A 55,808-nucleotide genomic window follows, 5' to 3' on the forward strand; every position below is an offset into this window, starting at 1 on the left:
AGCGATCACCAGCCACCCACCAGGCCCGGTGACAACACCCCCCGGATCATGACTGCGACTGGGGGCGGGAATCATGCCGGGCCTGGCTGGCCAAAACCCCAATTATCGGGGTGTGAAGATAGTAACGGGACGGTGCGCGGCGATGACGCCGCGCACAAGCGGGCATTACGGACGGAGGCGGGTCGCGGCGGCCGGCGTCGGCGTGCGAACGTAGACGCGCAGCATTTCCTGCTCGTCGCCCGGACGCGCGCCGGACCAGAACGGCTTCCATTCGCCGCCGAGCGCGGGTGGGTTCGCGCGCGTGCCTTGCACGATGAGCCACGTGCATGCGCTCGCGTTCGGCTGCGCGACGGGCTGGTGCCGGATGCCGGAGAAGTAATAGAGCATCGGCGCTTCCGACTCGCCGAGATCGACGCTCGCCACGCAGTCGCCGTCGTTCCATTCGAGCGCGAGCTGGCGGTTCAGATCTTCGAACACCGAACGATAGCTCTTCGCGACGTCGAGCCACGGCAGCAGCAGCGTGTAGACGAGCCCCCACGCGACGAGCGCGCCCATCGCCCACGACAGCGCCCCGCGCCATTTGCCCGCGAGCCGCAGCGACGGCAGCAGGCCGACCCAGCCGATCGTGATCGCGAGCGCCGACAGCACGAGCGCGGGCTCGATCGGCATCGTCCAGTCGAGCGGCAGCCAGCGGCCGAGCCATTGCAGGCCGGCGCGCGGGCCGTTGTGATCGGACATCAGCGACCAGACGACCCACGCGAGCGCCGCGACCGCGCCGAACAGCAGCCGGCTCGCATAGTCCCACGCGGTGTGCAGCCGTTGCGGCAGGCGCGGAATCGCCTGCGCGGCGACGAGTGCGAGCGGCGCGATGAACGGCAGGACGTAAAGTTGCCGCGACGTCGCGGAAATGTGCAGCACGGCCATCCCGATTCCCGCGAACGCGAGCGGCAGCGCGACGCGCGGCGCGCGCCACTCGCGCCAGAGGCCGCGCGCGAGCGCGACGAGCGCGAGCGGGGCGACCGGGAAGCCGACCGTCAGCAGCGCGCGCCAGATGAAGAGCGGCTTGTCGTTTTCGGCGCCGAGCGTCGGCACCGAGAAGCCGAAGAAGCGGCCGACGTTGTTTTCCCAGAACCAGACGAGGAACAGCGATTCCGAGCGCAGGAACAGCGCGGTCGGCCAGATCAGCGCGAACGGCGCGCACACGAGCGCGGCGACGGCGAGCGAGCGGAAGAACGCGCGGCTGCGGCAGGCCGGATAGAGGACGAGCGTCGCGACGACGGTCGCGCCGAACACGAGCGGCACGAACAGCCCCTTCGACATCAATGCGACGCCGACGCCCAAGCCGAAGAGCGGCGCCGCGAAGCGGTTCGCGGGCGCGCGGTGCATGGCGCTGGCGCCGTTCGCGCTGCCGGCGTGCCGGATCACGAGTTCGAGCAGTCCGCAAAATCCCATCGCCGTGCCCGCCATCAACGCGACGTCGGTCATCAGATCGTGCGAATGCTTGATGACGATGAGCGAGCCCGCGTACAGCGCGACGGTGCCGATCACCGGCAGCTCGAGCCAGCGCGTCGCGCCGGTCGCGATGCGCGCGGCGCGCGCGGCGAAGCCGAACGCGAGCGCGGCGAACAGGGCGCTCGCGAGCCGTGCTGCGTCGTGTAGCGGCAGGTAGCGGGAAAAGAGCCACGCGAGGCCGGTGGCGACCCAGTCGTACAACGGCGGCTTTTCGAGAAACGGCTGCCCCGCGTTGGTCGGCACGACGAAGTCGCCGCTTTCGAGCATGTGCTGGATGATGCCGAACGTGTAGGTTTCGTCCTGTTTCCACGGATCGTGGCCGAGAACGCCCGGCAGCAGGTACGCGCACAGCACGGCTGCGGCGACGAGCCAGGCGCGCAGCCCGGCGAGCGGCGCGCGGGCAACGGACGACGCCCCGCGCGTATCGGCTGCGCGGCCGCCTGCTGCGCCCGCGGTGCTCGGTACGCGGACGGCGAGCGCGATGGCGGACGACGTCGGTGAATTGGGTTCCGATGGGCGGACGTGATGCGCCGAGCCGGGCGCAGGCGCGTGCCGGCCGCCGGGCGTTGCATTTCCCTGCATCTGGGTGATCTCTTCGTATGTGCCGGCCAAGCTGCGTGGGTTCGGCCGATTTCGTGGCCGCGAGGTGGCGGATGACGGGCGTGCGACGGCGTACGTCGCGATGGTCGTTAGTAGACCACGAGACTATTACGAACGTTTACGAAAATTGTTATGAAACGCTAAATATTGCGGAGAATTGTGAAGTTTTGTATGGCCGGCACGGCAGGCTCTCGTGCCGCAGATCGTGTCAGGCCCGCATTGTGCGGCGGCCGATGTGAGAAAACGACAGTCGGCGGCCCGAACGCGCGGGCGAGGGCACGAAATCGTTCGAAGCCCGAATGAATGAAAGTGGCCTCGCCGCTCGACGACCGGCGATCGAAGGTGCGGCGCGCGCGGGCGTCAGCGCCCGCCGCCGACGTCGAGCAGTGCGCCCGTCACGTACGACGCCGCGTCGCTCAGCAGCCAGACGATCGCTTCGGCTACCTCGTCGGCATCGCCCGCGCGGCCGAGCGGCGTTTGTGCGCCTAGCCGCTCGGCGCGGCCGGGCTGGCCGCCGCTCGCGTGGATCTCGGTCGCGACGAGGCCCGGGCGCACCGCGTTCACGCGCACGCCGTGCGGGCCGAGTTCCTTCGCGAGACCGAGCGTCAGCGTGTCGACCGCGCCCTTCGAGCCCGCATAATCGACGTATTCGTTCGGCGAGCCGAGCCGCGCGGCGATCGACGACACATTGACGATCACGCCGCCCGCGCCGCCGCGATCGGTCGACAGCCGCCGCGCAGCCTCGCGCGCGCACAGATACGCGCCGAGCACGTTGGTGTCGAACACGCGTGTCAGGCGCGCGACGTCCATGTCGGCGAGCGGCAGCGACGGCGCGACGATCCCCGCGTTGTTGACGAGCGCATCGAGTCGGCCGAACGCGCCCTGCACCGCGTCGAACATGCCGATCACGTCGGCTTCGTTCGCGACGTCGCCGCGCACGACGTACGCTTGCCCGCCCGCGGCGCGCACCGCGTCGGCGGTCGCTTCGGCGGCGTTCGCGTCGCGCGCGTAATTGACGCCGACCGACCAGCCGCGCGCAGCGACGAGCCGCGCGGTCGCGCGGCCGATGCCGCGGTTCGCGCCGGTGATGAGGACGACTTTGGGCGGCGTGTTCGTCATCGCTTGAACCTCGGCCCGGGCGAAATGCGCGTTCGGGCGGAAAACGGGAACGGCGGGAAAGCGGAGACTGCGCGGCAACTGCGCGACGCGGCCGGTCGATGCGAAAGCCGAGACCGGCGCGCGAAGCGCAGCGCGTGCATCAAGAGAGGCAGTGCGAGACAGCGCGCCGGATCGCGGCGCGCGCCCGCGATCCATCGCGCCGGCTCAAGCTTCCTGTTCGGACGGGAACGTCCATTTGTCGCGCGCGGGCGGACGATACTGGACGAGCTGATCGATGAGCGCGCCGGGGGCCGCGTCGATGCACAGCGCATCGAAGTACGTGCGGTGCATGAAGCCTTCGTCGACCGTGTGCTTGAGGAGCGTGATGAGCGGCTCATAGAACGCGTCGACATTGTAGAGCGCGACGGGCTTGCGATGATAGCCGAGCTGCGCCCACGTGTAGACCTCGAAAAACTCTTCGAGCGTGCCCGCGCCGCCCGGCATCGCGACGAACGCGTCGGCGAGCTCGGCCATCATCTTCTTCCGATGATGCATGTCGGGCACGACGTGCAGTTCGGTCAAGCCGGTGTGGCCGACTTCCTTGTCGACGAGCAGCTCGGTGATGACGCCGATCGCGTGCCCGCCCGCGGCGAGCACTTCGTCGGCGATCACGCCCATCAGGCCGACGCGCCCGCCGCCGTAGACGAGCGTGAGGCCGGATTGCGCGAGCGCGCGGCCGAATGCGCGCGCGGCTTCCGTGTAGACGGGCTTGACGCCGTGCGCCGAACCGCAATAGACGCAGACGGCCTTCATTGCTTCGAATCCTTGCGCGGCGAACCGTCGCGCGGCGGCAGGAAGTCGTGGAACTCGCGCTTCGGCAGCTTGCCGGACACGAGATCGTCGAAGATCTGCCGCGAGCGGCCGCGCAGATACGGCGCGATCACCGAGATCACGTGCATGCTGACCTGGTGCAGCTCTTCGCGGATCGCGTCCTGGTCGTTGTACTTGCGCGGGTGCATCACGTATTGATACGACAGCCAGTAGGTGGCGATCACGGCCATGTTGGTCGCGATCACCTCGATCTCGGCAGGCGTCGCGACGAGCTCGCCGTCGGCCGCGAGCAGCTCGCACATCTCGCGCGCGAAGCGCACCTTGTGGCTGATGATCTGCTTGAAGTGCGTCTCGAGCGTGCGGTTGCGCGCGAGCAGATCGTTCAGGTCGCGATAGAGGAAACGGTAGGTCCACATGAAGTCGGCCATGTACTGCAGGTACGACCACGTTTCGTCGATCGTCGGCCGATGATCTTCGGGAAAACGCAGGCGCCGTTCGATCTGCTGTTCGAACTGCGCGAAGATGCTGTTGATGATGTCGTCTTTGTTGCGGAAATGGTAGTACAGGTTGCCTGGGCTGATTTCCATTTCCTCGGCGATCGTCGTTGTCGTGACGTTCGGCTCGCCGATCTCGTTGAAGAGTTTCAACGACAACTCAAGAATCCGTTCGCGCGTGCGGCGGGGAGGTTTCGCTTCCATGTCGTCCGGCCCTGTGTTTGCCGGACTGGCGGGCGCTGCCAATGTTGCTGCGTGAATCGTAGCCCGGCTCGGGTTGCTGTTTTGAAGGCTGTCGGCCGATTATAAACCGCTACCTTGCGCGTCCGGCGTATTTCGTCATCGGGGCATACCCGGCGGTGCTGCGTCGCACACAAGAAGCGCGTCGCGGCGGGGGGCGGCCGGACGTCGGCTGTCGCGATGCGCCTAGCCGGCGAGCCGGTGCCAGACGAGCGGGCCGAGTATGAGGCCCCAGGTCGTCAGGCACGCGCAGAGCGCGACCGTGACGGCCGCGCTGCCGAGATCCTTCGCGCGCTTCGACAACTCGTGGCGTTCGAGCGAGATCCGGTCGATCGCCGTCTCGACGCTCGAGTTCAGCAGCTCGACGATCAGCACGAGGAGCACGGTGCCGATGAGGAGCGCGCGCGACGCCGGCTCGACGGGCACGAACGCCGCGATCGGCAGCATGATCGCCGCGAGCGTGAGCTCCTGGCGGAACGCGCTTTCTTCGCGGATCGCGACGCGAAAGCCGTTGTACGAGTTCTTGAGCGCATGCCACGCGCGCATCAGGCCGCGATTGCCCTTGTACGGATTGTGCGGCAGCGCGAGCGGATCGTCCGGGCCGAGCGGCTCGTGCGGCTCGGCGGGCGTTTCAGACGAAGGGAGCGGAACGTGGACAGGGTGCGCGGCGGCCGCACGTGCGGCCGGCCTCCGCGGCGAATGGGTCGGGGGCGCTTTCGCGCGCATGGCTGGTTTCAAACGGCTGCGCCTTCGGTGCGTGGGCAGGCGGTTTTCGGCAGCGGCTTCAGGTGCGATGCGAACTGCTCGGACGCCGCGATCCACGAGTAGCGCTCGGCCCAGGCGCGCGCATGCCGCCGGTCGATCTTCAGCGCCTCGAGGCACGCTTCGCGCAGGTCGTCGTTCATCGCACCCGCGCCGCCGTCGGCGAGCACGTCGACGGGCCCCGTGACCGGGTACGCGGCGACGGGCGTGCCGCACGCGAGCGCCTCGAGCAGGACGAGCCCGAAGGTGTCGGTGCGGCTCGGGAACACGAACACGTCGGCGGCGGCGTATACCTTGGCGAGCTCCGCCTGAGTCAGCACGCCGAGGTAATTGGCCTCAGGATAGCGCGATTTGAGCTCGGCGAGCGCGGGCCCTTCGCCCGCGACCCACTTCGAGCCGGGCAGGTCGAGCTTCAGGAACGCCTCGACGTTCTTCTCGATCGCGACGCGGCCGACATACAGGAAGATCGGCCGCACGGTGTTGAGCACCTTCGACTCCATCGGCCGGAAGATGTCGAGATCGACGCCGCGCGTCCACAGCACGACGTTGTCGAAGCCGTATTGCTCGAGGTCGCTCTTGACGACGGGCGTCGGCGCCATCACCGCGAGCGACGCGCCGTGGAACCAGCGCAGGAAACGGTAGGTCGCGGAAAGCGGAACGCCGAAGCGCGCCTGCACGTACTCCGGAAAGCGCGTGTGATACGCGGTCGTGAACGGCAGCCGGCGCGCGCGGGCGTAGCGGCGCGCGGCGAGGCCGAGCGGGCCTTCCGTCGCGATGTGCAGCGCGTCCGGCGCGAACGCGTTCAGGCGTTCGCGCAGCCGCCGGTACGGCAGGATCGACAGGCGGATTTCGGGATAGGTCGGGCACGGGACCGTGCGGAACTCGAGCGGCGTGACGAGCTCGACGCGGTGGCCGAGCGCGATGAGCTCGCGCGCGGTGCTCTTCAGCGTGCGCACGACGCCGTTGACTTGCGGCTCCCACGCATCGGTGACGATCATGATTTTCATCGCAGGCAGTCCTTTCGGGGGTCAGGCGGTGGCGGCTTTCGTCTTGCGCGATTGCGCGGCGGGCGGCGTGTGCAGCACGGTCCAGTAGACGACCCTCAGTTCGCCCTCCATCGTCTCGACGAGCGCGGACAGGCTCTCGACCCAGTCGCCGTCGTTGCAATAGAGCACGCCGTCGATGTCGCGGATCTCGGCCTTGTGGATGTGGCCGCAGACGACGCCGTCGCAGCCGCGGCGACGCGCTTCGTCGGTCATCACCGCTTCGAACGACGAAATGAAGTTCACGGCGTTCTTCACCTGGTGCTTCAGGTATTGCGACAGCGACCAGTACTGGAAGCCGAAGCGGCTGCGGATCCGGTTGAACCAGCGGTTCAGCACGAGGATCAGCGTGTACAGCGTGTCGCCGAGATAGGCGAGCCACTTCGCGTGCTGGATCACGCCGTCGAACAGGTCGCCATGGACGACCCACAAACGTTTGCCCGACAGCGTCGTATGGAACGCCTCGCCGCGCACGTGGATCTCGCCGAACGCGAGATCGCAGAACTGGCGCGCGGCTTCGTCGTGATTGCCGGGGATGTACACGACCTGCGTGCCTTTGCGCGCTTTGCGCAGGATTTTCTGGACGACATCGTTGTGCGCTTGCGGCCAGTACCAGCCCTTTCTGAGCTGCCAGCCGTCGATGATGTCGCCGACGAGGTACAGGTATTCCGATTCGTTGTGCTTGAGGAAGTCGAGCAGGTATCCCGCCTGGCAGCCGCTCGTGCCGAGGTGGATGTCCGACAGCCAGATCGTCCGGTAGCGGTGCGAGGCGGGCTCGTGGTCGTCGTGCCGCGTGGCGCTCGCGGCGGGAGGACGGGCCGGCGCGAGTATTTCGCTCGCTGCGGAGCCGGACAGGAAGGCGCTGGCGGCGTGCAGGCCAGCAGGATCACGAAAGAAGGAGGTCGCGGACTTTTTTTGGCCCATGCATGACTCGCGCCGATTGAGGTTATCGGCATTGCGCCACGCGGGCGTGACTATGCCATGACAGTCACGAGACGTTCTTATTACGGGGAATCAGCCGTGGCGGGGCGCGGCGACGATGCGGGTGCCGGCGAGGCGATCGTGCGGGAACTGGCGCGTCGGGTGCAGTCGCGCGGCGAGCGCCCACAGCGCGAACCAGACGGCCGCGGCCGCGAGCGTGCGCGGCACGGAGAAGCCCGCGAGCGGGTGCAGTGCGAGGGGCGGCAGGAACCACAGCCAGCCGAGCGCGTAGCGGACGATCGCCCGGCTGACCGACAGCGGCGCGCCGCGCGCGGTCTCGATCCGCAGCCGCCAGGTCTTCATCGGCAGCGTCTGGCCGCCGTGCGTCCAGAACCAGACGAAATAAACGCCGACGACGGCCGCGATCCACGCGGCGAGCAGATTGTGATGGTCGAGGCCGTTGCGTTGCTGGAGCGTCACGCTGAACGCGAGGCCGGCGAAGAACACGACGCCGAACAGCAGCAGGCTTTCGTAGACGAGGGCGGCGAGCCGGCGGCGCACGCTCGGCGGCGGCTCGGACGGAATCGCGGGCGCCGTCACGGCCGCTTACGAACCGTTGAAGAGCGACGGCGCCTCGGACGGCGAGACGGGCGTGGGCACGGCCGGCGTGACGGCGCCCGTCGTCGTCGATGCCGGAGCGGGCGCCGCGGCGGGCGCGCTGGCGGCGGGCGGCGCGATGCTCGCGGCGGCCGCGCTCGCCGGATGACGGTCGTGCGCGTTGACGAGCCGGTTGACGTCGCGGTCGGTCTTGCCGGTGGGCGGCGCGCTGACGACGGTCGGCCGGCGCCGGTGCTCGGCCGCCGCGAGCTTCTCCTTTTGCTCGGGCGACAGCTGTTGGTAAGCTTTCCAGGCCTTCTCGCGAGCCTGCGCGGACAGATCCTTCGACACCACGTAGTTCTCGCGCGCGACGCGGCGCTGCTCGGGCGTCATGCGGACCCACTCGGTCATCCGTTCCTGCAGGCGCTTTTGCACTTCAGGCGACATCTTCGGGAAGCGCGCCGCGATCTTCAGCCATTTGCGCTTGCGCTCGTCGCTGAACGAATCCCATTGGTTCGCGAACGGCGCGAGCGCGACGCGCTGCGGCGGCGTGAGGCGCGCCCAGGACAGCGGGCTCGACGGCGGCAGCACCGGGAGGTCGGTCGTGAGGGCGATCGCGGCCGGCGCGATCGCCGGTGCGCTCGCCGCCGCCACCGCGGCCGGTTGTGGGTGAAAGCGCGGGTAGGTGGCGGCGTACGCGACGATGAGCGCGATCACGCAACCGAAAAAGACAGCCAATCCCCGTTTTTGACTCACCCGTGCGTTCCTCTTCTTGATGCGTTGGCGTTAGTGAGTGTGCGACAGATACGCGTTGAACCCGTGGTCGAGATACGCGGTGAGAGGCAGGTTGTCGCTCAGCATTGCCGCGTCGATGTCCGCGAGCTCGGCCGTGCGCTGCAAGTCTTCCCAGTACGCGATGCCGACGAGCCCCGCGAGCAGCAGCGCGAGCGGCCACGCGCGGATCAGCCGGCGCACGAGCGACTTGCGGCGCGGTTCGGCAGACGGGCGCAGCTCGAGCGTGCCGGCGTTGCCGGCGAGCGCCGGCACGAGCACGATCGCGGCGTCGGGCTTCTTGCGGGCGAGCGCGGCGCGACGCGCGGCGGCGAGCCGCTCCGTCGTCGCGGCGGGCAGCGCGGTCGCGCGCTCGTCGAGCGCGCGACGCACCTTGAAGGCGAAATCGGTTTCTTCTTTCGTTGCGGGAGCGGAGCTCATAGCGTGATTCCTTTGGCCTTGAGCGCGGCCGCCAGTGCGTGAGTGGCTCGGGAGCAGTGCGTCTTGACGCTGCCTTCTGAGCACCCCATGGCGGCGGCTGTCTCGGCGACATCCATATCCTCCCAATAACGCATCAGGAAGGCTTCCCGTTGACGCGCAGGAAGCTTCTGGATTTCATCGTCGATGAGGGCGAGCACCTGCTCGCGCTCGAGCCGCGTCTCGCTGCTCTCGACACCGTCGCCGTCCGCCGATTCGAGCGTCTCCAGCGGGTCGAAATCTTCGTCGTCGGTGTTGCTCAGCGACGAGAACAGGCTGACCCAGGTGTTGCGCACCTTTTGTCTGCGGAAATAGTCGTGGATCGCGTTCTGAAGGATCCGCTGAAAAAGCAGCGGCAGCTCGGCGGCCGGGCGGTCGCCGTATTTCTCCGCGAGCCGGATCATCGCATCCTGCACGATGTCGAGCGACGCGTCGTCGTCGCGCACCGCGTAAGCAGCCTGCTTGAACGCGCGCCTTTCGACGCCCGCCAGAAAGTCCGCGAGTTCCTTGTCTGATGCCATTCCGTGAAGGTCTGCGCTGCGTTCTTGCGGCGTGAAAAGATCGGAAAAAATTCGTAAAACCCGCGGATGCTAACAAATTTCGCCGTCGACGGCATCCTGACCGGGCTGTCAGGCCGCCGAAACGGGCGTGCGCGGCGGTTTGCCGCCGGCCTCGGCGGGGCGTTCGCGTTCGCGTCGCCGGGAGGATTGATGCGCCGCGGGATTTTCCGCTTGACCGCCTGTCGGGGACCCGCTATCGTTGCCAGTTCGCAACATAAGTGATGGTCACATTTGAGGCTGGCCCATGAAGCCCGCCTTTCAACTGGACGCGCCGCTTGAACCTGAGCCACAAGCCCAGCAGAGAGCACCCGATCAATTTTTTGCCGAAAATTCGAAAGGTCATCGATGAACATGCCCAGCGCGGAATTCTCCACGTCGGAATCCCTTTCCCCTCAGAAAACCGGCTCCATCGGCGCCACCGTGCTCATGAAGGCACTGGCCGACGAGAACGTCGAATTCATCTGGGGCTACCCTGGCGGCTCGGTCCTCTACATCTACGACGAGCTGTACAAGCAAGACAAAATTCAACACGTGCTCGTGCGTCACGAGCAGGCAGCCGTGCATGCCGCGGACGCGTACTCGCGCTCGACGGGCAAGGTCGGCGTGTGTCTCGTCACGTCGGGCCCGGGCGTCACGAATGCGGTGACGGGCATCGCCACCGCATACATGGATTCGATCCCGCTCGTCGTGATCAGCGGCCAGGTGCCGACCGCGGCGATCGGCCAGGACGCGTTCCAGGAGTGCGACACCGTCGGCATCACGCGTCCGTGCGTGAAGCACAACTTCCTCGTGAAGGACGTGCGCGAGCTCGCGGAAACCGTCAAGAAGGCGTTCTACATCGCGCGCACCGGCCGGCCCGGTCCCGTCCTGATCGACATCCCGAAGGACGTGTCGAAGACGCCGTGCGAGTACGAGCCCGTCAAGGGCGTGTCGCTGCGCTCGTACAACCCGGTCACCAAGGGCCACTCGGGGCAGATCCGCAAGGCGGTCGCGCTGCTCCTGTCCGCGAAGCGGCCGTACATCTACACGGGCGGCGGCATCATCCTCGCCGACGCGTCGCGCGAGCTGAACCAGTTCGCCGACCTGCTCGGCTATCCCGTCACGAACACGCTGATGGGCCTGGGCGGCTACCGCGCGTCAGACAAGAAGTTCCTCGGCATGCTCGGCATGCACGGCACGTACGAAGCCAACATGGCGATGCAGCACTGCGACGTGCTGATCGCGATCGGCGCGCGCTTCGACGACCGCGTGATCGGCGATCCGGCCCACTTCGCGTCGCGTCCCCGCAAGATCATCCATATCGACATCGATCCGTCATCGATCAGCAAGCGCGTGAAGGTCGACATTCCGATCGTCGGCGACGTGAAGGAAGTGCTGAAGGATCTGATCGAGCAACTGCAGACGGCCGAGCATGGCCCGGACACCGAAGCGCTCGCGCAATGGTGGAAGGACATCGAAAGCTGGCGCGCGAAGGACTGCCTGAAATACGACCGCGAAAGCGAGATCATCAAGCCGCAGTACGTGGTCGAGAAGGCGTGGGAACTGACGGACGGCAACGCGTTCGTCTGCTCGGACGTCGGCCAGCACCAGATGTGGGCCGCGCAGTTCTACCGCTTCAACAAGCCGCGCCGCTGGATCAATTCGGGCGGCCTCGGCACGATGGGCTTCGGCCTGCCGGCGGCGATGGGCGTCAAGATGGCGCATCCCGACGACGACGTGCTCTGCATCACGGGCGAAGGCTCGATCCAGATGTGCATCCAGGAGCTGTCGACCTGCAAGCAGTACGACACCCCGGTGAAGATCATTTCGCTGAACAACCGCTACCTCGGCATGGTCCGTCAGTGGCAGCAGATCGAATACAGCAAGCGCTATTCGCATTCGTACATGGATGCGCTGCCGGATTTCGTGAAGCTCGCCGAGGCGTACGGCCACGTCGGCATGCGCATCGAAAAATCCGCGGACGTCGAGCCGGCGCTGAAGGAAGCGCTGCGCCTGAAGGACTGCACCGTGTTTCTCGACTTCCAGACCGACCCGACCGAGAACGTCTGGCCGATGGTCCAGGCCGGCAAGGGCATCACCGAGATGCTGCTCGGATCGGAAGATCTGTAAAGGCGCGATGCGCGCCCGAGCCCGCGGGCGGCCGCCTTCACGAAGGGCGGTGCGACACGCGGCGGTGCGCTGCGGCACGCAATCGACACGGGATAATTCTGGAAGAAGCGAACATGAGACACATCATTTCCGTCCTGCTGGAAAACGAACCGGGCGCGTTGTCGCGCGTCGTCGGTCTGTTCTCGGCACGCGGCTACAACATCGAAACCTTGACGGTGGCGCCGACCGAAGACCAGTCGCTGTCGCGCATGACCATCGTTTCCATCGGCTCCGACGACGTGATCGAACAGATCACGAAGCATCTGAACCGCCTGATCGAGGTGGTGAAAGTGGTGGACCTGACCGACGGTGCACACATCGAGCGGGAGCTGATGCTCATCAAGGTGAGGGCAGTGGGCAAGGAGCGCGAAGAAATGAAGCGGATGGCGGACATTTTCCGCGGCCGTATCATCGACGTGACCGAGAAGACCTACACGATCGAATTGACGGGTGCGAGCGACAAGCTCGACGCATTCATTCAGGCGCTGGACGCGGGCTCGATTCTCGAGACCGTGCGCACCGGCAGCTCGGGCATCGGTCGAGGCGAGCGCATTCTGAAGGTCTGACGCCGCCGCGCCGAACGAGCCGGGTGCGCCGTCAGGGCCCGGTCTCACTAACGAATTTCACTGAATCAGCGAAGGAACAATCATGAAAGTTTTCTACGACAAGGACGCCGACCTCTCCCTCATCAAGGGCAAACAAGTCACGATCATCGGTTACGGCTCGCAAGGCCATGCGCACGCGCTGAACCTGAAGGACAGCGGCGTGAACGTGACGGTCGGCCTGCGCAAGGGGGGCGCGTCGTGGAGCAAGGCCGAGAACGCCGGTCTCGCGGTCAAGGAAGTGGCCGAAGCCGTCAAGGGCGCGGACGTCGTGATGATGCTGTTGCCCGACGAGCAGATCGCCGCCGTCTACGCGCAGGAAGTGCACGCGAACATCAAGCAGGGCGCGACGCTCGCGTTCGCGCACGGCTTCAACGTCCATTACGGCCAGGTGATCCCGCGTGCGGATCTGGACGTCATCATGATCGCGCCGAAGGCGCCGGGCCACACGGTGCGCGGCACGTACGCGCAGGGCGGCGGCGTGCCGCACCTGATCGCGGTCGCGCAGGACAAGTCGGGCGCGGCGCGCGACATCGCGCTGTCGTACGCGGCGGCGAACGGCGGCGGCCGTGCCGGCATCATCGAGACGAACTTCCGTGAAGAGACGGAAACCGACCTGTTCGGCGAGCAGGCCGTGCTGTGCGGCGGCACCGTCGAGCTGATCAAGGCCGGTTTCGAGACGCTGGTCGAAGCGGGCTACGCGCCGGAAATGGCGTATTTCGAGTGCCTGCACGAGCTGAAGCTGATCGTCGACCTGATCTACGAAGGCGGCATCGCGAACATGAACTACTCGATCTCGAACAACGCCGAGTATGGCGAGTACGTGACGGGCCCGCGCGTCGTCACCGAAGAGACGAAGAAGGCGATGAAGCAGTGCCTGAAGGACATCCAGACGGGCGAATACGCGAAGAGCTTCATTCTCGAGAACAAGGCGGGCGCGCCGACGCTGCAATCGCGCCGCCGCCTGACGGCCGAGCACCAGATCGAGCAGGTCGGTGCGAAGCTGCGCGCGATGATGCCGTGGATCGCGAAGAACAAGCTCGTCGACCAGTCGAAGAACTAAGCTGCGCGTCCTATCCGGCCCTCGAATCGAGGGTCGGCATCAAAAAGCCGCCCGAAGGCACCGGAGCCGAGGGCGGCTTTTGCTATCCTACGGGCTTTGCAATTCAACGAAGAACGAACCATGAACTATCCTCATCCGATCATCGCGCGCGAAGGCTGGCCGTTTATCGCGATCGCAGCCGTCGTCGCGCTGTTGATCCATGCCATCGGCGGGTTCGGCCTCGCATGGCCGTTCTGGCTGCTGCTCGTCTTCGTGGTCCAGTTCTTCCGCGATCCGCCGCGCGCGATCCCGACGCAGGCGAACGCGGTGCTGTGCCCGGCCGACGGCCGCATCGTCGCGGTGGAAATGGCGCACGATCCGTATGCGAATCGCGAAGCGCTGAAGATCAGCGTGTTCATGAACGTGTTTAATGTCCACTCGCAGCGCTCGCCCGTCGACGGCGCGGTGCAGAAGGTCGAGTATTTCCCGGGCGCGTTCCTGAACGCCGCGCTCGACAAGGCGTCGGCCGAGAACGAGCGCAACGCGGTCGTGATCCAGACGGCGGCCAGCCAGACCGTGACGGCCGTGCAGATCGCGGGCCTCGTCGCCCGCCGGATCCTCTGCTACGTGCGCGCGGGCGAACCCGTGTCGCGCGGCCAGCGCTACGGTTTCATCCGCTTCGGCTCGCGCGTCGACGTGTATTTGCCGAAGGGCAGCCGCGCCCGCGTGTCGATCGGCGAGAAGGTGTCCGCATCGTCGACGATCCTCGCCGAACTGCCCGAACAACAGTAATCGGGAAAACGTATCGATGGCCGCATTCAAACCGCGCCGGCCGCGCAACGGCAATGCTCCGTGGCCGCGGTCGTTTCGTCACAACAAATCGGTCGCGCAGGACGTCGCGCCCGTCGAGAGCCGGCGCGCCGCGCGCCAGCGGTTCCTGAGGACGCGCGGCATCTACCTGCTGCCGAACGCGTTCACGACGGCCGCGCTCTTCTGCGGCTTCTTCGCGGTCGTGCAGGCGATGAACGTGCGTTTCGAGACCGCCGCGATCGCGATCTTCGCCGCGATGGTGCTCGACGGGATGGATGGACGCGTCGCGCGGATGACGCACACGCAAAGCGCGTTCGGCGAGCAGTTCGACAGCCTGTCGGACATGGTGTCGTTCGGCGTCGCGCCCGCGCTCGTGATGTACGAGTGGGTGCTGAAGGACCTGGGCCGCTGGGGCTGGCTCGCCGCGTTCGTCTATTGCTCGGGCGCCGCGCTGCGTCTCGCGCGCTTCAACACGAACATCGGCGTTGTCGACAAGCGCTTCTTCCAGGGCCTGCCGAGCCCGGCCGCCGCGGCGCTGATCGCGGGCTTCGTATGGCTCGCGACCGACAACCGCGTGCCGGTGAAGCTCGGCTGGCTGCCGTGGGTCGCGTTCGCGTTCACGGTCTATGCGGGCGTGACGATGGTGTCGAACGCGCCGTTCTACAGCGGCAAGGCGCTCGATGTCCGGCATCGGGTGCCGTTCGCGGCGATCCTGCTCGTCGTCGTCGCGTTCGTGCTCGTGTCGTCCGATCCGCCGCTGATGCTGTTTGGCCTCTTCGTGCTGTACGGGCTGTCCGGCTACGTGTTCTGGGCCTATATGGCCGTGCGCGGCCGGGCCAATCCGGCGCGCTCGTCGCAGCGGGAGCACTGACGGGCGCTTCCTGGCCTGGCGCGACGTCGAATCGAGTCCGGCTCGCGCCGGGCGCACCGAAGACGGCGGCCCGTGTGGCCGCCGTTTTTCTTGCCCGAATGCTGCGCGGCGCGGCGCTCGGGCCCCGAGAAAGCTGCCGATTGCGCGCGGCCGGGAATGCCGCTATATTCGTCGGCATGACCGCATTTTCCCGCCTCTCCCTTCTTCTAGCCGGTGCGCCGCTACGCGCGCTAGCGCTAGCGCGCCTGCCGCGCTGATCGTTTTCGCCCTCCGTCGAGCTTCGTCTGTTGTCTAGCGTCGCCTGCGGTGGCGCGAGCTTCATCTCGTGTGTTTCCCCATTCGATACCTGGAGTCCCCATGACAGACAAGCTGATCATTTTCGACACGACGTTGCGCGACGGCGAACAATCGCCCGGTGCGTCGATGACGAAGGAAGAGAAAATCCGCATCGCGAAGCAGCTCGAGCGCATGAAGGTCGACGTGATCGAAGCCGGCTTCGCGGCCAGCTCGAACGGCGACTTCGACGCGATCCACACGATCGCGTCGCAAGTGAAGGACAGCACGATCTGCTCGCTCGCCCGCGCGAACGACAAGGACATCCAGCGCGCGGCCGATGCGCTGAAGCCCGCGAACAGCTTTCGGATCCATACGTTCATCGCAACGTCGCCGCTGCACATGGAAAAGAAGTTGCGGATGACGCCGGATCAGGTGTTCGAGCAGGCGCGCCTCGCGGTGCGCTTCGCGCGCAAATTCACCGACAACATCGAATTCTCGCCGGAAGACGGCAGCCGCTCGGACATGGACTTCCTGTGCCGCGTGCTGGAAGCCGTGATCGCCGAGGGCGCGACGACGATCAACATCGCGGACACGGTCGGCTACGGCGTGCCGGAGCTGTACGGCCACCTCGTGAAGACGTTGCGCGAGCGCATCCCGAACTCGGACAAGGCGGTCTTCTCGGTGCATTGCCACAACGATCTGGGGATGGCGGTCGCGAACTCGCTCGCGGGCGTGAAGATCGGCGGCGCGCGCCAGGTCGAATGCACGATCAACGGCCTCGGCGAGCGCGCGGGCAACACGTCGCTCGAAGAGATCGTGATGGCGGTGAAGACCCGCAAGGACTACTTCGACCTTGATCTCGGCATCGACACGACGCAGATCGTGCCGGCATCGAAGCTCGTGTCGCAGATCACCGGCTTCGTCGTGCAGCCGAACAAGGCGGTCGTCGGCGCGAACGCGTTCGCGCACGCGTCGGGCATCCACCAGGACGGCGTATTGAAGGCGCGCGATACGTACGAGATCATGCGTGCGGAAGACGTGGGCTGGACCGCGAACAAGATCGTGCTCGGCAAGCTGTCGGGCCGCAATGCGTTCAAGCAGCGCCTGCAGGAGCTCGGCGTCGCGCTCGACAGCGAAGCCGAGCTGAACGCCGCGTTCGCGCGCTTCAAGGATCTCGCCGACCGCAAGGCCGAGATCTTCGACGAAGACATCATCGCGATCGTTACGGAAGAGGAATCGGCGCTCGCGCACGAGCACGAGCACTACAAGTTCGTGTCGCTGTCGCAGCGCTCGGAGACGGGCGAGCGGCCGCAGGCGAAGGTCGTGTTCGCGGTCGACGGCGGCGAGGTGGCGGGCGAGGCGAGCGGCAACGGCCCCGTCGACGCCACGTTCAATGCGATCGAGACCGAAGTGGGCAGCGGCGCCGAGTTACTGCTGTATTCGGTCAACGCGATCACGACGGGTACGCAGGCGCAGGGCGAAGTGACGGTGCGTCTGGCGAGGAGCGGACGGATCGTCAACGGCGTCGGCACCGATCCGGACATCGTCGCCGCATCGGCGAAGGCGTACATCGCCGCGCTGAACAAGCTGTACTCGAACGCCGACAAACTGAATCCGCAGCGCGCGTAACACGCGCCATGCGTGCGCGGCGGCATCGCCGCCGCGCACCGAATGAACGACGCCCCGCGGGCCGATGGCCTCGCGGGGCGTCGTTTTTTTCTACCGCACGGTGAGCCGGCACACGCCGGCTCGAGCGCTCACTGCGCGGTCGGGCTGCGGAAGAACTCGCGAATGCCGCGGCCGCGCGCGTGCTGGACCTGGCGCCGGTAGTCGACCATGATCTCGCGCCGCGGCGCCTCCGCGACGAACGCATCGAGCATCTCGCGCACGTCGTGGTCGATGTAGTCGGCACGGGTCGCGTCGATGATGACGACCGCGCGATCCGGGATCTGCGCGAGATGGTGCTTGATCTGCACCTTGCCGAGGAACGACACGTCCTTGCGGAACGACAGCAGATAGTGGTCGTCGTGCTGCGCGAGCGTTGCCGGGCTGCGCAGGTTTGCGCACGCGACGGCCAGCACGCAGCAGGCGAAGGCGAGGCCGAGCGCGATGCCGGCGAGGAGATCGATCGCGAGCACGCCCGCGATCGTCACCGCGAACGGCAGGAACGCGCCGGGGCCTTGCTTCGCGACCGACGCGAAGAGCGCCGGCTTCGCGAGCTTGAAGCCCGTGTGGATCAGGATCGCCGCGAGGCTCGCGAGCGGGATCAGGTTGAGGAGCCCGGTGAGCGCGAACACGCTGACGACGAGCATCACGCCGTGCACGATCGCCGACATCCGGCTCTGCGCGCCTGCGTTCACGTTGACCGAGCTGCGCACGATCACCGATGTGATCGGCAGTCCCCCGAACACGCCTGCGACGAGATTGCCGACGCCTTGCGCCTTCAGCTCGCGGTTCGGCTGGGTCGGACGGCGCTTCGGATCGATTTGCTCGACCGCTTCGAGGCTCAGCAGCGTCTCGAGGCTCGCGACGACGGCGATCGTGATCGCGATGCGCCATACGTCGGGGTTCAGCAGGTGCGCGAAGTTCGGGCCGAGGTCGACGGTCTTCAGCGCATTGCCGAGCGCGGCGAACGACGCGAGTTCGGGCAGCGCGACCCGGTGCTCGGCGGGTGGCGCGAAGTGGGGCGCGATGAAGCCGAGCGCGACCGTGGCGCCGATGCCGAGCAGCACGACGGCGAGCGGTGCGGGCACGAGGCGCACGAACGCGAAGCGACGTATCGCACGAGTTTCCCAGATGGCGAGGAGCGCGAGCGACGCGAACGCGATCACGCTCGATGCGAGCACCGCGTGGCCGGGCGCGTCGCTGCCGAGGCCGAGCGCGAAGGGCATCTGCTTGACGATGAGCAGAATCCCGATCGCGGCGAGCATCCCTTTGATCACGGGCGACGGCACATACGCGGCGAACCGGCCCGCCTTCAGGAGACCGAAGCCGAACTGGATGACGCCCGACAACAGCACCGCGAGCAGGAACGCCTGGAAGCTGCCGAGCTGGGCGATGCCGTCGACGACGATCACGACGAGGCCCGCGGCGGGACCGCTGACGGACAGCGGCGAACCGCTCAGCACGGCGACGATGAGACCGCCGACGATGCCGGACACGAGGCCGGCGAACGGTTCGACGCCGGATGCATTGGCGATTCCGAGGCAGAGCGGCAGCGCGACGAGGAACACGACGGTGCCGGCCACGAAGTCGCGCGGAAACGTGGAGAAGGAAGCGCGTAGATTCTTCATAGTAAACGGAAAAAAACGGGTTGAGGCGGAATGCGGCGCGGCGGCGCCGGCCGGTCAGGCGGCCGTGGCTTCTGCGCGTTCGGCTTGCGGTTGCGGTTCGGCGGCCGCGTAGCCGGACGCGAGTTCCTTGAGCCGTCCGTCGGCGAGCGAGAAGATCCAGCCGTGCACAAGCGGTGCGGGATCGGCGCCGCGGATGATCGACGAGCTGCGCAGCAGGCGGACCTGCTCGAGCACGTTGAGCTCGGCGAGCCGGTCGGCGGCCTGGTCGGGCGGAACGCCTTCGAGCACCGCGCGATGGCGGCCGGCGAGCGCGCAAAGCGGCGCGATCCTGCGGCTCAAGTGCGGCAGCTCGGGCGACGGGGGCAGCAGCGACGCGCGTACGCCGCCGCAGCCGTAGTGCCCGCAAACGATCACGTGATCGACCTTCAGCACCCGCACCGCGTACTCGAGCACGCTCACGCAGTTGTCGTCGTCGGGTTGGAAGATGTTCGCAATGTTTCGGTGAACGAATAGTTCGCCGGGCGCACTCTGCGTGATGGTTTCCGCCGGCACGCGGCTGTCGGCGCAACCGATCCACAGCACGCGCGGGTTCTGTCCGCGCGACAGTGCGTCGAAGAAGTCGGGCGAGCGCTCGGACATCTCGCTGGCCCAGGCAATATTGGCGACGAGCATGCTTTTTGGGCGATTCATTGAGGATTCCTTCTTATGCGTGCGGTATCGGCGACGCAAACATGCATCGGCGCGGAACCAATTGCTTTCTAAATTGAAAGGTTGTTGTATGTGATATTAGGGGAACCTCGTAATCCGAAGTTCAATTTGAAATATTCTGTTGCAATTTATTTTCGGGGTTAGGGCGATTGCACCAACCGTGAATATTGAACGGCCGCAAAGGGTGCATATCGCACCGAAATAGGCGTGAGACGCCCGTCCCGTGGGGCCGAGGGGGATCAGGCGGATGTTTTGTTTTTGATTTCGCCGATGCGGCAGTCGGGATATTGCTGCATCATGAAAGATGACAAAAATTTTAAAAAGCTAATGAGAAAAATGATAAAAAAGTCATTTAAGAACCCGAGCGCACTAAATGACTTCGGAAGAGAGGCGCCGGCCGAGCGGCCGGCGGCGGGAAGTATCAGAACAGCGAGCGGCGATCGGGATCGTGCAGCGGGTCAGGCGTCTTCTGCGTGAGGCGCAGGATGCCGGCATCGTCGAAGTAGAAGCTGTAGAGCATGTACCAGACGTTGTCTTCGAGGTAGCGGTAGGTCCACACTTCGCGCTTCATCAGCGGGAAGTAGGACGTTTCGACCGGGCGGCCGAAGTTCACGAGCACGTCGGTCCTGGTCCACTTGCCGATCTCGGCGCGATAGAACTCGAGCGGCTGCAGCACCTGCCGCACGTTGACAATCCTGCCGTGGGCGTCGACGTCGGCGGCCGTCGTGACCTCGCCCATCGGCTGGGTTGGCCACATCAGGCGCTTGCCGCCGTTCGGCAGGTCGTAGATTTCGCGCGGAGGGCCCATCCGGGCGACGATCGCCGACGAGTCCTCTCCGGCGCGAAACTGCTGCCACGGCTGGGCGCAGCCGGAGAGGAGCGCCGCCGCGCAAGCGAACAGAACCGGGAGACGAGCGAACATACGTTTCTCCATGAGGCGGGGATGGCGACGTTTTATCACGGCGGATGAACGCGTGCGCGTACCGGCGCGGAAAAGTTTGCGCTGCGCGGCATCCGCGACACGGCGGGGGCCGGCGCGGCATCGGGAGGGCGGGCGGATGGGGCGGGTGTCGACGGGGCATTCGATCGACCGTCCGTTCGGACGGCCCATCCGGCCGATCCGGCGATCATCGCTCGACACTCGCCACGCGTCCGTGCGGCTGACCCGCTTGCCCGTTCGCCGCACGCTCGCCTATGATCCTGCGCTCGACGAACGGACTGCGCAGGAAACCACGCGATGTCTTCCCATTGGATGCGTTTTGCCGCCGCTGCCTCGGTGGCGCTCTCATTGACGATGCTGTTGCCCGCGCAGGCCGGCGCGGCGAGTGAGTCGATCCGGATCGCGCTCGTCGAGGGGATGTCGGGACCGTTCGCGAATGCGGGCGCGGCGGTCGAGCGCAATCTGCGCTTCGGCGTCGAGCGCGTCAATGCGCAGGGCGGCGTGCGGCTGCGCGATGGCGCCCATCCGCTCGAACTCGTCGTGCTCGACAGCAAGGGCGGCGTCGAGGAGGCGCTCGTCCAGTTGCGCGCGGCGACCGACAAGGGGATCGGCTTCGTCGCGCAGGGCAACGGCTCGGCTGTCGCCGCGGCGCTCGTCGCCGCGCTCGACAAGCAGAATGCGCGCGATCCCGAGCATCGCGCGCTGTTCCTCAACTATTCGGCCGACGATCCCGCGCTGACGGGCCGCGACTGCAGCTTCTGGCACTTCCGCTTCGACGCGCACGCCGGCATGCGGATGGACGCGCTCGCCGACGTGCTCGCGCGCGATCGCGCGGTCAGGAAGGTCTATCTGCTGAACCAGGACTACAGCTTCGGGCACGACGTCAGCACGCTCGCGCGCGCCGCGTTGAAGGTGCGGCGGCCGGACATCGCGATCGTCGGCGACGAATTCCATCCGATCGGACGCGTGAAGGATTTCTCGCCGTACGTCGCGAAGATTCGCGCGAGCGGCGCGGACGCAGTCGTGACGGGCAACTGGGGCAACGATCTGACGCTGCTCGTGCGTGCGGCGCGCGAGCAGGGGCTCGCGACGAAGTTTTACACGTTCTACGGCAACAGCCTGGACGCGCCTGCCGCGCTCGGCGCCGCGGGCGTGAAGCGCGTGCTCGCGGTCGCCGACTGGCATCCGAATGCGGGCGGCGCGCAGTCCGACGCGTTCTATCGCGCGTTCTGCGCGCGCTTCCCGACGCCGCAGGACGACTATCCGGTGCGACGGATGAGCCTGATGATCGAGATGCTGGCCGCGGCGATGACGCGTGCAGGCTCGGCCGATCCGGTCGCGGTCGCGAAGGCGCTCGAGGGGATGCGCTACGACGACGGCTTCCACCCGGCGCAGATGCGCGCGGCCGACCACCAATTGATCCAACCCCTTTACGTGATCGAGATGGATCGCGTGGGCGCGCGTGGCGTGCGCTTCGACAACGCGGGGTCGGGTTACGGCTTTCGGACGGTGCTCGAGCTGCCGCCCGCGCAGGGCGCGGCTTCCGCCGAATGCCGTATGAAACGCTCGTGAAAGGCGGGGTTCGCCGGCCGGGCGACTTGTGCTACAATGCGCGCCGGTTGTAAATCACGGCACGGCCGTTCTTCCGTGTCCGCCTGTTCAGTCGAAAGGAAATCAAATGTCTGTTGCTGATATCAAGAAGTCGGAAGTTGTTGCTCAGTTCGCGCGCGGCGCCAACGACACGGGCTCGCCCGAAGTGCAGGTCGCGCTGTTGACGGCGCGCATCACGGAACTGACGGGTCACTTCAAGACCCACGCGAAGGATCACCACAGCCGCCGCGGCCTGCTGCGCATGGTGAGCCGCCGCCGCAAGCTGCTCGATTACCTCAAGGGCAAGGATGCCGACCGTTACCGCGCGCTGATCGAGAAGCTGGGTCTGCGTAAGTAATCGGGGCGTTGCTCGCCTCCAGCAAGATGCCTGTGTCAGTCTGCTGATACAGGCATTTTGTTTTTTCGCGGCACGCACGATGCATGCCGTCGGGCTGTCGAAGCCCACAACCGGCCAGGCGCACAAGGGTTGAGCTTTGTGTCATTCCAGCGCGCTGTTCGCGTCCCGCTCGACGCCGAGCGGCGAGCACGGCGCTGGAATGGCATAAAAAACACACCTCTTCCCATGTGGCCCGGTCGCGCCGCCGCCATGCCGGCTTCGTCCGCGCACGGCGATCCAGTCATAGAACGAAAGGAGCGACCATGTCTCTGTTCAACAAAGTCGTGAAGGAATTCCAGTGGGGCCAGCACAAGGTGCGCCTCGAAACCGGCGAGATCGCGCGCCAGGCTAGCGGCGCCGTGCTCGTCGACATCGAGGACACCGTCGTCCTCGCGACGGTCGTCGGCGCGAAGACGGCGAAGCCGGGCCAGGACTTTTTCCCGCTCACCGTCGACTACATCGAGAAGACCTACTCGGCCGGCAAGATCCCGGGCGGCTTCTTCCGCCGCGAAGGCCGTCCGTCGGAGCACGAGACGCTGACGTCGCGTCTCATCGACCGTCCGCTGCGCCCGCTCTTCCCGGAAGGTTTTTATAACGAAGTGCAGGTCGTGATCCACGTGCTGTCGGTGAACCCGGAAGTCCCGGCCGACATCCCGGCGCTCATCGGCGCGTCGGCTGCGCTCGCCGTGTCGGGTCTGCCGTTCAACGGCCCGGTCGGCGCCGCGCGCGTCGCGTACATCGACAACGAATACGTGCTGAACCCGACGCGTGAGCAGATCAAGGCGTCGCGCCTCGACCTCGTCGTCGCGGGCACGGAGCGTGCTGTACTGATGGTCGAGTCGGAAGCCGAGCAACTGCCGGAAGACGTGATGCTGGGCGCCGTGGTGTTCGGCCACGAGCAGATGCAAAAGGCGATCGACGCGATTCACGAACTCGTGCGCGAAGGCGGCAAGCCCGAGTGGGACTGGCAGCCGGCTGCGAAGAACGAAGCGCTGATCGCGCGCGTGACCGAGCTCGCGCAAGCCGACCTGCAGGCGGCCTACCAGATCCGCGAAAAGCAGTCGCGCTCGACGAAGCTGAAGGCAGTCTACGCAGCCGCCACCGCGAAGCTCGCGGAAGAAGCGGCGGCGTCGAACGCCGAAGCCGCCGATGCGGCGACGGTCGGCAACATCCTGTTCGACCTCGAAGCGAAGATCGTTCGCTCGCAGATCCTGAACGGCGAGCCGCGCATCGACGGCCGCGACACGCGCACCGTGCGCCCGATCGAGATCCGCACGGGCGTGCTGCCGCGCACCCACGGCTCGGCGCTTTTCACGCGCGGCGAGACGCAGGCGCTCGTCGTCGCGACGCTCGGCACCAAGGGTGACGAGCAGATCATCGACGCGCTCGAAGGCGAATACCGCGAGCGCTTCATGCTCCACTACAACATGCCTCCGTTCGCGACCGGCGAAACGGGCCGCGTCGGTTCGCCGAAGCGCCGCGAAATCGGCCACGGCCGCCTCGCGAAGCGCGCGCTCGTCGCGTGCCTGCCGAGCGCCGACGAATTCGGCTACTCGATCCGCGTCGTGTCGGAAATCACCGAGTCGAACGGCTCGTCGTCGATGGCGTCGGTGTGCGGCGGCTGCCTCGCGCTGATGGACGCAGGCGTGCCGATGAAGGCGCACGTCGCGGGCATCGCGATGGGCCTGATTCTCGAGGGCAACAAGTTCGCGGTGCTGACCGACATCCTCGGCGACGAAGATCACCTCGGCGACATGGACTTCAAGGTGGCCGGCACGGCAGAAGGCGTGACGGCGCTGCAGATGGACATCAAAATCCAGGGCATCACGAAGGAAATCATGCAGGTCGCGCTCGCGCAGGCGAAGGAAGGCCGCATGCACATCCTCGGCAAGATGACGGAAGCCGTCGCCGGCGCGAACACGCAACTGTCGGAATTCGCGCCGCGCATGATCACGATCAAGATCAACCCGGAAAAGATCCGCGACGTGATCGGCAAGGGCGGCTCGGTGATCCGTGCGCTGACCGAGGAAACCGGCACGACGATCGACATCTCGGACGACGGCGTCGTGACGATCGCGAGCACGAACAGCGAAGGCATGGCCGAAGCGAAGAAGCGCATCGAGAACATCACGGCCGAGATTGAAGTCGGTCAGGTGTACGAAGGCACGGTGCTGAAGCTGCTCGATTTCGGTGCGATCGTGAACCTGCTGCCGGGCAAGGACGGCCTGCTGCACATCTCGGAGATCGTCAACGAGCGGGTGAAGGACATCAACGACTACCTGAAGGAAGGCCAGCAGGTTAAGGTCAAGGTGATCCAGACGGACGAGAAGGGACGCGTGCGTCTGTCGGCGAAGGCGCTGCTGAACGAAGCGGCCGGTCAGTCGGATACGCCGCCGCAGCAGTAAGCGGCGACGAAACGGCCGGCAGCGCGAATGCGCGCCGGCCGTTTTTTTCATAGGATGGACCGGTTTGCGGGGCGCGCATCGCGCGCGCAAACCCGTCACGATCTTGGAGCGACGTGCATGAAAGCGATCGAAATCACCGAATTCGGCGCGCCCGACGTGCTGAAGCTGACAGAGCGCCCGCAGCCGGAACCGAAGCGCGGCGAGGTGCAGATCAAGGTGGCGGCGTCCGGCGTCAACCGTCCGGACGTGTTCCAGAGAAAGGGCGCTTATGCGCCGCCGCCCGGCGCATCGGATCTGCCGGGCCTCGAGGTTGCCGGCGAGATCGTCGGCGGCGACCTTTCCGACCCCGCGACGAACCCGTTCGGCCTGAAGCTCGGCGACCGCGTCTGCGCGCTGCTCGCGGGCGGCGGCTATGCCGAGTACGTGGCCGCGCCGCTCGCGCAGTGCCTGCCGGTGCCGAAGGGGCTGACCGACGTCGAGGCCGCGTCGCTGCCCGAGACGTTCTTCACGGTGTGGAGCAACGTGTTCGATCGTGCGCAACTGGGGGCGGGCGAGGGCGGTGCGCAGGAAACGTTCCTCGTGCAGGGCGGCTCGAGCGGCATTGGCGTGACGGCGATCCAGATCGCGCATGCGCTCGGCTTCCGCGTGTTCGCGACGGCGGGCACCGACGACAAGTGCCGCGCATGCGAGCAGTTCGGCGCGGAGCGCGCGATCAACTATAAGACCGAGGATTTCGTCGACGTCGTGAAGTCGCTGACGCACGATCGCGGCGTCGACGTGATTCTCGACATGGTCGCGGGCGCGTACGTGCCGCGCGAGCTGACGGCGCTCGCCGACGGCGGCCGGCTCGTCGTGATTGCGCTCCTCGGCGGTGCGAAATCCGAGATCAATCTGGGCGAGATTCTGCGCCGTCGTCTGACGGTCACGGGCTCGACGCTGCGGCCGCGTCCCGTCGAGTTCAAGGCGCGCATCGCCGCGCAGTTGAAGGCGCATGTGTGGCCGCTCATCGAGGACGGGCGCGTGAAGCCCGTCGTCTACCGCGTGCTGCCGGCCGCGCAGGCGTCGGACGCGCATGCGCTGATGGAAAGCAGCGAGCACGTCGGCAAGATCATGCTCGATTGGGGTGCGAACGCTTGACACCGGTGGTTTGACCGGCTCTAGAGCGCCGCCGTAAAATCGCGGGTTCGCTTCGCCAGATGAACACGACGCCCGGCTTCGGCGCGTCAACGACGAGACAAACGATGTCGAAACAAAGAATCAAGCGGGTGATCGGCAACTGGAAGATGCAAGGTCGCTTGAGCGGCAACCAGGCATTGCTGAACGAAGTCGCGCAAGGCGCGCAGGCGGTGCACGACAATGTCGGCATCGGCGTGTGCGTGCCGTTCCCGTATCTCGCGCAGGCGCAGACGCAGCTCCAGGGCGGTCGCGTCGCGTGGGGCTCGCAGGACGTGTCCGCGCATGAGCAGGGCGCTTACACGGGTGAAGTCGCGGCCGGCATGGTGGCGGAGTTCGGCGCGGCTTACGCGATCGTCGGGCACTCGGAGCGCCGTGCGTATCACGGCGAATCGAACGAGACCGTCGCGACGAAGGCGCAGCGTGCGCTCGCCGCGGGCCTGACGCCCGTCGTCTGCGTTGGCGAGACGCTCGCCGAGCGCGAAGCGGGGGCGACCGAGCAGGTCGTCGGCGCGCAGCTCGACGCAGTGCTCGCGATGTTGTCGGCGGACGACGCGGCGCGCATTGTCGTCGCGTACGAGCCGGTCTGGGCGATCGGCACGGGCAAGAGCGCGACGGCCGAGCAGGCGCAGCAGGTACACGCGTTCCTGCGCGCACGGCTTGCCGCGAAAGGGGCGGAGCACGTGTCGCTGCTGTACGGCGGCAGCGTGAAGGCCGACAATGCGGCCGAGCTGTTCGGTCAGCCGGACATCGACGGCGGCCTGATCGGCGGCGCGTCGTTGAAGAGCGGAGATTTTCTGGCGATCTGCCGGGCAGCGCAGTAGGCGTTCGCATAACGCGAGCGCGCGAAGGATATCGGGGCAGCCGGCAGGTGCGCCGGTTGCTTAAACCAAACAGGTGAATGTATGCCGTATTTTAAAGTCTTGATCATTGTGGTCCAACTGCTGTCCGCACTCGGCGTGATCGGCCTCGTGTTGCTGCAGCATGGCAAGGGTGCCGACATGGGCGCGGCGTTCGGCAGCGGTGCGTCGGGCAGTCTGTTCGGTGCGACTGGCTCGGCAAATTTCCTGTCGCGCACGACAGCGGTCCTGGCGACGATCTTCTTCGTCGCGACGCTCGCGTTGACGTATCTCGGTTCGTACAAGTCGGCGCCGTCGGTCGGCTTGCTCGGCGCGGCTCCCGCGCCTGCGTCGTCGGTTGCTGCGTCGCAAGCGCCTGCGGCGTCCGCGCCGGCCGCCGTGTCGGCTGCGTCTGCGCCGGGTCAGGACGTGCCGAAATAAAATTTAAAAATTTCGTGTTTGTGCGTTGAACAATTTGAAGAGCCGGGTTAGAATTTAATTCTTGAAGCGATTCGCGGGATACGAAGTTCTTCCCGGGTTGCATGCAGTGCCGACGTGGTGAAATTGGTAGACACGCTATCTTGAGGGGGTAGTGGCGAAAGCTGTGCGAGTTCGAGTCTCGCCGTCGGCACCAAAGTTACTCAATGCCAGCCGCTTCATGTGGCTGGCATTTTTCATTTCTGGGCTACCCTTGCGCTCAGCTTGGGTTCTGCGGTAGTCCGAAATGATCCTTTCCCCGGATCGGTGTTATTCTCCGGAACGCTCGGAACCAACCAATAGAGGATAGCCTTGAACCTCGCAGCCTATTACCCCGTCTTGTTGTTCCTCCTGGTGGGCACTGGTTTAGGTATAGCGCTGGTCAGCATCGGCAAGATCCTCGGTCCCAACAAGCCCGACAGCGGCAAGAACGCGCCATACGAGTGCGGCTTCGAGGCGTTCGAGGACGCGCGCATGAAGTTCGACGTGCGCTACTACCTCGTTGCGATTCTGTTCATCATCTTCGATCTCGAGACCGCATTCCTGTTTCCGTGGGGTGTCGCCCTGCGCGAGATCGGCTGGCCCGGTTTCATCGCAATGATGATTTTCCTGCTCGAATTCCTGCTGGGCTTTGCCTATATCTGGAAGAAGGGCGGCCTCGACTGGGAGTGACGGGCTAATCGCCGGTTTGCATGGGCGGCCACGCGTCGCCGCCTGTCTGGAGTGGAAAGCAAATGAGTATCGAAGGGGTCTTGAAGGAAGGGTTTGTCACCACGACGGCTGACAAGCTGATCAACTGGACGCGTACCGGCTCGCTGTGGCCGATGACGTTCGGGCTCGCGTGCTGCGCAGTGGAAATGATGCATGCGGGCGCCGCCCGCTACGACCTCGACCGGTTCGGCGTCGTGTTCCGTCCGAGCCCGCGTCAATCCGATGTAATGATCGTCGCGGGTACGCTCTGCAACAAGATGGCGCCCGCGCTGCGCCGCGTCTACGATCAGATGGCCGAGCCGCGCTGGGTGATCTCGATGGGGTCGTGCGCGAACGGCGGCGGCTACTACCACTACTCGTACTCGGTGGTGCGCGGCTGCGATCGGATCGTGCCCGTCGACGTCTATGTGCCGGGCTGTCCGCCGACCGCCGAGGCGCTCGTCTACGGCGTGATCCAGCTGCAGGCGAAGATCCGTCGCACGAGCACCATCGCCCGTCAATAAAGCATCGAGCACCCCACAACATGGCAAGCAAAATCGAGACCCTCAAGGCGAACCTCGAAGCCGCGCTCGGCGCGCGCGTGGTGAGCCTCGTAGAAGCGGTTGGCGAGCTCACGCTCGTCGTGAAGGCGAGCGATTACCTCGAAGTCGTGAAAGCGCTGCGCGACGATCGCACGCTCGGCTTCGAGCAGCTGATCGACCTCTGCGGCGTCGACTATCAAACCTACGGCGACGGTGCCTACGACGGCCCGCGCTTTGCCGCCGTCCTGCATCTGCTGTCGATCGCGAACAACTGGCGCCTGCGCGTGCGCGTGTTCGCGCCGGACGACGATCTGCCGATCGTGCCGTCGGTCGTCGATGTCTGGAACTCGGCGAACTGGTACGAGCGCGAAGCATTCGACCTCTACGGCGTCGTGTTCGAAGGCCACCCCGACCTGCGCCGCATCCTCACCGATTACGGCTTCATCGGCCATCCGTTCCGCAAGGACTTCCCGGTTTCGGGCTATGTCGAAATGCGTTACGACCCGGAAGAGAAGCGCGTCGTATACCAGCCGGTGACGATCGAGCCGCGCGAAATCACGCCGCGCGTGATCCGCGAGGATCGCTATGGCGGTCTGAAACATTGAGAGGGCGTCATGGCTGAAATCAAGAACTACACGCTCAACTTCGGTCCGCAGCACCCGGCCGCGCACGGCGTGCTGCGCCTCGTGCTCGAACTCGACGGCGAAGTGATCCAGCGCGCCGATCCGCACATCGGCCTTCTGCATCGCGCGACCGAGAAGCTCGCCGAGAACAAGACGTTCATCCAGTCGGTGCCGTACATGGACCGTCTCGACTACGTGTCGATGATGGTGAACGAACACGGCTACGTGCTCGCGATCGAGAAGCTGCTCGGCATCGACGTGCCGGAGCGTGCGCAATACATCCGCGTGCTGTTCGACGAGATCACGCGTGTGCTGAACCACCTGATGTGGATCGGCGCGCACGCGCTCGACGTCGGCGCGATGGCGGTGTTCCTCTATGCGTTCCGCGAGCGCGAAGACCTGATGGACGTGTACGAGGCGGTGTCCGGCGCGCGCATGCACGCGGCGTACTATCGTCCGGGCGGCGTCTATCGCGATCTGCCGGACGCGATGCCGCAGTACAAGGCGTCGAAGATCCGCAACGAGAAGGCGCTCGCGAGGATGAACGAAGCGCGCCAGGGCTCGGTGCTCGACTTCATCGACGATTTTTTCACGCGCTTCCCGAAGTGCGTCGACGAATACGAAACGCTCCTGACCGACAACCGGATCTGGAAGCAGCGTCTCGTCGGCATCGGCGTCGTGACGCCGGAACGTGCGCTGCAGCTCGGCCTGACGGGTCCGATGATCCGCGGCTCCGGCATTGCATGGGATCTGCGCAAGAAGCAGCCGTACGAAGTGTACGACCGCCTCGACTTCGATATCCCGGTCGGCGTGAACGGCGATTGCTACGACCGTTATCTCGTGCGTGTCGAGGAGATGCGCCAGGCGACGCGTATCGCGAAACAGTGTATTGAGTGGCTTCGTAAGAATCCCGGTCCCGTGATCACCGACAATCACAAGATCGCGCCGCCGTCGCGTGTCGGCATGAAGACGAACATGGAGGATCTGATCCACCATTTCAAGCTCTTCACGGAAGGTTTTCACGTGCCCGAAGGCGAGACGTATGCAGCTGTCGAGCACCCGAAGGGCGAGTTCGGCATCTATCTCGTGTCGGACGGCGCAAACAAGCCGTATCGCCTCAAGATCCGTGCACCGGGCTACGCCCATCTGTCCGCGCTCGACGAAATGGCGCGCGGGCACATGATCGCCGACGCCGTCACGATCATCGGTACGCAGGACATCGTGTTCGGCGAAGTCGACCGCTGATGGTCGCGCCGCTCGCGGGCCCGGCCGGGCCGCGCGCGGCGAATCACACGCGGCGCGGGCCTCGGTCGCGCCGTCGCAACAAGCTGTCAACAGTGAGCGCCAGGTCTGCCGCATCGGTCATGCGGCAGGTTGTTCGTGCGGTAGGAATTGAAAGAGTCGTGTCTGAAAATGATCTCAGCTGAAGGCCTGAAAGAAATCGATCGAGCGATCGCGAAATATCCCGCCGATCAGAAACAGTCCGCTGTGATGTCGGCGCTGGCCGTCGCTCAGGAAGAGCATGGCTGGCTGTCGCCCGAACTGATGCAGTTCGTCGCGGATTATCTCGGCATGCCGGCCATCGCCGTGCAGGAAGTCGCGACGTTCTACACGATGTACGAGCTCGCGCCCGTCGGCACGCACAAGATCACGCTCTGCACGAACCTGCCGTGCCAGCTCGGGCCGCACGGCGGCGCTGAAGCGACGGCCGACTATCTGAAGCAGAAGCTCGGCATCGACTTCGGCGAAACGACGCCGGACGGCAAGTTCACGCTGAAGGAAGGCGAGTGCTTCGGCGCGTGCGGCGATGCGCCGGTGCTGCTGCTCAACAATCACAAAATGTGCAGCTTCATGAGCCGCGAGAAGATCGACCAGCTGCTTGAGGAGCTCTCGAAATGACGTCCCTCCACGATCGTCACATCAAACCGCTGATCCTCGCCGGCCTCACCGGCGAGAACTGGCATCTCGAAGACTATGTCGTGCGCGGCGGCTACGCGCAGCTGCGCCGCATCCTCGAAGAAAAGATTCCGCCCGAGCAGGTGATCGCCGACGTGAAGGCGTCGGGCTTGCGCGGCCGCGGCGGCGCGGGCTTTCCGACCGGTCTGAAGTGGAGCTTCATGCCGCGTCAGTTCCCGGGCCAGAAGTATCTCGTCTGCAACTCGGACGAAGGCGAGCCGGGCACGTTCAAGGATCGCGACATCCTGCGCTGGAACCCGCACGCGCTGATCGAAGGCATGGCTATCGGCGCGTACGCGATGGGCATCACCGTCGGCTACAACTACATCCACGGCGAAATCTTCGAAGTGTATCGACGCTTCGAGGAAGCGCTCGAGGAAGCGCGCCGCGCCGGCTTCCTCGGCGACGACATCATGGGGTCGGGATTCTCGTTCCAGCTGCACGCGCATCACGGCTACGGCGCGTACATCTGCGGCGAGGAAACCGCGCTGCTCGAATCGCTCGAAGGCAAGAAGGGCCAGCCGCGCTTCAAGCCGCCGTTCCCGGCGAGCTTCGGCGTCTACGGCAAGCCGACGACGATCAACAACACCGAGACGTTCGCGGCGGTGCCGTTCCTGCTGGCGGTCGGCCCGCAGAATTATCTCGAAATGGGCAAGCCGAACAACGGCGGCACGAAGATCTTCTCGGTGTCGGGCGACGTCGAGCGTCCGGGCAACTATGAAGTGCCGCTCGGCACGCCGTTCGCGACGCTGATGGAACTCGCCGGCGGCATGCGCGGCGGCAAGAAGATCAAGGCGGTGATCCCGGGCGGCTCGTCGGCGCCGGTGATCCCGGGCGACATCATGATGCAGACCGATCTGGACTACGACTCGATCGCGAAGGCGGGCTCGATGCTTGGTTCCGGCGCGGTGATCGTGATGGACGAGACGCGCTGCATGGTGCGCTCGCTCCTGCGCCTGTCGTACTTTTATTACGAAGAGTCGTGCGGCCAGTGCACGCCGTGCCGCGAAGGCACGGGCTGGTTGTACCGCGTCGTGAACCGCATCGAGCACGGCGAAGGTCGCCAGGAAGACCTGGATCTGCTGAACTCGGTCGCGGAGAACATCATGGGCCGCACGATCTGCGCGCTCGGCGACGCGGCGGCGATGCCGGTGCGCGGCATGCTCAAGCACTACTGGGACGAATTCGCGTACCACGTCGAGCACAAGCACTGCATGGTCGGCGGCCACGCGCATGCGGCTGCGGCCTGACGGCGCAACCCGATTGCAGAATTCGAGCGCCCGGTCGAGCGGACGCGGGCGAGCGGTAATAGGTTAAGGACCATTCACCATCATGGTTGAACTTGAAATAGACGGCAAGAAGGTCGAGGTGCCCGAAGGCAGCATGGTGATCCAGGCTGCGCACAAGGCGGACACGTACATTCCTCACTTCTGCTATCACAAGAAGCTGTCGGTTGCGGCCAACTGCCGGATGTGTCTCGTCGAAGTCGAGAAGATGCCGAAGGCGGTGCCCGCGTGCGCGACGCCCGTGTCGGCCGGCATGATCGTCCACACCAACTCTGACAAGGCCGTGAAGGCGCAGCAGTCGGTGATGGAGTTCCTGCTCATCAACCATCCGCTCGACTGCCCGATCTGCGATCAGGGCGGCGAATGCCAACTGCAGGATCTTGCGGTCGGTTACGGCAAGTCGTCGTCGCGCTACGCGGAAGAGAAGCGCGTCGTGTTCCACAAGGAAGTCGGCCCGCTCATCTCGATGGAAGAGATGTCGCGCTGCATCCACTGCACGCGCTGCGTGCGCTTCGGCCAGGAAATCGCCGGCGTGATGGAATTCGGCATGCTGGGCCGCGGCGAGCACTCGGAAATCACGACGTTCGTCGGCAAGACGGTCGACTCCGAGCTGTCGGGCAACATGATCGACCTGTGCCCGGTCGGCGCGCTGACGAGCAAGCCGTTCCGCTACAGCGCCCGCACGTGGGAGCTGTCGCGCCGCAAGTCGGTGAGCCCGCACGATTCCGTCGGCGCGAACCTTGTCGTGCAGGTGAAGAACAACCGCGTGATGCGCGTGCTGCCGTTCGAGAACGAAGCCGTCAACGAGTGCTGGATCTCGGACAAGGACCGCTTCTCGTACGAAGGCCTGAATAGCGAAGATCGCCTGACGAAGCCGATGGTCAAGCAGGGCGGCGAGTGGCGCGAAGTCGACTGGCAGACTGCGCTCGAGTACGTCGCGCGCGGCCTGAAGGGCATCAGCGACGAGCACGGCGCGTCCGCGCTCGCCACGCTCGCCAGCGCGCACAGCACGGTCGAGGAGCTGTTCCTGCTCAAGCAGCTCGCGCGCGAGCTGAAGACGCCGAACCTCGATTTCCGTCTGCGTCAAACCGATTTCTCCGTGGCCGCCCAGGGCGCGCCGTGGCTCGGGATGCCGATCGCCGATCTGTCGGGTGTCGACGCCGCGTTCGTCGTCGGTTCGTTCCTGCGCCGCGATCATCCGCTCTTCGCAGCGCGTCTGCGCCAGGCGGCGAAGAGCGGCGCGAAGCTGCATTTCCTGCATGCGACGGGCGACGATTCGCTGATTCCGACCGCGCAACGCATCGTCGCCGCGCCGTCGGCATGGCTCGACGAGCTCGCGGGCATCGCGGCCGCCGTCGCACAGGCGCGCGGCGTTGCGTTGCCGGATGCGCTCGCGGGCGCCGAGGCGTCGAGCGCCGCGCAAGCGGTCGCGCAGTCGCTCGTGAACGGCGAGCGCCGCGTCGTGCTGCTCGGCAACAGCGCGGTCCGGCATCCGCAATTCACGCAGATCCATGCAACCGCGCAGTGGATCGCCGACGCCACGGGCGCAACGCTCGGCTTCCTGACGGAAGCGGCGAATACGGTCGGCGCGCACCTCGTCGGCGCGCTGCCGGGCGCGAACGGCCTGAATGCGCGCGACGCGTTCGCGCAGCCGCGCAAGGGCTACGTGCTCCTCAACGTCGAACCCGAATTCGATACCGCCGATCCGGCGCAGGCGCTCGCCGCGCTGAAGCAGGCGGAGACAGTCGTCGTGCTGTCGCCGTTCAAGTACGGCCTCGATTACGCGGACGTGCTGCTGCCGATCGCGCCGTTCACCGAGACGGCCGGCACGTACGTGAACGCGGAAGGTCGCGCGCAGTCGTTCAACGGCGTCGTGCGTCCGCTCGGCGACACGCGTCCTGCGTGGAAGGTGCTGCGCGTGCTCGGCAGCCTGCTCGGCCTGCCGAATTTCGAATACGAGACGTCGGAAGAAGTGCGCGCCGCCGCGCTCGGCGACGAGGACATCGCGCCGCGCCTGTCGAACAAGACTTCGGCGGCGCCCGCTCGCGCCGCCGCGAAGGCGGCCGACGGCGGCCTCGAGCGCCTCGCCGACGTGCCGATCTACCACGCCGACGCGCTGTCGCGCCGCGCGGGCGCGCTGCACCTGACGGCCGCGTCGAAGGTCGCGCACAAGGTGGGCCTGCCTGCCGGGCTGTTCGACAAGCTCGGTCTGAAGAACGGCGACGCGGTGCGCGTGCGTCAGGGCGATCGCACGGTGCAGTTGCCGGCCGTGCGCGACGAGAACCTTGCGGAGACGGTCGTTCGCGTGTCGGCGGCCACGCCTGCCGGCGCAGCGCTCGGCAGCCTGTCCGGTGAACTGGTGGTGGAGAAGGCGTAAATGAGCTTGTTCGATACGATCAACTCGGGCGGAGCCCAGCTTCTCGGCGTCGCATGGCCGACGGTGTGGGCGCTCGTGCGCATCATCGTCGTCGCCGTCGTGATCCTGCTGAGCGTCGCGTACCTGATTCTGTGGGAGCGCAAGCTGATCGGCTGGATGCACGTGCGTCTCGGTCCGAACCGCGTCGGCCCCGCCGGCCTGCTGCAGCCGATCGCCGACGTGCTGAAGCTGCTGCTGAAGGAGGTGATTCATCCGACGGCGGCGAGCCGCTGGCTGTATCTGATTGCGCCGGTGATGACGGTCGTGCCGGCGTTCGCCGTGTGGGCGGTGATTCCGTTCCAGGCGGGCGCGGTGCTCGCGAACGTCAACGCGGGTCTGCTGTACGCGATGGCGATCTCGTCGGTCGGCGTCTACGCGGTGATTCTTGCCGGCTGGGCGTCGAATTCGAAGTACGCATTCCTCGGCGCGATGCGCGCGGCCGCTCAGATGGTGTCGTACGAAATCTCGATGGGCTTCGCACTCGTGCTCGTGCTGATGACGGCGGGCAGCCTGAACCTGTCGGAGATCGTCAACTCGCAGCAGCACGGCTTCTTCGCGGGCCACGGCGTCAACTTCCTGTCGTGGAACTGGCTGCCGCTCCTGCCCGTGTTCGTCATCTACTTCATCTCCGGCATCGCCGAAACGAACCGCCACCCGTTCGACGTGGTGGAAGGGGAGTCGGAGATCGTCGCAGGTCACATGATCGATTACTCGGGCATGGCGTTCGCGCTGTTCTTCCTTGCCGAGTACATCAACATGATCGTGATCTCGGCGATGGCGGCGACGCTGTTCCTCGGCGGCTGGGATGCGCCGTTTGAATTCCTGTCGTTCATTCCGGGCATCTTCTGGCTGGTGCTGAAAGTCTTCGCGCTGCTGTCGGTGTTCATTTGGGCCCGTGCGACGTTCCCGCGTTACCGCTACGACCAGATCATGCGCCTCGGCTGGAAGATATTCCTGCCGGTGTGCGTGATCTGGGTGGTCGTGGTCGGTTTCTGGATGATGTCGCCGCTGAATATCTGGAAATAAGGGGCGGACGAAATCATGACGGCAATCCAACAATTCTTTAAGACCTTCTTCCTGACCGAGCTGCTGAAGGGGCTTGCGCTGACGGGACGCTACACGTTCAAGCGCAAGTTCACCGTGCAGTTCCCCGAAGAGAAGACGCCGATCTCGCCGCGTTTTCGCGGGCTGCACGCGCTGCGCCGCTACGAGAACGGCGAAGAGCGGTGTATCGCGTGCAAGCTGTGCGAGGCGGTGTGCCCGGCCTTGGCGATCACGATCGAGTCGGAGACGCGTGCGGACAACACCCGCCGCACGACGCGCTACGACATCGACCTGACGAAGTGCATCTTCTGCGGCTTCTGCGAAGAGAGCTGCCCGGTCGATTCGATCGTCGAGACGCAGATCCTCGAGTACCACGGCGAGAAGCGCGGCGACCTGTACTTCACGAAGGAAATGCTGCTCGCGGTGGGCGATCGCTACGAGAAGGAGATTGCGGCCGCGAAGGCCGCCGATGCGCGGTATCGGTGATTGACGTGCGCCGGCCCGGAAGACGGGTCGGCCCAAGCCGCGGCGATGCCGCGGCACGCCCGGCGGTGCCAGCCAACCGCGCCTGACAATGGCCTAATGATGAACCGGTAATCATGGACTTCACGACCGTACTCTTCTACATCTTCTCGCTGCTCCTCGTGGTGTCGGGGCTGAAGGTGATCACTTCGCGCAACCCGGTGGCGTCTGCGCTCTTCCTCGTGCTCGCGTTCTTCAATGCGGCCGCGATCTGGATGCTGCTCGAGGCCGAGTTCCTCGCGATCCTGCTGGTGCTCGTCTACGTGGGCGCGGTGATGGTGCTCTTCCTGTTCGTCGTGATGATGCTCGACATCAACGTCGACGTGCTGCGCCGAGACTTCAAGCGCTTCGTGCCGATGGCGACCGCGGTCGGCGCGATCATCATCGTCGAGACGGCCCTGATCCTGTGGCGCGGCTACGGCGCGACGGCCTCGCCCGTGCGCGACATCGCCGCGGGCGCGCTCGCCGGCATGCCGAACACGAAGCTGATCGGCAAGGTCATCTATACCGATTACATCTTCGCATTCGAAATCGCAGGCCTCGTGCTGCTCGTCGCGATCATCGCCGCAGTCGCGCTGACCGCGCAGAAGGGCAAGGACAGCAAGCGCCAGCGCGTGTCCGAGCAGGTGAAGGTGCGCCGCGAAGACCGCGTGCGCCTCGTGAAGATGCAAGCCGACAAGCCGCAGCCGGAAACCGCCGCGAGCGACGCCGCGTCGGGCGGGAACAACGGCTAAGCGGAGGAGAAGAATCTATGTTGACCTTGGCTCATTACCTCGTGCTGGGCGCGATCCTGTTCGCGATCAGCATCGTCGGGATCTTCCTGAACCGCCGCAACATCATCGTGATCCTGATGGCGATCGAACTGATGCTGCTCGCGGTGAACACCAATTTCGTCGCGTTCTCGCATTACCTGGGCGACGTGCACGGCCAGATCTTCGTGTTCTTCGTGTTGACGGTCGCGGCGGCGGAAGCCGCAATCGGCCTCGCGATTCTGGTGACTCTGTTCCGTAAGCTCGACACGATCAATGTCGAGGATCTCGATCAGCTCAAAGGTTAATTTCAGGCAACGCTGTTATGTCAACGACACTCAATGAAAACCTGCTGCTGGCGATTCCGCTCGCTCCGCTGGCCGGCTCGCTGATTGCGGGGCTGTTCGGCAACGCAGTGGGGCGCAAGGGCGCACACCGGATCACGATCCTCGGCGTCGCGATCTCGTTCATTCTTTCCGCGATCGTCTTCTTCGACGTGATGGGCGGCGCGAGCTTCAACGCGACCGTCTACGAATGGATGAACGTCGGCTCGCTGAAGCTCGAAATCGGCTTCCTCGTCGACACGCTGACCGCGATGATGATGGTCGTCGTCACGTTCGTGTCGCTGATGGTGCACATCTACACGATCGGCTACATGTCGGAAGAGGACGGTTACCAGCGCTTCTTCTCGTACATCTCGCTCTTCACGTTCTCGATGCTGATGCTCGTGATGAGCAACAACTTCCTGCAGCTGTTCTTCGGCTGGGAAGCGGTGGGTCTCGTGTCGTACCTGCTGATCGGCTTCTACTTCACGCGTGAGAGCGCGATCTACGCGAACATGAAGGCGTTCCTCGTGAACCGCGTCGGCGATTTCGGGTTCCTGCTCGGCATCGGCCTCATCCTCGCGTACGCCGGCTCGATGAACTACGGCGAAGTGTTCGCGAAGCGCGCAGAGCTCGCGTCGCTGCATTTCCCGGGCACCGAATGGGGTCTGCTGACCGTCGCGTGCATCTGCCTCTTCATCGGCGCGATGGGTAAGTCCGCGCAATTCCCGCTGCACGTGTGGCTGCCGGACTCGATGGAAGGCCCGACGCCGATCTCCGCGCTGATTCACGCGGCGACGATGGTGACGGCCGGCATCTTCATGGTCACGCGGATGTCGCCGCTGTTCGAACTGTCGGACGCCGCGCTGTCGTTCATTACGGTGATCGGCGCGATCACGGCGCTCTTCATGGGCTTCCTCGGCATTGTCCAGAACGACATCAAGCGCGTCGTCGCTTACTCGACGCTGTCGCAGCTCGGCTACATGACGGTCGCGCTCGGCGTGTCCGCGTACCCGGTTGCCGTGTTTCACCTGATGACGCACGCGTTCTTCAAGGCGCTGCTGTTCCTCGGCGCGGGTTCGGTGATCATCGGCATGCACCACAATCAGGACATGCGCAACATGGGCGGCCTGCGCAAGTACATGCCGATCACGTGGATCACGTCGCTCGTCGGCTCGCTTGCGCTGATCGGCACGCCGTTCTTCTCGGGCTTCTACTCGAAGGACTCGATCATCGACGCGGTGAAGCTGTCGCACCTGCCGGGCTCGGGCTTCGCTTACTTCGCGGTGGTCGCGAGCGTGTTCGTCACCGCGCTGTACTCGTTCCGGATGTACTTCCTCGTCTTCCATGGCGAAGAGCGCTTCCGTCATCCGAAGGAATTCGGCAACAACCACGGCGCCGAGTCGGCTGCGCATCACGGCCATGACGACGACCACGGCCACGCGCACGAGCCGCACGAAACGCCTTGGGTCGTCTGGGTGCCGCTCGTGCTGCTCGCGATTCCGTCGGTCGTCATCGGTGCGATCGCGATCGGCCCGATGCTGTACGGCGATTTCTTCCAGCACGGCGTCGCGTTCGACAAGGTGATCTTCATCGGCCAGAACCACCCGGCGCTTGCCGAGATGGCGGAGGAATTCCACGGCTGGGCGGCGCTCGGCCTGCACTCGATCTCGTCGCTGCCGCTCTGGCTCGCGCTCGCCGGCGTCGTGACCGCGTGGTTCCTGTACCTGAAGCGCCCGGGTCTGCCGGCCGTGATCCGTCGCGCGTTCGGCCCGATCTACACGCTGCTCGACAACAAGTACTACATGGACAAGATCAACGAGGTCGTGTTCGCGAAGGGCTCGATCGCGATCGGCCGCGGTCTGTGGAAGGAGGGCGACGTCGTGGTGATCGACGGCCTCGTCAACGGCAGCGCGCGCTTCATCGGCTGGTTCGCCGGCGTGATCCGCTTCCTCCAATCCGGTTACATCTATCACTACGCGTTCGCCATGATCATCGGCATGCTGGGGCTCCTGACCCTGTTTGTAACGCTCGGCGGCAAATAAGGCGGGGACGACTAATGCACTCTTTTCCGATTCTCAGTACCGCGATCTGGTTGCCGATCGTCTTCGGCCTCATCGTGCTCGCGGTCGGCTCCGACAAGAATCCGGGCGCGGCGCGCTGGATCGCGCTGATCGGCTCGCTGGCGGGCTTGGCCGTCACGATCCCGCTGATCACGGGCTTCGACTCGAGCACCGCCGCGCTGCAGTTCGTCGAGCAAACGACCTGGATCGAACGCTTCAACATCACGTATCACCTGGGCGTCGACGGCATCTCGATGTGGTTCGTCGTGCTGACCGCGCTCATCACGGTGATCGTCGTGATCGCCGGCTGGGAGGTGATCACCGAGCACGTGTCGCAGTACCTCGCCGCGTTCCTGATTCTCTCGGGGATCATGATCGGCGTGTTCTCTTCGGCCGACGGCCTCTTGTTCTACGTGTTCTTCGAGGCGACGCTGATCCCGATGTACATCATCATCGGCGTCTGGGGCGGCCCGAACCGCGTGTACGCGGCGTTCAAGTTCTTCCTGTACACGCTCGCCGGCTCGCTCTTGATGCTGGTCGCGCTGATCTACCTGTACACGCAGACGCATTCGTTCGACCTCGCAACGTGGCAGAACGCGAAGATCGCGATGACGCCGCAGGTGCTGCTATTCATCGCATTCTTCCTCGCGTTCGCGGTGAAGGTGCCGATGTGGCCCGTCCACACTTGGTTGCCTGACGCGCACGTCGAAGCGCCGACGGGCGGCTCGGTCGTGCTGGCCGCGATCATGCTGAAGCTCGGCGCATACGGTTTCCTGCGCTTCTCGCTGCCGATCACGCCGGACGCGAGCCACTTCTTCGCGCCCGTCGTGATCGCGCTGTCGCTGATCGCCGTGATCTACATCGGCCTCGTCGCGATGGTGCAGGCGGACATGAAGAAGCTCGTCGCGTATTCGTCGATCGCGCACATGGGCTTCGTCACGCTCGGCTTCTTCATCTTCAACCAGCTCGGCGTCGAAGGCGCGATCGTCCAGATGATCTCGCACGGCTTCGTGTCGGGCGCGATGTTCCTCTGCATCGGCGTGCTGTACGATCGCCTGCACTCGCGTCAGATCGCCGACTACGGCGGCGTCGTCAACGTGATGCCGAAGTTCGCCGCGTTCGCGATGCTGTTCTCGATGGCCAACTGCGGTCTGCCGGGCACGTCGGGTTTCGTCGGCGAGTTCATGGTGATTCTCGCCGCCGTCCAGTTCAATTTCTGGATCGCGTTCGGCGCGGCGTTCACGCTGATTCTCGGTGCGGCGTACACGCTGTGGATGTACAAGCGCGTGTACTTCGGCGCGGTGGCGAACGATCACGTTGCGAAGCTGAAGGACATCGGCCGCCGCGAGTTCTTGATGCTCGCCGTGCTCGCCGCGTTCACGATGCTGATGGGTCTCTATCCGAAGCCCTTCACCGACGTGATGCACGTTTCCGTGGAAAACCTCCTCTCCCACGTCGCGCAGTCGAAACTGCCGCTGGCCCAGTAAGCGCGAGCGGAGGATACAAAGATCATGCAAAACGCACCTATGAATGTCCTGTTGCCTGATGCGCTGGTGATGGTCGCCATCATCGTCGCGTGGCTGAACGACACCTTCGTCGGCGCGGCCGGCCGCCGCCTCACGTACCTGATCGCGGTCGTCGCATCGGCCGCGGCCGGCGTGTGGTTTGCGCTGCAAGCCCTCGATCCGCAGCAGTACTACTTCTTCTCGCGGATGGTCGTCGTCGATTCGTTCGCGAGCGTGATGAAGGCGGTGGTGTCGCTCGGCTTCGCCGTGACGCTCGTCTACTCGCGCAAGTACCTTGAAGATCGCGATCTGTTCCGCGGCGACGTGTTCCTGCTCGGCATGTTCTCGCTGCTCGGCCAGCTCGTGATGATCTCGGGCAACAACTTCCTGACGCTGTACCTCGGCCTCGAGCTGATGTCGCTGTCGCTGTATGCGGTGATCGCGCTGCGTCGCGACGCGGCGCAGTCGAGCGAAGCGGCGATGAAGTACTACGTGCTCGGCGCGCTCGCATCGGGCTTCGTGTTGTACGGGATCTCGATGCTGTATGGCGCGACGGGCTCGCTCGAGCTCAACGAAGTGCTGAAGGCGGTCGCATCGGGTCGCATCAACGACGCGGTGCTGCTGTTCGGCGTGATCTTCGTCGTCGCGGGCGTTGCGTTCAAGCTCGGCGCCGTGCCGTTCCACATGTGGGTGCCGGACGTCTACCAGGGCGCGCCGACCGCGATGACGCTCTTCGTCGGCGGCGGCCCGAAGGTCGCGGCGTTCGCGTGGGGCCTGCGCTTCCTCGTGATGGGCCTGCTGCCGCTCGCGGTCGACTGGCAGGAAATGCTCGTGATCCTCGCGGCGCTGTCGCTGATCGTCGGCAACATCACGGGTATCGTCCAGCGCAACGTGAAGCGGATGCTCGCGTACTCGGCGATCTCGAACATGGGCTTCGTGCTGCTCGGCCTGCTCGCGGGCGTCGTCAACGGCAACCCGTCGTCGGCGGCGAGCGCGTACAGCTCGGCGATGTTCTACACGATCGTCTACCTCGTGACGACGCTCGGCTCGTTCGGCGTCGTGATGCTGCTCGCACGCCGCGACTTCGAAGCCGAAACGCTCGACGACTTCAAGGGGCTCAACAAGCGCAGCCCGGTGTTCGCATTCGTGATGATGGTGATGATGTTCTCGCTCGCCGGCATTCCGCCGACGGTCGGCTTCTATGCGAAGCTCGCGGTCCTCGAGGCGGCGGTCAACGCCGGCCTCACGTGGCTCGCAGTGCTCGCCGTCATCACGTCGCTGTTCGGTGCGTTCTACTATCTGCGCATCGTCAAGCTGATGTATTTCGACGCGCCGCAGGACACGACCCCGATCGCGGGCGACGCGTGCAAGCGTACGGTCCTCGTGCTGAACGGCCTTGCAGGCGTCGTGCTCGGCATCGTGCCGGGCCCGCTGATGACGATCTGCCTGCAGGCGATCAGCCACACGCTGCCGCTGTAATGTCGGCAGCCGGCTGGTTCATCGTGCTGTTGGCGCTCGCGGGCGCCAACCTGCCGTTCCTGAACCAGCGCCTGTTCGCCGTCGTGCCGCTCAAGAGCGGGGCGACGGTGAAAAAGAGCGCGTGGGTCCGGATCGGCGAATTGATCGTGCTGTATTTCGTCGTCGGCGCATTGGGCTTCTGGCTCGAATCGCGCGCCGGCAATCGCTTCGAACAGGGCTGGCAGTTTTACGCGATCACCTTCAGTCTTTTTGTGGTGTTTGCGTTTCCCGGCTTCACGTTCCAGTATCTCGTCAAACGGCGCTGACGGCGTAGGCCGTCGCGCCCCACTGCGGAGCCGCCGATGGCCGACTTGCCGAATCACGACGCCACCCTTACCGAAACTTGCATCGAAAGCGAGCCCGTGTATGACGGCTCGTTCCTGAAGGTCAAGCGCGACACGGTTCGCCTGCCCGACGGCAAGCATGCGACGCGCGAATACGTGACGCATCCGGGCGCCGTGATGGTCATTCCGCTCTTCGACGACGGCCGCGTGCTGATGGAGAGCCAATATCGCTATCCGGTCGGCAAGGTGATGGCCGAATTTCCGGCGGGCAAGCTCGATCCGGACGAAGGCGCGCTCGCATGCGCGATCCGCGAACTGCGCGAGGAAACCGGCTACACCGCGCGCGAGTACGTGTTTCTCACGCGAATTCATCCGATCATTTCGTATTCGACCGAATTCATCGACATCTATCTCGCGCGCGGCCTGACGGCGGGCGAGCGCAAGCTCGACGACGGCGAGTTCCTCGAGACGTTCACGGCGACGCTGCCGGATCTGCTCGAATGGGTGCGCACCGGCCAGATCAGCGACGTCAAGACGATCATCGGCACAATGTGGCTCGAGAAGGCGATGTCGGGCGCGTGGCCGCTCGGTGACGCGATTCGGCCGTAAGCCGGGCCGAGCGGGAGACTTTGCGAAGGGATACAATCGGTGCCGTCGGTTCGTCCGATCGCGTCCTTTTTCGGACTTGATTTAGCACGACCGTTCACAAAATTTCTTTTTGCGATACACTGGCGGCACGCCCTGATTCAGCATGAAGGTCCTCGATTTGCAGTGCCCGGATGGCCATCGGTTCGAAGGCTGGTTTGCTTCGGCCGATGAGTTCGAAGCGCAGTTGTCCCGCAAGCTGGTCGAATGCCCGGTTTGCGGTGCGACCGAGGTCAGCCGCATGCCGTCCGCGCCGCGCCTGAATCTGTCGGGCGCGACGCAGGCGCAGCCGGCCGATCCGCGCGAACTGCAGGCGCAGGCAATGCGTGCGCTGCGCGAGGTGCTCGCGAAGACCGAGAACGTGGGCGAGCGCTTCGCCGAGGAAGCGCGGCGCATTCACTACAACGAAGCGCCCGCGCGCGGCATTCGCGGCGTAACCACGCCCGAAGACGCGCAAGCCTTGGCCGAAGAAGGCATCGACGTGATGCCGCTGCCGGTTCCGGCCGCGCTGAAAGAGCCTTTGCAGTGATCGATCGCTGATCGCTGCGCGGCCGTCGGCGGCCACCGGCGCGGTCAGAGGAGACACTGCGCATGGATTTCGATTATTCCCCCGCCGACGACGCGTTCCGCGCCGAAGTCCGCGCATGGCTCGAGGCGAATCTGCCTCGCACGCTGCGCGCCAAGGTTCTCGATCACAAGCGTCTGAATCGCGACGACTTCGCGAGCTGGCATCGGCTGCTCGGCGCGCGAGGCTGGTCCGCGCCCGCGTGGCCCGTCGAGTACGGCGGCCCCGGCTGGAACGCGACGCAGCGCCACATCTGGGAAGAGGAGTGCGCGCGGATCGGCGCACCGCCCGTGCTGCCGTTCGGCGTATCGATGGTCGCGCCGGTGCTGATGAAGTACGGCAGCGAAGCGCAGAGGCGGCATTATCTGCCGCGGATTCTCGATGGCACCGATTGGTGGTGTCAGGGCTACTCGGAGCCCGGCTCGGGTTCGGATCTCGCGTCGCTGCGCACGCGCGCCGAGCGGCACGGCGATCATTACGTCGTCAACGGCCAGAAGACCTGGACGACGCTCGGCCAGTACGCGGACATGATGTTCTGCCTCGTGCGCACCGATCCCGCGGCGAAGAAGCAGGAGGGCATCTCGTTCCTGCTGATCGACATGAAGTCGCCCGGCATCGCCGTTCGCCCGATCATCACGCTCGACGAGGATCACGAAGTCAACGAGGTGTTCTTCGAGGACGTGACGGTGCCCGTCGAGAATCTCGTCGGCGAAGAAAACCGCGGCTGGACCTACGCGAAATATCTGCTCGGACACGAGCGCACCGGCATCGCGCGCGTCGGCGCGTCGAAGCGCGAACTCGATTTCCTGAAGCGCATCGCGTCGCGCGAGCGCAAGAACGGCAAGCCGCTCATCGCCGATCCCGTTTTCGCCGCGAAGATCGCCGCGCTCGAGATCGAGCTGATGGCGCTCGAAGTCACGGTGCTGCGCGTCGTCAGCAGCGAGGCGAGCGGGCGCGGGCCGGGGCCGGAGGCGTCGATGCTGAAGATCAAGGGCTCCGAGATCCAGCAGGCGCTGACCGAGCTGATGGTCGATGCGATCGGGCCGCTCGCCGCGCCGTTCGACGCACCGTTCCTCGAAGGCGAGCGCGAGCACAGCGTCGCGGGCGACGATGACGCGGCGCCGCTCGCCGCGTATTACTTCAATTACCGCAAGACCTCGATCTACGGCGGTTCGAACGAAATCCAGAAGAACATCATCGCGCAGATGATTCTCGGACTGTGAGGAGCGGCGCCATGAACTTCACCTTCAGCGAAGAACAACAGCAATTCGCCGACGCGCTGCGCCGCTATCTCGACGAGCGCTACGGCTTCGACGCGCGGCGCGCGATCGTCCATTCGGATGCCGGCGTGTCGGCCGACCAGTGGCGCGCGTTCGCCGAGCTCGGCCTCACCGCGCTGCCCGTGCCGGAAGCGCACGGCGGTTTCGGCGGCGGCGCCGTCGACATGCTCGTCGCGATGCAGGAACTCGGGCGTGCGCTCGTCGTCGAGCCCTATTGGGCGACCGCGGTCGGGATCGAGGCGGTGCGCGTCGCGGGCTCCGGCAGTGGCGAAGACGCCGCGCTCCTCGAGCGCGTGGCGCAGGGCGACGCGAAGCTCGCGGTCGCGTTTCACGAGCCGCATGCGCGCTACGACCTGTTCGCGATCGAGACGACCGCGCGGCCCGACGGCGATGCATTCGCGCTGAACGGCGTCAAGTCGATCGTCCAGCACGGCGCGCAGGCGGATGTCCTGATCGCGCCCGCACGGCTGCCGAACGGCGCGCTCGGCCTGTTCGCGGTGGCGCGCGGTGCAGCGGGCGCGGACGTCGTCGACTATCGGACGATCGACGGCCAGCGCGCGGCGACGATCCGCCTGTCGAACACGCCGGCGCGCGCGCTTGCCGGCGGTGAGCGCGACGCGGCCGTACTCGAGAAGATCGCCGACTACGGGATCGTGCTGCTGTGCGCAGAGGCGATCGGCGCGCTCGACGCGCTCAATCGCGCGACGCTCGACTATACGAAGACGCGCCAGCAGTTCGGCATGCCGATCGCGCGTTTCCAGGCGCTGCAACACCGAATGGTCGACATGCTGATCCATGTCGAGCAGGCGCGCTCGCTCGCGTATCTCGCCGCGGTGCGCTATGCGAGCGACGATGCGAACACGCGTCGCAAGGCGGTGTCGGCGGCGAAGGTCCGCATCGGCCAGGCAGCGCGCTTCGTCGGCCAGCAGGCGGTGCAACTGCACGGCGGGATGGGCGTCACCGACGAGGTCGCGGCCGCGCATCTGTTCAAGCGTCTGTCGATCATCGAAACGACGCTCGGCGACGTCGATCATCATCTCGCACGCTTTGCGTCGCTGCCGGATTTCGCGGCATTGCAGGATGCCTGAGCGGGCGCGCCCGCCCGACTCATTTCACGGAGAAGCTTGATGGGTATCAGTTACGAAGACCTGGAAGTCGGCGGTAAAACCGAAGTCGGCAAGCATCGATTCACGTCCGACGAGATCGTCACGTTCGCGCAGGCGTACGACCCGCAGCCTTTTCATGTCGACGAGGAAGCGGCGAAGTCGTCGATGTTCGGCGGGCTCGTCGCGAGCGGCTGGCATACGTGCTCGGTGTTCATGGGCATGCTCGTGCGCAACGTGCTGCAAGGCTCGACGAGCCTGGGCTCGCCCGGCATCGAGGAGATCCGCTGGATCAAGCCGGTGCGCTCGGGCGACACGATCACGATGTATACCAAGGTCCTCGACAAGCGGCTGTCCGCGAGCCGGCCCGATCGCGGGATCGTGACGACCGAATGGGAAGGCGTCAACGAGCAGGGCGAGACGGTCATCACCGTGCGCTCGAAGGTGCTGTTCGGGCTGCGGGAGCCGAAGGAGCGCACGTGACAAACGTGACGGACGACACGCAAGCGGCGCCGCCGACGATCGCGTCGGCGCAGGCGCTGCGCGAACTCGTCGGCGGGGAGCCGTTCGTGAGCGGCTGGATTACCGTCGACCAGCCGCGCGTCGACCGCTTCGCGGAAGCGACCGACGATCGTCAATGGATCCACGTCGATCCCGAGCGCGCGCGACGCGAATCGCCGTTCGGCGGGCCGATCGCGCACGGTTTTCTGACGCTGTCGCTGATTCCCGCGCTGATGGTCGACGCGGTCCGCTTTGAGGAGCGGATGAGCGTGAACTACGGGCTCAATCGTGTGCGCTTCCTGCGGCCGGTGCCGGTCGGCGCGCGCGTGCGGGCGCGCTTCGCGGTGAAGGACGTGAGCGAAGGCGCGCAGGGCGGCATGCGCGCGACGTGGTCGGTGTCTGTCGAGATCGAGCATCCTGAAAAGCAGGCGCTCGCATGCGCGGCGGAGTTCGTCACGCTCCATTTCTTCTGAGCGCTCGCGCGGCATTTCGCTGCTTCGCGTCGCGGTCGCGGCGACGCAGCGCGTGGCGAAGGAGGCGACAATAGAAAGGGACGCGGTTCGATCCGCGTCCCTTTTTCATTTCGGGCGACATGGCCCGCATTCGTCGCCGCGCAGGCGCGCGGCCGGCCGCGCGTCGCGCGTCAGTGGCGCGAGTACTGCGTCGCGCCGAACAGCATCTCGCGTGCGCGATCGTCGTCCTGCAACGGCTTGCGCAGCGACGCCAGCACCTCGACGCCGCGCTGCACCGCCGGCCGCGCGGCGATCGCTTCGTGCCAGCGCTTCACGTTCGGGAAGTCGTCGAGCTCGATGCCCTGGTTCTTCCATGAGCGAGTCCATGGGAACGTCGCGATGTCGGCGATCGTGTAATCGTGGCTCGCGAGGTACGCGGATTGGCCGAGGCGCTTGTCCATCACGCCGTATAGCCGCTTCGCCTCGTTCGTGTAGCGGTTGATCGCGTACTCGATCTGCTGGGGCGCGTAGAGGCGGAAGTGGTGCGCCTGTCCGAGCATCGGGCCGACGCCGCCCATCTGGAACATCAGCCATTCCAGCGTCGCGTAGCGCGCGGCAGGCGCGGACGGCAGGAGCTTGCCGGTCTTCTCGGCGAGATAGATCAGGATCGCGCCCGATTCGAACAGCGAGATCGGTTTGCCGTCGGGACCGTCGTGATCGACGATCGCCGGGATCTTGTTGTTCGGGCTGATCTTCAGGAATGCCGGCTTGAACTGGTCGCCCGCGCCGATATCGATCGGATGCACGCGATAGTCGAGGCCGGTCTCCTCGAGCATGATGTGGATTTTGTGGCCGTTCGGGGTTGCCCAACTGTAGACGTCGATCATCGTCGTTCCTTTGTGATGGTTCGTCGATGCGGCGCCGTCACGGCGCCGCGGCACGCGGAAAATTAGAGCATAGATCCGCCAGCGCTGCAGACCGCTGCGCTGGCGGAGGAATCGATGCCGGCGCGTGGTGCGTCGCTGCGCTTCGATGCGCGCCGCGCGGCCTCGGCTCGTCGGCTAGACGACTCATCAGTCGGCGATTGGTCGGTTCGTCGGAGTGAACTCGCAACGTCTGTCACCCGGGTGGCCGAGCGCAAGGCGGCGATCGCATCGGCGCGCGTCGCCGCTGCCTGTCGCCGATCGCCGATCGCCGATCGCCGTCGAGTTAGCTGCCTCGCGCCGGCGCGCTCGCATGGCGCGCGAGTTCGAGCTTCGCGATCGCGTTGCGATGCACTTCGTCGGGGCCGTCCGCGAAGCGCAGCGTTCGCGCGCTCGCATACGCGTACGCCAGCGGGAAATCGTCGCTGACGCCGCCGCCGCCGTGCGCCTGGATCGCCCAGTCGATCACCTCGCACGCCATGTTCGGCGCGACCACCTTGATCATCGCGATCTCGCCGCGCGCGCCCTTGTTGCCGACGGTATCCATCATGTACGCGGTCTTCAGCGTCAGAAGCCGCGCCTGCTCGATCATGCAACGCGCCTCGGCGATCCGCTCCTGCGTGACCGTGTGCGCGGCGATCGGCTTGCCGAACGCGACGCGCTCGGACGCGCGCCGGCACATCAGTTCGAGCGCGCGCTCCGCGAGCCCGACGAGCCGCATGCAGTGATGGATGCGGCCCGGGCCCAGCCGGCCCTGCGCGATCTCGAAGCCGCGTCCTTCGCCGAGCAGCAGGTTCGACGCGGGCACGCGCACGTTCTCGAGCGTGATCTCCATGTGGCCGTGCGGCGCGTCGTCGTAGCCGAACACGTTGAGCGGCCGGTGCACGGTGACGCCGGGCGCGTCGGACGGCACGAGGATCATCGATTGCTGCGCGTGGCGGGGCGCGTCGGGGTCCGTCTTGCCCATCACGATGTAGAGCTTGCAGCGCGGATCGCCCGCGCCGGACGACCACCACTTGTGGCCGTTGATCACGTAGTTGCCGCCGTCGCGCTCGATGCGGGTCCGGATGTTCGTCGCGTCCGACGACGCGACCTCGGGCTCCGTCATCAGGAACGCCGAGCGGATCGTGCCGTCGAGCAGCGGTTCGAGCCACGTCGCTTTGTGTGCGTCGGCGCCGTAGCGCTCGAGCGTTTCCATGTTGCCGGTGTCGGGCGCGTTGCAGTTGAAGACCTCGGGCGCCCACGGCACGCGGCCCATGATTTCGCAAAGCGGCGCGTATTCGAGGTTCGTGAGGCCGGCGCCGCGCGTCGAGTCGGGCAGGAACAGGTTCCACAGGCCCGCGGCGCGCGCCTTCGGCTTCAGCGTCTCGATCAGCTCGACCGGCTGCCATGCGTCGCCGGCGCGCCGGTTGCGCGCGATCTCTTCGTAGAATGCGCGCTCGTTCGGATAGATGTGCTCGTCAAAGAACGCGTTGAGCCGCGCGCGCAACGCTTCGACTTTCGGGGTGTAATCGAAATGCATGGCTGCCTCGCCTGTCGGTCGGTTCAGTGGAAGAGTGGGGCGCCGCTAGCGTGCGCGCTGTGCATAGCGCCACGCGAGCTCGGCCATTGGCCGCGCGCGCTGGCCGGCGTCGAGCGCCTGGGCGCTCGACGCGGTGCCGTCGACGACGCGCTTCATGATGCCCTGCAGGATCGCCGCGATCCGGAACATGTTGTATGCGAGATAGAAGTTCCAGTTGTCGGGGATCGTCAGGCCGGTGCGCTCGCAGTAGCGGGCGACGTAATGCGCTTCGTCGGGAATCCCGAGCGCCGGCAGATCGAGCCCGGCGATTCCGCGAAAGCGCTCGGGCGTAACGTGCCACGCCATGCAGTGGTACGCGAAATCGGCGAGCGGGTCGCCGAGCGTCGACAGTTCCCAGTCGAGCACCGCGAGCACGCGCGGCGCGTGCGGATCGAAGATCAGGTTGTCGAGCCGATAGTCGCCGTGCACGATCGACACGCGTGCGTCGTCCTCGGTCTCGGGCGGCAGATGTTGCGGCAGCCAGTCGATCAGCCGGTGCATCGCGTCGATCGGCTCGGTTTCCGAAGCCAGATACTGCTTGCTCCAGCGCGCGATCTGACGCGCGAGATAGTTGCCCGCCTTGCCGTAATCGGCGAGCCCGACCGCCTGCGGATCGATCGAGTGCAGCGCGGCGATCACGCGGTTCATCTCGTCGTAATGGCGGCCGCGCTCAGCGGGCGTCATGCCGGGCAGCGACGGGTCCCACAGCACGCGGCCGTCGACGAACGCCATCACGTAGAACGCGCGGCCGATCACGCTTTCGTCGTCGCAGCGCGCGAGCATCGGCGCGACGGGCACGTCGGTGTCCGCGAGCGCGGCCATCACCCGATACTCGCGCTCGATCGCGTGCGCGGACGGCAGCAGCTTCGCCGCGGGCGCGGGCTTCGCGCGCAAGACGTAGCTGCGCGCGGGCGTGACGAGCTTGAACGTCGGATTCGACTGGCCGCCTTTGAACTGCTCGATGCAAAGCGCGCCGGCGAAACCGTCCACGTGCTGCGCGAGCCACGCGCTCAGCGCGTCCACGTCGAAGCGCTGCGCGTCGCCGACGGGGCGCGTGCCTTCGAATGCGGCGTAATCGGTCGGCTTGGACTTCGGATCGTTCTCGGCTGCCATCGTCTCCTCCAGATCCGTGCGCCGCGCCTATTCGCGCGTGCTTTGCAAAAACTGGTGATACAGCACTTCCATCGTCGTGTTGCGGGTGTCGCGGTGCAGCGCTTCGGGCGGCGAGTAGTTGACGAGCCGCACGACCCAGTCGTCGTCGCGCTCGCCGACGTCGAGTGCGTTGATGCAGCCCGCCGACTGCGACAGCGTGCCGATGAAGAGCCGATGTCCGGGCACCGTCGCGTGCGACAAGAGCGCGCAATTCACGCCGCCGTGCAGCACGAGCAGCACCGTGTCCCACGACGGGTCCGCGCGCAGCGCGGCGAGCGGCGGCAGCACGCGGTCGATCAGCTCGCCGATCGTTTCGCCGCCGAGAAAGCGCGTGTGCTCGGCGACGATGCCGTCGAGTACACGCAGGAATGCGGCTTCCTGCTCTTCGGGCGGGATGTCGGCGAGGAAGCCGCCGCGAATCTCGCGCCACGCGGGCTCGATGTCGATGTCGAGCGGTTGATCGATTTCCGCGAGCACGCGCCGCGCGGTTTCGATCGTGCGCGGCAGGCCGCTCGTGATCACGCGGTCGAAACGCACGTGCTGCTCGGCGAACACGCGCCCCGCGGCGCTCGCCTGCATCCGGCCGCGCTCGTTGAGCGGCACGGCGTCCTGGTCGAACGGGCGGCCGCTCGCATCGAAGTAGGTGACGTCGCCATGCCGCATCAGATAAATGCGGCGACGTTTCGGCAATTGATAGGACATGGGCGGGCTTTAGCGTTTGTAGACGGGAGGGCGTTTGTCGAGGAACGCGGTGATCCCTTCGAGCGCGTCCGCGTGGTGCAGCGACGCGACGAAGTGATCGCGTTCGGCGACGAGATGCGCGGCGAGCGGCTGCGTCTGCGCGTCGGCGACGAGCGACTTGATCCGCGCGAGCGCGTTCGGCGACATCTTGCCGAGCGCGCCGGCCCACGCGATCGCCTCGTCGCGCGCGGCGCCCGGCTTCGTCAGGCGGTTCACGACGCCGAGCTCATGCAGCCGCGACGCGGCGGCGGGCTTGCCTTCGAACAGGATCTCGGCCGCGAGCGCGCGGGGCAGCGCGCGCGCGAGGAACCACGAGCCGCCGCCGTCGGGCGTGAGCGCGACGCGCGCGTACGACATCACGAACTTCGCATCGTCGGCGGCGACGAGGAGGTCGCACGCGAGCGCGAGCGAGAAGCCCGCGCCCGCGGCCGCGCCTTCGACGGCCGCGATCACGGGCTTCGTCACCGTGTTGATCGCGGTGACCCATTCGCCGAGCAGATCGATGCTCGCCGCCTGGGCGGCGGGCTCCTTCGCGCGATTGTCGAGCAGCCGGTTCAGGTTGCCGCCCGCGCAGAAGAAGCGGTCCGCGCCCGTCAGCACGACCGCGCGGATCGACGGATCGCGCTCGGCCGTGTTGAGCGCTTCGAGGCCGGCGGCGTACATGTCGGGGTGCAGCGCGTTGCGCGCGCCGGGGTTGGACAGCGTGAGGACGAGCGTCGATTCGCTTTCGGGCGGGCGCGACGCGAGCAGTTCTGCGCTCATGCGGTGAGTCTCCTTGAATGCGATAGGCGTCGGGAGCGGTGCGCCGCGTACATGCGTCGCGCGGCGCGGGCGCTGTCCCGGCCGGCTTGGCCGGCATTTTTGAGGCGGTGCTCGAAACGTGCCGCGGCGCGAACGCCGCGACGCGCGTCGAAGTTGCTTTAGACTAGCATGAACGTGCTTTTCGGCGTTACGCCGACCGACGTGCGGGATACATTGCGCGCGGCCCTTTTCCCATGACGAAGGAGACTTCGATGCTTCGGCTCTGTGGCTTACCGCTGTCGAACTATTACAACAAGGTCAAGTTAGTACTGCTCGAGCACGACATTCCGTTCGAGGAGACGCTCGTCAAGCTTCCGATCGACGATCCCGCGCTGTTCGCCGACACACCGCTCGGCAAGGTGCCGTATCTGCTGACCGAGCATGGCGCGATCAGCGAATCGCAGGCGATCGTCGAATATCTCGTCGCGACCCATCCCGACAAGCGCATCTTCCCGGCCGATCCGTTCGCGGCGGCGAAGGCGCGCGAGATCACGACGGTGCTCGAGCTGTATCTCGAATGGAACGTGCGCGAGCTGTTTCCGGAGGCGTTCTTCGGCGGCAAGGTCAGCGACGGCACGAAGGCGCACGTCGAGAAGCGCATGCCGCGCGCGCTGGACGGTTTCAAGCGGCTCGCGAAATTCTCGCCTTACGTGCTCGGCGACACGTTCGGCATCGCCGACGTCGCTGCGTTCATCCATTTGCCGATCGTCGCGCTCGCGACGAAAGCGATCTACGGCCGCGATTTCATCGCCGATGCCGGAATCGACTGGAAGTCGTACGTGAAGCGCATCGAGGCGGAGCGGCCGGCTGCGCGGCGCGTGAGCGAAGAGCGCAAGGCGTTCATCGCGGGGCTTGCGAAGCAGCGTTGACGCGACTCGTGTGATGCACGCGCGATGCGCGAAGGCCGGTTGGCCGTCTCGCGCATCGCGCGCGCGTTCGCCGCGATGCCGGCGGCGCGATGGGCTGCCTTGACCGCACAACGGCGACGGGTGGTCGCGGTCGCCCATGGGGGCCCGCCCATGCGCCGGATTTACAAGCGCGCGAGCCGCTCGAGCGCGGTGGCGAGCGTCTCCTCGCGCTTCGCGAAGCAAAAACGCACGACGCCCGATTCGTGCGACTCGTGATAGAACGCCGACACCGGAATCGCCGCGACGCCGGTCTCGGTCGTCAGCCACTTCGCGAATTCCGCTTCGGGCAGATCGCTGATCGCCGAATAATCGACGCACTGGAAGTACGTGCCCGCGCACGGCAGCAGTTTGAAGCGCGTGTTCGCGAGTCCGGCGCGGAAGAAGTCGCGCTTCTTCTGATAGAACGCGGGCAGCGTCAGATATGGCTCGGGATCGCGCAGGTAATCGGCGAGGCCGAACTGCATCGGCGTATTGACCGTGAATACGTTGAACTGGTGGACCTTGCGGAATTCGGCCGTCAGCGCGGCGGGCGCGGCGACGTAGCCGACCTTCCAGCCCGTCACGTGAAAGGTCTTGCCGAAGCTCGACACGACGATGCTGCGCGCCGCGAGTTCCGGATAACGGGCGACGCTCTCGTGCCGCGCGCCGTCATAGACCATGTGCTCGTAGACCTCGTCGGACACGATCAGCAGGTTGGTGTCGCGCACGATGTCTTCGAGCGCGCGCATGTCCGCCTCCCGCCATACGGTGCCCGTCGGATTGTGCGGCGTGTTGATCAGGATCGCGCGCGTCTTCGGCGTGATCGCGGCGGCGAGCTTGTCGAACGGAATCGCGTAGTCGGGCGCGTCGAGCGTGACGAACACGGGCGTCGCGCCCGCAAGCGCGATCGACGGCAGATAGCTGTCGTAGGTCGGCTCAATCACGATCACCTCGTCGCCCGGATGCACGGTGCACAGGATCGCGGTCAGGAGCGCCTGCGTCGCGCCGGCCGTCACGGTGATCTCGGTCGCGGCGTCGTAGCGGCGGCCGTAGAGCCGCTCGATCTTGTCCCCGATCGCCTCGCGCAGCGGCGCGACGCCCGTCATCGGTGGATACTGGTTGTGGCCGTCGCGCATCGCGCGCGCGACCGCGTCGACGATGCGCGGATCGCAATCGAAATCGGGAAAGCCCTGGCCGAGGTTGACCGCGCCTTTTTCCGCGGCGAGCGCGCTCATGACCGTGAAGATCGTCGTGCCGACGTCGGGCAGGCGGGAGAGGAGGGTGGGCGTCGTGGGCATGTCGTGCTGTGCGTTCATCGTGGCTTGCGCGAAAAGGGGGGCGAAGCGCGTCGCTTACGCCGGCTCGGATGCGTTGGCCGCGAGCGCGCAGGCGGCGAACGGCGCCGGCTGCGCGATCCTGAAGCCGAAGTCGCGCGCGGTCCGGCGCGCGAGCTTCAGGAGCGCGCGGTCCTTCGACACGAGCCAGTCGGCGTGTGCCGCATAGGCGAGCTCGAGAAATTTCTGGTCGTCGCGGTCCTTGCACTTCGGCAACGCGCGCGACGGCGGCGCATCCGCGGCGAGGGGCGGCGCGGCCGCGTCGGCTGGCGACGGCGAATCCGTGCGGCCCGCTTGCACGTCGGTCGCGTCTGTCGCATCTGGAAGGTCCGAAGCGTTCAAGGGATTCGGGCTGTTCGAAGCGCCCGCCGATGATGCGGCCGCAAGCGAGCGGTTCGCGCCGGCGCCCGTCGTCGCGGCGGCCTCTCGCGAACCGCCGCGATCGGGCTCCCCGACGCGCTCCGACAGGCGCGCTACCGTTGCGAGCGCGGCGGCCTTGTCGACCGAGCGTGCCTTGAACTGCGGGTAGTCGAGCACGCGCTCGAGCTCGACGAGGCAGCGAGCGTCGATGAGCGCCGTGATGGCGCCCGTTTCCAGGGCGTCGCGGATCGGGCGGGCGGCGGGGTCGTCGAACACGAGGATGTCGATCCAGACGTTCGAATCGAGCACCACGCGGCGACCGGCGCGCGGAGCGTCGGGGCTTGGCATTCGTTACAATCGGTGGTTTTCGTTTGACTGCACGGCACGGCGTGCCGGTGAGCCTCTATGATAATCGTTCTCTCCCCGGCGAAATCGCTCGACTACGAAACCCCGCCCCACGTTGCCACTCATACGCTGCCTCAGTTCGTCGACGACGCGGCCGAAC

56 protein-coding genes and 1 tRNA gene (1 of these 57 running past the window's edge) are annotated in these 55,808 nt (G+C 65.9%); 36 read left to right on the forward strand and 21 right to left on the reverse strand.

The genetic code is table 11. The features are described 5' to 3' along the window. Positions 1-165: 165 nt before the first annotated feature. From WS62_RS00215 to WS62_RS00265, 11 genes are all read right to left on the reverse strand, one after another. Entirely contained in the window at positions 166-2,094 is a 1,929-nt protein-coding gene (locus WS62_RS00215) for an ArnT family glycosyltransferase (protein WP_066566317.1), read from the reverse strand. A 378-nt stretch (positions 2,095-2,472) separates the two neighbouring features. Next, the gene (locus WS62_RS00220; RefSeq protein WP_066566319.1) at positions 2,473-3,231 is read right to left on the reverse strand and encodes an SDR family oxidoreductase; all 759 of its coding nucleotides are present in this window, start codon (positions 3,229-3,231) and stop codon (positions 2,473-2,475) included. 204 nt (positions 3,232-3,435) lie between these two features. Next, entirely contained in the window at positions 3,436-4,023 is a 588-nt protein-coding gene (locus WS62_RS00225) for a TIGR00730 family Rossman fold protein (protein WP_066566179.1), read from the reverse strand. Continuing rightward, positions 4,020-4,739, reverse strand: a complete 720-nt coding sequence (locus tag WS62_RS00230) for a TetR/AcrR family transcriptional regulator (protein ID WP_066566182.1) — start codon at positions 4,737-4,739, stop codon at positions 4,020-4,022. Before WS62_RS00230 ends, WS62_RS00225 begins: the two co-directional genes overlap by 4 nt. Before the next feature lie 222 nt (positions 4,740-4,961). Next, a complete protein-coding gene (locus WS62_RS00235; protein ID WP_066566184.1) occupies positions 4,962-5,501 on the reverse strand; it encodes a diacylglycerol kinase in 540 nt (179 codons plus the stop codon). A gap of 8 nt (positions 5,502-5,509) precedes the next feature. Further along, positions 5,510-6,544: a glycosyltransferase family 4 protein gene (locus WS62_RS00240; RefSeq protein ID WP_066566186.1), complete on the reverse strand. Its 1,035-nt coding sequence runs from the start codon at positions 6,542-6,544 to the stop codon at positions 5,510-5,512. A gap of 21 nt (positions 6,545-6,565) precedes the next feature. Continuing rightward, a complete protein-coding gene (locus tag WS62_RS00245; RefSeq protein ID WP_066566189.1) occupies positions 6,566-7,504 on the reverse strand; it encodes a UDP-2,3-diacylglucosamine diphosphatase in 939 nt (312 codons plus the stop codon). A gap of 90 nt (positions 7,505-7,594) precedes the next feature. Further along, entirely contained in the window at positions 7,595-8,101 is a 507-nt protein-coding gene (locus WS62_RS00250; protein WP_066566191.1) for an RDD family protein, read from the reverse strand. Between the two features lie 6 nt (positions 8,102-8,107). Continuing rightward, a complete protein-coding gene (locus WS62_RS00255) occupies positions 8,108-8,854 on the reverse strand; it encodes a DUF3106 domain-containing protein (RefSeq protein ID WP_066566194.1) in 747 nt (248 codons plus the stop codon). 30 nt (positions 8,855-8,884) lie between these two features. Continuing rightward, positions 8,885-9,310 (reverse strand): DUF3619 family protein, encoded by a 426-nt coding sequence (locus WS62_RS00260; protein ID WP_066566196.1) that lies wholly within the window; start codon positions 9,308-9,310, stop codon positions 8,885-8,887. Beyond that, positions 9,307-9,867 (reverse strand): RNA polymerase sigma factor, encoded by a 561-nt coding sequence (locus tag WS62_RS00265; RefSeq protein ID WP_066566199.1) that lies wholly within the window; start codon positions 9,865-9,867, stop codon positions 9,307-9,309. The genes WS62_RS00260 and WS62_RS00265 overlap by 4 nt, the downstream gene beginning before the upstream one ends. Before the next feature lie 384 nt (positions 9,868-10,251). On the opposite strand from WS62_RS00265, the gene WS62_RS00270 reads away from it, so the two are divergent. The 6 genes from WS62_RS00270 to WS62_RS00295 all read left to right on the forward strand — a co-directional run bounded on the left by WS62_RS00270 (position 10,252) and on the right by WS62_RS00295 (position 17,284). Next, on the forward strand, positions 10,252-12,015 hold the full coding sequence (locus WS62_RS00270; protein ID WP_066566202.1) for an acetolactate synthase 3 catalytic subunit: 1,764 nt from the start codon (positions 10,252-10,254) through the stop codon (positions 12,013-12,015). Positions 12,016-12,128: 113 nt separating this feature from the next. Further along, positions 12,129-12,620: an acetolactate synthase small subunit gene (gene ilvN / locus WS62_RS00275; protein ID WP_066566205.1), complete on the forward strand. Its 492-nt coding sequence runs from the start codon at positions 12,129-12,131 to the stop codon at positions 12,618-12,620. 82 nt (positions 12,621-12,702) lie between these two features. Then, entirely contained in the window at positions 12,703-13,719 is a 1,017-nt protein-coding gene (gene ilvC / locus WS62_RS00280; protein ID WP_010102500.1) for a ketol-acid reductoisomerase, read from the forward strand. Positions 13,720-13,839: 120 nt separating this feature from the next. Further along, positions 13,840-14,490 carry a phosphatidylserine decarboxylase gene (locus WS62_RS00285; protein ID WP_066566208.1) on the forward strand — a complete coding sequence of 217 codons (651 nt, stop codon included), beginning with the start codon at positions 13,840-13,842 and terminating at the stop codon, positions 14,488-14,490. A gap of 16 nt (positions 14,491-14,506) precedes the next feature. Next, positions 14,507-15,379 (forward strand): CDP-diacylglycerol--serine O-phosphatidyltransferase, encoded by an 873-nt coding sequence (gene pssA / locus WS62_RS00290; protein WP_066484425.1) that lies wholly within the window; start codon positions 14,507-14,509, stop codon positions 15,377-15,379. Between the two features lie 357 nt (positions 15,380-15,736). Next, the gene (locus WS62_RS00295) at positions 15,737-17,284 is read left to right on the forward strand and encodes a 2-isopropylmalate synthase (protein ID WP_066566212.1); all 1,548 of its coding nucleotides are present in this window, start codon (positions 15,737-15,739) and stop codon (positions 17,282-17,284) included. A 128-nt stretch (positions 17,285-17,412) separates the two neighbouring features. Here WS62_RS00295 and WS62_RS00300 read toward each other — a convergent pair whose 3' ends face one another. From WS62_RS00300 to WS62_RS00310, 3 genes are all read right to left on the reverse strand, one after another. Continuing rightward, on the reverse strand, positions 17,413-18,948 hold the full coding sequence (locus WS62_RS00300) for a SulP family inorganic anion transporter (protein WP_066566214.1): 1,536 nt from the start codon (positions 18,946-18,948) through the stop codon (positions 17,413-17,415). A gap of 54 nt (positions 18,949-19,002) precedes the next feature. Beyond that, positions 19,003-19,638, reverse strand: a complete 636-nt coding sequence (locus WS62_RS00305) for a carbonic anhydrase (RefSeq protein ID WP_066566216.1) — start codon at positions 19,636-19,638, stop codon at positions 19,003-19,005. A 439-nt stretch (positions 19,639-20,077) separates the two neighbouring features. Continuing rightward, positions 20,078-20,590, reverse strand: a complete 513-nt coding sequence (locus WS62_RS00310) for a hypothetical protein (RefSeq protein WP_066566218.1) — start codon at positions 20,588-20,590, stop codon at positions 20,078-20,080. Between the two features lie 303 nt (positions 20,591-20,893). Here WS62_RS00310 and WS62_RS00315 point away from each other — a divergent pair, with 303 nt between their 5' ends. The 28 genes from WS62_RS00315 (at position 20,894) to WS62_RS00450 (ending at position 47,565) form a co-directional block, all read left to right on the forward strand. Further along, entirely contained in the window at positions 20,894-22,168 is a 1,275-nt protein-coding gene (locus WS62_RS00315) for a branched-chain amino acid ABC transporter substrate-binding protein (RefSeq protein WP_066566220.1), read from the forward strand. Positions 22,169-22,274: 106 nt separating this feature from the next. Then, complete coding sequence (rpsO, locus tag WS62_RS00320) at positions 22,275-22,544, forward strand: 30S ribosomal protein S15 (protein ID WP_004185828.1); 270 nt, start codon at positions 22,275-22,277, stop codon at positions 22,542-22,544. A gap of 302 nt (positions 22,545-22,846) precedes the next feature. Next, positions 22,847-24,988 (forward strand): polyribonucleotide nucleotidyltransferase, encoded by a 2,142-nt coding sequence (gene pnp / locus WS62_RS00325; protein WP_066566223.1) that lies wholly within the window; start codon positions 22,847-22,849, stop codon positions 24,986-24,988. 117 nt (positions 24,989-25,105) lie between these two features. Beyond that, positions 25,106-26,125, forward strand: coding sequence for an NAD(P)H-quinone oxidoreductase (locus tag WS62_RS00330; protein ID WP_066566225.1), 1,020 nt, complete (start codon positions 25,106-25,108; stop codon positions 26,123-26,125). Between the two features lie 59 nt (positions 26,126-26,184). Continuing rightward, complete coding sequence (gene tpiA, locus WS62_RS00335) at positions 26,185-26,985, forward strand: triose-phosphate isomerase (protein ID WP_197422735.1); 801 nt, start codon at positions 26,185-26,187, stop codon at positions 26,983-26,985. An 81-nt stretch (positions 26,986-27,066) separates the two neighbouring features. Continuing rightward, positions 27,067-27,441, forward strand: a complete 375-nt coding sequence (gene secG, locus WS62_RS00340; RefSeq protein WP_066566227.1) for a preprotein translocase subunit SecG — start codon at positions 27,067-27,069, stop codon at positions 27,439-27,441. Between the two features lie 108 nt (positions 27,442-27,549). After that, positions 27,550-27,634 (forward strand) — tRNA-Leu (locus WS62_RS00345). Positions 27,635-27,789: 155 nt separating this feature from the next. Next, positions 27,790-28,149: an NADH-quinone oxidoreductase subunit A gene (locus tag WS62_RS00350; RefSeq protein ID WP_066484407.1), complete on the forward strand. Its 360-nt coding sequence runs from the start codon at positions 27,790-27,792 to the stop codon at positions 28,147-28,149. Positions 28,150-28,211: 62 nt separating this feature from the next. Beyond that, positions 28,212-28,691, forward strand: a complete 480-nt coding sequence (locus WS62_RS00355; RefSeq protein WP_004186402.1) for a NuoB/complex I 20 kDa subunit family protein — start codon at positions 28,212-28,214, stop codon at positions 28,689-28,691. A 20-nt stretch (positions 28,692-28,711) separates the two neighbouring features. Then, positions 28,712-29,314 carry an NADH-quinone oxidoreductase subunit C gene (locus WS62_RS00360; protein WP_066566229.1) on the forward strand — a complete coding sequence of 201 codons (603 nt, stop codon included), beginning with the start codon at positions 28,712-28,714 and terminating at the stop codon, positions 29,312-29,314. Between the two features lie 9 nt (positions 29,315-29,323). Further along, on the forward strand, positions 29,324-30,577 hold the full coding sequence (locus WS62_RS00365; RefSeq protein WP_066566230.1) for an NADH-quinone oxidoreductase subunit D: 1,254 nt from the start codon (positions 29,324-29,326) through the stop codon (positions 30,575-30,577). Positions 30,578-30,745: 168 nt separating this feature from the next. After that, positions 30,746-31,231, forward strand: coding sequence for an NADH-quinone oxidoreductase subunit NuoE (nuoE, locus tag WS62_RS00370; RefSeq protein ID WP_059596633.1), 486 nt, complete (start codon positions 30,746-30,748; stop codon positions 31,229-31,231). Beyond that, positions 31,228-32,538, forward strand: a complete 1,311-nt coding sequence (nuoF, locus tag WS62_RS00375; RefSeq protein ID WP_066566238.1) for an NADH-quinone oxidoreductase subunit NuoF — start codon at positions 31,228-31,230, stop codon at positions 32,536-32,538. Before nuoE ends, nuoF begins: the two co-directional genes overlap by 4 nt. 82 nt (positions 32,539-32,620) lie before the next feature. Continuing rightward, the gene (nuoG, locus tag WS62_RS00380) at positions 32,621-34,951 is read left to right on the forward strand and encodes an NADH-quinone oxidoreductase subunit NuoG (protein ID WP_066566244.1); all 2,331 of its coding nucleotides are present in this window, start codon (positions 32,621-32,623) and stop codon (positions 34,949-34,951) included. After that, positions 34,952-36,016, forward strand: coding sequence for an NADH-quinone oxidoreductase subunit NuoH (gene nuoH / locus WS62_RS00385; protein ID WP_066566247.1), 1,065 nt, complete (start codon positions 34,952-34,954; stop codon positions 36,014-36,016). Positions 36,017-36,031: 15 nt separating this feature from the next. Next, on the forward strand, positions 36,032-36,520 hold the full coding sequence (nuoI, locus tag WS62_RS00390) for an NADH-quinone oxidoreductase subunit NuoI (RefSeq protein ID WP_010102524.1): 489 nt from the start codon (positions 36,032-36,034) through the stop codon (positions 36,518-36,520). A 113-nt stretch (positions 36,521-36,633) separates the two neighbouring features. Further along, positions 36,634-37,290 (forward strand): NADH-quinone oxidoreductase subunit J, encoded by a 657-nt coding sequence (locus WS62_RS00395; protein WP_059470604.1) that lies wholly within the window; start codon positions 36,634-36,636, stop codon positions 37,288-37,290. A 17-nt stretch (positions 37,291-37,307) separates the two neighbouring features. Then, entirely contained in the window at positions 37,308-37,613 is a 306-nt protein-coding gene (gene nuoK / locus WS62_RS00400) for an NADH-quinone oxidoreductase subunit NuoK (protein WP_010102528.1), read from the forward strand. A gap of 17 nt (positions 37,614-37,630) precedes the next feature. Next, positions 37,631-39,673, forward strand: a complete 2,043-nt coding sequence (gene nuoL, locus WS62_RS00405; protein WP_066566250.1) for an NADH-quinone oxidoreductase subunit L — start codon at positions 37,631-37,633, stop codon at positions 39,671-39,673. 14 nt (positions 39,674-39,687) lie between these two features. Beyond that, entirely contained in the window at positions 39,688-41,178 is a 1,491-nt protein-coding gene (locus WS62_RS00410) for an NADH-quinone oxidoreductase subunit M (protein WP_066484391.1), read from the forward strand. Between the two features lie 39 nt (positions 41,179-41,217). Continuing rightward, positions 41,218-42,675, forward strand: coding sequence for an NADH-quinone oxidoreductase subunit NuoN (nuoN, locus tag WS62_RS00415; RefSeq protein ID WP_066566252.1), 1,458 nt, complete (start codon positions 41,218-41,220; stop codon positions 42,673-42,675). Beyond that, entirely contained in the window at positions 42,675-42,980 is a 306-nt protein-coding gene (locus WS62_RS00420) for a DUF2818 family protein (RefSeq protein ID WP_066566254.1), read from the forward strand. Before nuoN ends, WS62_RS00420 begins: the two co-directional genes overlap by 1 nt. 36 nt (positions 42,981-43,016) lie before the next feature. Next, a complete protein-coding gene (locus WS62_RS00425) occupies positions 43,017-43,607 on the forward strand; it encodes an NUDIX domain-containing protein (RefSeq protein WP_066566258.1) in 591 nt (196 codons plus the stop codon). A gap of 142 nt (positions 43,608-43,749) precedes the next feature. Further along, a complete protein-coding gene (locus tag WS62_RS00430) occupies positions 43,750-44,172 on the forward strand; it encodes a DUF1178 family protein (RefSeq protein WP_066566262.1) in 423 nt (140 codons plus the stop codon). A 62-nt stretch (positions 44,173-44,234) separates the two neighbouring features. Next, positions 44,235-45,431: an acyl-CoA dehydrogenase family protein gene (locus WS62_RS00435; protein WP_066566264.1), complete on the forward strand. Its 1,197-nt coding sequence runs from the start codon at positions 44,235-44,237 to the stop codon at positions 45,429-45,431. A gap of 11 nt (positions 45,432-45,442) precedes the next feature. Then, on the forward strand, positions 45,443-46,576 hold the full coding sequence (locus WS62_RS00440; RefSeq protein ID WP_066566267.1) for an acyl-CoA dehydrogenase family protein: 1,134 nt from the start codon (positions 45,443-45,445) through the stop codon (positions 46,574-46,576). A 39-nt stretch (positions 46,577-46,615) separates the two neighbouring features. Beyond that, a complete protein-coding gene (locus WS62_RS00445; RefSeq protein ID WP_059596628.1) occupies positions 46,616-47,074 on the forward strand; it encodes a MaoC family dehydratase in 459 nt (152 codons plus the stop codon). Beyond that, positions 47,071-47,565 (forward strand): MaoC family dehydratase, encoded by a 495-nt coding sequence (locus WS62_RS00450; RefSeq protein WP_059596627.1) that lies wholly within the window; start codon positions 47,071-47,073, stop codon positions 47,563-47,565. The genes WS62_RS00445 and WS62_RS00450 overlap by 4 nt, the downstream gene beginning before the upstream one ends. Before the next feature lie 170 nt (positions 47,566-47,735). On the opposite strand, the gene WS62_RS00455 is transcribed toward WS62_RS00450, so the two are convergent. The 5 genes from WS62_RS00455 to WS62_RS00475 form a co-directional block, all read right to left on the reverse strand. Next, positions 47,736-48,431: a glutathione S-transferase N-terminal domain-containing protein gene (locus WS62_RS00455; RefSeq protein WP_066566324.1), complete on the reverse strand. Its 696-nt coding sequence runs from the start codon at positions 48,429-48,431 to the stop codon at positions 47,736-47,738. A gap of 322 nt (positions 48,432-48,753) precedes the next feature. Next, complete coding sequence (locus WS62_RS00460) at positions 48,754-49,989, reverse strand: acyl-CoA dehydrogenase family protein (RefSeq protein ID WP_066566271.1); 1,236 nt, start codon at positions 49,987-49,989, stop codon at positions 48,754-48,756. 45 nt (positions 49,990-50,034) lie between these two features. Further along, positions 50,035-51,141, reverse strand: coding sequence for a phosphotransferase (locus tag WS62_RS00465; protein ID WP_066566279.1), 1,107 nt, complete (start codon positions 51,139-51,141; stop codon positions 50,035-50,037). Positions 51,142-51,168: 27 nt separating this feature from the next. After that, a complete protein-coding gene (locus WS62_RS00470) occupies positions 51,169-51,882 on the reverse strand; it encodes a histidine phosphatase family protein (protein WP_066484375.1) in 714 nt (237 codons plus the stop codon). A gap of 9 nt (positions 51,883-51,891) precedes the next feature. Further along, entirely contained in the window at positions 51,892-52,683 is a 792-nt protein-coding gene (locus tag WS62_RS00475) for an oxepin-CoA hydrolase, alternative type (RefSeq protein ID WP_066566282.1), read from the reverse strand. A 251-nt stretch (positions 52,684-52,934) separates the two neighbouring features. Between WS62_RS00475 and WS62_RS00480 the strand changes: the two genes are divergently transcribed. After that, on the forward strand, positions 52,935-53,591 hold the full coding sequence (locus WS62_RS00480; RefSeq protein WP_066566325.1) for a glutathione S-transferase: 657 nt from the start codon (positions 52,935-52,937) through the stop codon (positions 53,589-53,591). Positions 53,592-53,752: 161 nt separating this feature from the next. On the opposite strand, the gene WS62_RS00485 is transcribed toward WS62_RS00480, so the two are convergent. Both WS62_RS00485 and WS62_RS00490 read right to left on the reverse strand, forming a co-directional pair. Then, positions 53,753-54,925 carry a pyridoxal phosphate-dependent aminotransferase gene (locus WS62_RS00485; RefSeq protein WP_066566285.1) on the reverse strand — a complete coding sequence of 391 codons (1,173 nt, stop codon included), beginning with the start codon at positions 54,923-54,925 and terminating at the stop codon, positions 53,753-53,755. 36 nt (positions 54,926-54,961) lie between these two features. Beyond that, entirely contained in the window at positions 54,962-55,615 is a 654-nt protein-coding gene (locus WS62_RS00490; protein WP_231748161.1) for a PIN domain-containing protein, read from the reverse strand. Positions 55,616-55,708: 93 nt separating this feature from the next. On the opposite strand from WS62_RS00490, the gene yaaA reads away from it, so the two are divergent. Further along, positions 55,709-55,808, forward strand: the start of a protein-coding gene (yaaA, locus tag WS62_RS00495; RefSeq protein ID WP_066566301.1) for a peroxide stress protein YaaA. 683 nt of this gene lie beyond the right edge of the window; only the first 100 of its 783 coding nucleotides appear in the window; it begins with the start codon at positions 55,709-55,711; the stop codon falls past the right edge of the window.

The sequence above is a fragment of the Burkholderia sp. ABCPW 14 genome, from assembly GCF_001523835.1.
Classification (GTDB): domain Bacteria; phylum Pseudomonadota; class Gammaproteobacteria; order Burkholderiales; family Burkholderiaceae; genus Burkholderia; species Burkholderia mayonis.

Bases quoted from the DNA above. Each gene is read 5' to 3' on its own strand.
- WS62_RS00215 (WP_066566317.1), bottom strand. From the start codon at position 2,094: ATGCAGGGAAATGCAACGCCCGGCGGCCGGCACGCGCCTGCGCCCGGC.
- WS62_RS00220 (WP_066566319.1), bottom strand. From the start codon at position 3,231: ATGACGAACACGCCGCCCAAAGTCGTCCTCATCACCGGCGCGAACCGC.
- WS62_RS00225 (WP_066566179.1), bottom strand. From the start codon at position 4,023: ATGAAGGCCGTCTGCGTCTATTGCGGTTCGGCGCACGGCGTCAAGCCC.
- WS62_RS00230 (WP_066566182.1), bottom strand. From the start codon at position 4,739: ATGGAAGCGAAACCTCCCCGCCGCACGCGCGAACGGATTCTTGAGTTG.
- WS62_RS00235 (WP_066566184.1), bottom strand. From the start codon at position 5,501: ATGCGCGCGAAAGCGCCCCCGACCCATTCGCCGCGGAGGCCGGCCGCA.
- WS62_RS00240 (WP_066566186.1), bottom strand. From the start codon at position 6,544: ATGAAAATCATGATCGTCACCGATGCGTGGGAGCCGCAAGTCAACGGC.
- WS62_RS00245 (WP_066566189.1), bottom strand. From the start codon at position 7,504: ATGGGCCAAAAAAAGTCCGCGACCTCCTTCTTTCGTGATCCTGCTGGC.
- WS62_RS00260 (WP_066566196.1), bottom strand. From the start codon at position 9,310: ATGAGCTCCGCTCCCGCAACGAAAGAAGAAACCGATTTCGCCTTCAAG.
- WS62_RS00265 (WP_066566199.1), bottom strand. From the start codon at position 9,867: ATGGCATCAGACAAGGAACTCGCGGACTTTCTGGCGGGCGTCGAAAGG.
- WS62_RS00270 (WP_066566202.1), top strand. From the start codon at position 10,252: ATGAACATGCCCAGCGCGGAATTCTCCACGTCGGAATCCCTTTCCCCT.
- ilvN (WP_066566205.1), top strand. From the start codon at position 12,129: ATGAGACACATCATTTCCGTCCTGCTGGAAAACGAACCGGGCGCGTTG.
- ilvC (WP_010102500.1), top strand. From the start codon at position 12,703: ATGAAAGTTTTCTACGACAAGGACGCCGACCTCTCCCTCATCAAGGGC.
- WS62_RS00285 (WP_066566208.1), top strand. From the start codon at position 13,840: ATGAACTATCCTCATCCGATCATCGCGCGCGAAGGCTGGCCGTTTATC.
- pssA (WP_066484425.1), top strand. From the start codon at position 14,507: ATGGCCGCATTCAAACCGCGCCGGCCGCGCAACGGCAATGCTCCGTGG.
- WS62_RS00295 (WP_066566212.1), top strand. From the start codon at position 15,737: ATGACAGACAAGCTGATCATTTTCGACACGACGTTGCGCGACGGCGAA.
- WS62_RS00300 (WP_066566214.1), bottom strand. From the start codon at position 18,948: ATGAAGAATCTACGCGCTTCCTTCTCCACGTTTCCGCGCGACTTCGTG.
- WS62_RS00305 (WP_066566216.1), bottom strand. From the start codon at position 19,638: ATGAATCGCCCAAAAAGCATGCTCGTCGCCAATATTGCCTGGGCCAGC.
- WS62_RS00310 (WP_066566218.1), bottom strand. From the start codon at position 20,590: ATGGAGAAACGTATGTTCGCTCGTCTCCCGGTTCTGTTCGCTTGCGCG.
- WS62_RS00315 (WP_066566220.1), top strand. From the start codon at position 20,894: ATGTCTTCCCATTGGATGCGTTTTGCCGCCGCTGCCTCGGTGGCGCTC.
- rpsO (WP_004185828.1), top strand. From the start codon at position 22,275: ATGTCTGTTGCTGATATCAAGAAGTCGGAAGTTGTTGCTCAGTTCGCG.
- pnp (WP_066566223.1), top strand. From the start codon at position 22,847: ATGTCTCTGTTCAACAAAGTCGTGAAGGAATTCCAGTGGGGCCAGCAC.
- WS62_RS00330 (WP_066566225.1), top strand. From the start codon at position 25,106: ATGAAAGCGATCGAAATCACCGAATTCGGCGCGCCCGACGTGCTGAAG.
- tpiA (WP_197422735.1), top strand. From the start codon at position 26,185: ATGAACACGACGCCCGGCTTCGGCGCGTCAACGACGAGACAAACGATG.
- secG (WP_066566227.1), top strand. From the start codon at position 27,067: ATGCCGTATTTTAAAGTCTTGATCATTGTGGTCCAACTGCTGTCCGCA.
- WS62_RS00355 (WP_004186402.1), top strand. From the start codon at position 28,212: ATGAGTATCGAAGGGGTCTTGAAGGAAGGGTTTGTCACCACGACGGCT.
- WS62_RS00360 (WP_066566229.1), top strand. From the start codon at position 28,712: ATGGCAAGCAAAATCGAGACCCTCAAGGCGAACCTCGAAGCCGCGCTC.
- WS62_RS00365 (WP_066566230.1), top strand. From the start codon at position 29,324: ATGGCTGAAATCAAGAACTACACGCTCAACTTCGGTCCGCAGCACCCG.
- nuoE (WP_059596633.1), top strand. From the start codon at position 30,746: ATGATCTCAGCTGAAGGCCTGAAAGAAATCGATCGAGCGATCGCGAAA.
- nuoF (WP_066566238.1), top strand. From the start codon at position 31,228: ATGACGTCCCTCCACGATCGTCACATCAAACCGCTGATCCTCGCCGGC.
- nuoG (WP_066566244.1), top strand. From the start codon at position 32,621: ATGGTTGAACTTGAAATAGACGGCAAGAAGGTCGAGGTGCCCGAAGGC.
- nuoH (WP_066566247.1), top strand. From the start codon at position 34,952: ATGAGCTTGTTCGATACGATCAACTCGGGCGGAGCCCAGCTTCTCGGC.
- nuoI (WP_010102524.1), top strand. From the start codon at position 36,032: ATGACGGCAATCCAACAATTCTTTAAGACCTTCTTCCTGACCGAGCTG.
- WS62_RS00395 (WP_059470604.1), top strand. From the start codon at position 36,634: ATGGACTTCACGACCGTACTCTTCTACATCTTCTCGCTGCTCCTCGTG.
- nuoK (WP_010102528.1), top strand. From the start codon at position 37,308: ATGTTGACCTTGGCTCATTACCTCGTGCTGGGCGCGATCCTGTTCGCG.
- nuoL (WP_066566250.1), top strand. From the start codon at position 37,631: ATGTCAACGACACTCAATGAAAACCTGCTGCTGGCGATTCCGCTCGCT.
- WS62_RS00410 (WP_066484391.1), top strand. From the start codon at position 39,688: ATGCACTCTTTTCCGATTCTCAGTACCGCGATCTGGTTGCCGATCGTC.
- nuoN (WP_066566252.1), top strand. From the start codon at position 41,218: ATGAATGTCCTGTTGCCTGATGCGCTGGTGATGGTCGCCATCATCGTC.
- WS62_RS00420 (WP_066566254.1), top strand. From the start codon at position 42,675: ATGTCGGCAGCCGGCTGGTTCATCGTGCTGTTGGCGCTCGCGGGCGCC.
- WS62_RS00425 (WP_066566258.1), top strand. From the start codon at position 43,017: ATGGCCGACTTGCCGAATCACGACGCCACCCTTACCGAAACTTGCATC.
- WS62_RS00430 (WP_066566262.1), top strand. From the start codon at position 43,750: ATGAAGGTCCTCGATTTGCAGTGCCCGGATGGCCATCGGTTCGAAGGC.
- WS62_RS00435 (WP_066566264.1), top strand. From the start codon at position 44,235: ATGGATTTCGATTATTCCCCCGCCGACGACGCGTTCCGCGCCGAAGTC.
- WS62_RS00440 (WP_066566267.1), top strand. From the start codon at position 45,443: ATGAACTTCACCTTCAGCGAAGAACAACAGCAATTCGCCGACGCGCTG.
- WS62_RS00445 (WP_059596628.1), top strand. From the start codon at position 46,616: ATGGGTATCAGTTACGAAGACCTGGAAGTCGGCGGTAAAACCGAAGTC.
- WS62_RS00455 (WP_066566324.1), bottom strand. From the start codon at position 48,431: ATGATCGACGTCTACAGTTGGGCAACCCCGAACGGCCACAAAATCCAC.
- WS62_RS00460 (WP_066566271.1), bottom strand. From the start codon at position 49,989: ATGCATTTCGATTACACCCCGAAAGTCGAAGCGTTGCGCGCGCGGCTC.
- WS62_RS00465 (WP_066566279.1), bottom strand. From the start codon at position 51,141: ATGGCAGCCGAGAACGATCCGAAGTCCAAGCCGACCGATTACGCCGCA.
- WS62_RS00470 (WP_066484375.1), bottom strand. From the start codon at position 51,882: ATGTCCTATCAATTGCCGAAACGTCGCCGCATTTATCTGATGCGGCAT.
- WS62_RS00475 (WP_066566282.1), bottom strand. From the start codon at position 52,683: ATGAGCGCAGAACTGCTCGCGTCGCGCCCGCCCGAAAGCGAATCGACG.
- WS62_RS00480 (WP_066566325.1), top strand. From the start codon at position 52,935: ATGCTTCGGCTCTGTGGCTTACCGCTGTCGAACTATTACAACAAGGTC.
- WS62_RS00485 (WP_066566285.1), bottom strand. From the start codon at position 54,925: ATGAACGCACAGCACGACATGCCCACGACGCCCACCCTCCTCTCCCGC.